This is a genomic window from Luteimonas terrae (assembly GCF_031457535.1).
Classification (GTDB): Bacteria; Pseudomonadota; Gammaproteobacteria; order Xanthomonadales; family Xanthomonadaceae; genus Luteimonas; species Luteimonas terrae_A.
The window spans coordinates 1-57,671 of sequence record NZ_JAVDWO010000015.1; the positions used below are offsets into that span (position 1 = coordinate 1).

47 protein-coding genes, 2 tRNA genes and 3 pseudogenes (1 of these 52 running past the window's edge) are annotated in these 57,671 nt (G+C 67.9%); 20 read left to right on the forward strand and 32 right to left on the reverse strand.

Features of this window, described 5'->3' with window-relative positions:
• Positions 1–203: 203 nt before the first annotated feature.
• Positions 204–2,882, reverse strand: a complete 2,679-nt coding sequence (locus J2W68_RS15415) for a penicillin acylase family protein (RefSeq protein WP_310237549.1) — start codon at positions 2,880–2,882, stop codon at positions 204–206.
• An 87-nt stretch (positions 2,883–2,969) separates the two neighbouring features.
• Positions 2,970–4,328, reverse strand: a complete 1,359-nt coding sequence (locus J2W68_RS15420) for an Hsp70 family protein (RefSeq protein WP_310237552.1) — start codon at positions 4,326–4,328, stop codon at positions 2,970–2,972.
• Between the two features lie 188 nt (positions 4,329–4,516).
• Here J2W68_RS15420 and bfr point away from each other — a divergent pair, with 188 nt between their 5' ends.
• Positions 4,517–5,014, forward strand: a complete 498-nt coding sequence (gene bfr, locus J2W68_RS15425) for a bacterioferritin (protein WP_310237555.1) — start codon at positions 4,517–4,519, stop codon at positions 5,012–5,014.
• Positions 5,015–5,279: 265 nt separating this feature from the next.
• Here bfr and J2W68_RS15430 read toward each other — a convergent pair whose 3' ends face one another.
• Positions 5,280–5,939, reverse strand: coding sequence for a thiopurine S-methyltransferase (locus tag J2W68_RS15430; protein ID WP_310237558.1), 660 nt, complete (start codon positions 5,937–5,939; stop codon positions 5,280–5,282).
• Positions 5,940–6,079: 140 nt separating this feature from the next.
• Complete coding sequence (gene parC / locus J2W68_RS15435) at positions 6,080–8,323, reverse strand: DNA topoisomerase IV subunit A (RefSeq protein WP_310237561.1); 2,244 nt, start codon at positions 8,321–8,323, stop codon at positions 6,080–6,082.
• A gap of 164 nt (positions 8,324–8,487) precedes the next feature.
• On the opposite strand from parC, the gene J2W68_RS15440 reads away from it, so the two are divergent.
• From J2W68_RS15440 to J2W68_RS15460, 5 genes are all read left to right on the forward strand, one after another.
• Positions 8,488–9,258, forward strand: a complete 771-nt coding sequence (locus J2W68_RS15440; RefSeq protein WP_310237564.1) for a Crp/Fnr family transcriptional regulator — start codon at positions 8,488–8,490, stop codon at positions 9,256–9,258.
• Positions 9,259–9,619: 361 nt separating this feature from the next.
• Complete coding sequence (locus J2W68_RS15445) at positions 9,620–11,245, forward strand: cytochrome ubiquinol oxidase subunit I (RefSeq protein ID WP_310237567.1); 1,626 nt, start codon at positions 9,620–9,622, stop codon at positions 11,243–11,245.
• Positions 11,246–11,272: 27 nt separating this feature from the next.
• Positions 11,273–12,421 carry a cytochrome d ubiquinol oxidase subunit II gene (gene cydB, locus J2W68_RS15450; protein WP_310237571.1) on the forward strand — a complete coding sequence of 383 codons (1,149 nt, stop codon included), beginning with the start codon at positions 11,273–11,275 and terminating at the stop codon, positions 12,419–12,421.
• Positions 12,422–12,442: 21 nt separating this feature from the next.
• Positions 12,443–12,556, forward strand: coding sequence for a cytochrome bd-I oxidase subunit CydX (gene cydX / locus J2W68_RS15455; protein ID WP_310237574.1), 114 nt, complete (start codon positions 12,443–12,445; stop codon positions 12,554–12,556).
• Positions 12,557–12,667: 111 nt separating this feature from the next.
• Positions 12,668–12,880, forward strand: coding sequence for a hypothetical protein (locus tag J2W68_RS15460; protein ID WP_310237580.1), 213 nt, complete (start codon positions 12,668–12,670; stop codon positions 12,878–12,880).
• A gap of 440 nt (positions 12,881–13,320) precedes the next feature.
• Here the strand turns inward: J2W68_RS15460 and J2W68_RS15465 are convergent.
• From J2W68_RS15465 to J2W68_RS15475, 3 genes are all read right to left on the reverse strand, one after another.
• Positions 13,321–13,407: transfer RNA gene (locus J2W68_RS15465), tRNA-Leu, on the reverse strand.
• A gap of 83 nt (positions 13,408–13,490) precedes the next feature.
• Positions 13,491–13,688, reverse strand: coding sequence for a hypothetical protein (locus tag J2W68_RS15470; protein WP_310237582.1), 198 nt, complete (start codon positions 13,686–13,688; stop codon positions 13,491–13,493).
• 218 nt (positions 13,689–13,906) lie between these two features.
• Positions 13,907–13,993 (reverse strand) — tRNA-Leu (locus tag J2W68_RS15475).
• Positions 13,994–14,104: 111 nt separating this feature from the next.
• Between J2W68_RS15475 and rnr the strand changes: the two genes are divergently transcribed.
• From rnr to J2W68_RS15505, 6 genes and pseudogenes are all read left to right on the forward strand, one after another.
• Positions 14,105–16,597, forward strand: a complete 2,493-nt coding sequence (gene rnr, locus J2W68_RS15480) for a ribonuclease R (protein WP_310237585.1) — start codon at positions 14,105–14,107, stop codon at positions 16,595–16,597.
• Between the two features lie 107 nt (positions 16,598–16,704).
• Positions 16,705–17,472 (forward strand): 23S rRNA (guanosine(2251)-2'-O)-methyltransferase RlmB, encoded by a 768-nt coding sequence (gene rlmB / locus J2W68_RS15485; protein ID WP_310237588.1) that lies wholly within the window; start codon positions 16,705–16,707, stop codon positions 17,470–17,472.
• 112 nt (positions 17,473–17,584) lie between these two features.
• Positions 17,585–20,499 (forward strand): annotated as a pseudogene (locus tag J2W68_RS15490) (diguanylate cyclase).
• Between the two features lie 201 nt (positions 20,500–20,700).
• Positions 20,701–20,976, forward strand: a complete 276-nt coding sequence (locus tag J2W68_RS15495; protein ID WP_310237591.1) for a CBU_0592 family membrane protein — start codon at positions 20,701–20,703, stop codon at positions 20,974–20,976.
• Positions 20,977–21,572: 596 nt separating this feature from the next.
• Entirely contained in the window at positions 21,573–21,887 is a 315-nt protein-coding gene (gene sugE, locus J2W68_RS15500) for a quaternary ammonium compound efflux SMR transporter SugE (protein WP_310237593.1), read from the forward strand.
• Positions 21,888–22,077: 190 nt separating this feature from the next.
• Entirely contained in the window at positions 22,078–23,208 is a 1,131-nt protein-coding gene (locus J2W68_RS15505; RefSeq protein ID WP_310237596.1) for a metallophosphoesterase, read from the forward strand.
• Between the two features lie 11 nt (positions 23,209–23,219).
• On the opposite strand, the gene rnt is transcribed toward J2W68_RS15505, so the two are convergent.
• From rnt to J2W68_RS15600, 19 genes are all read right to left on the reverse strand, one after another.
• Entirely contained in the window at positions 23,220–23,891 is a 672-nt protein-coding gene (gene rnt / locus J2W68_RS15510) for a ribonuclease T (RefSeq protein ID WP_310237598.1), read from the reverse strand.
• An 82-nt stretch (positions 23,892–23,973) separates the two neighbouring features.
• On the reverse strand, positions 23,974–24,678 hold the full coding sequence (gene phoU / locus J2W68_RS15515) for a phosphate signaling complex protein PhoU (RefSeq protein ID WP_310237600.1): 705 nt from the start codon (positions 24,676–24,678) through the stop codon (positions 23,974–23,976).
• A gap of 124 nt (positions 24,679–24,802) precedes the next feature.
• Complete coding sequence (pstB, locus tag J2W68_RS15520) at positions 24,803–25,633, reverse strand: phosphate ABC transporter ATP-binding protein PstB (RefSeq protein WP_430539751.1); 831 nt, start codon at positions 25,631–25,633, stop codon at positions 24,803–24,805.
• Positions 25,634–25,665: 32 nt separating this feature from the next.
• The gene (pstA, locus tag J2W68_RS15525) at positions 25,666–26,553 is read right to left on the reverse strand and encodes a phosphate ABC transporter permease PstA (RefSeq protein WP_310237607.1); all 888 of its coding nucleotides are present in this window, start codon (positions 26,551–26,553) and stop codon (positions 25,666–25,668) included.
• Positions 26,553–27,539, reverse strand: a complete 987-nt coding sequence (gene pstC, locus J2W68_RS15530; protein ID WP_310237609.1) for a phosphate ABC transporter permease subunit PstC — start codon at positions 27,537–27,539, stop codon at positions 26,553–26,555. The genes pstA and pstC overlap by 1 nt, the downstream gene beginning before the upstream one ends.
• A 106-nt stretch (positions 27,540–27,645) precedes the next feature.
• Positions 27,646–28,737, reverse strand: coding sequence for a phosphate ABC transporter substrate-binding protein PstS (gene pstS, locus J2W68_RS15535; RefSeq protein ID WP_310237612.1), 1,092 nt, complete (start codon positions 28,735–28,737; stop codon positions 27,646–27,648).
• Between the two features lie 475 nt (positions 28,738–29,212).
• Positions 29,213–29,704: a type II secretion system protein GspM gene (gene gspM, locus J2W68_RS15540; protein WP_310237615.1), complete on the reverse strand. Its 492-nt coding sequence runs from the start codon at positions 29,702–29,704 to the stop codon at positions 29,213–29,215.
• Positions 29,704–30,804: a type II secretion system protein GspL gene (gspL, locus tag J2W68_RS15545; protein ID WP_310237616.1), complete on the reverse strand. Its 1,101-nt coding sequence runs from the start codon at positions 30,802–30,804 to the stop codon at positions 29,704–29,706. The genes gspM and gspL overlap by 1 nt, the downstream gene beginning before the upstream one ends.
• A complete protein-coding gene (gspK, locus tag J2W68_RS15550) occupies positions 30,801–31,784 on the reverse strand; it encodes a type II secretion system minor pseudopilin GspK (RefSeq protein ID WP_310237620.1) in 984 nt (327 codons plus the stop codon). Before gspK ends, gspL begins: the two co-directional genes overlap by 4 nt.
• The gene (gene gspJ, locus J2W68_RS15555; protein ID WP_310237623.1) at positions 31,781–32,392 is read right to left on the reverse strand and encodes a type II secretion system minor pseudopilin GspJ; all 612 of its coding nucleotides are present in this window, start codon (positions 32,390–32,392) and stop codon (positions 31,781–31,783) included. Before gspJ ends, gspK begins: the two co-directional genes overlap by 4 nt.
• The gene (gspI, locus tag J2W68_RS15560) at positions 32,389–32,733 is read right to left on the reverse strand and encodes a type II secretion system minor pseudopilin GspI (protein WP_310237627.1); all 345 of its coding nucleotides are present in this window, start codon (positions 32,731–32,733) and stop codon (positions 32,389–32,391) included. Before gspI ends, gspJ begins: the two co-directional genes overlap by 4 nt.
• Positions 32,730–33,173: a GspH/FimT family pseudopilin gene (locus J2W68_RS15565; RefSeq protein WP_310237630.1), complete on the reverse strand. Its 444-nt coding sequence runs from the start codon at positions 33,171–33,173 to the stop codon at positions 32,730–32,732. The genes gspI and J2W68_RS15565 overlap by 4 nt, the downstream gene beginning before the upstream one ends.
• A 12-nt stretch (positions 33,174–33,185) precedes the next feature.
• Positions 33,186–33,629, reverse strand: coding sequence for a type II secretion system major pseudopilin GspG (gene gspG / locus J2W68_RS15570; protein ID WP_310237633.1), 444 nt, complete (start codon positions 33,627–33,629; stop codon positions 33,186–33,188).
• A 38-nt stretch (positions 33,630–33,667) separates the two neighbouring features.
• Entirely contained in the window at positions 33,668–34,867 is a 1,200-nt protein-coding gene (gspF, locus tag J2W68_RS15575) for a type II secretion system inner membrane protein GspF (RefSeq protein ID WP_310237636.1), read from the reverse strand.
• Positions 34,854–36,341: a type II secretion system ATPase GspE gene (gene gspE, locus J2W68_RS15580; RefSeq protein WP_310237802.1), complete on the reverse strand. Its 1,488-nt coding sequence runs from the start codon at positions 36,339–36,341 to the stop codon at positions 34,854–34,856. Before gspE ends, gspF begins: the two co-directional genes overlap by 14 nt.
• Positions 36,341–38,401: a type II secretion system secretin GspD gene (gene gspD / locus J2W68_RS15585; protein ID WP_310237639.1), complete on the reverse strand. Its 2,061-nt coding sequence runs from the start codon at positions 38,399–38,401 to the stop codon at positions 36,341–36,343. The genes gspE and gspD overlap by 1 nt, the downstream gene beginning before the upstream one ends.
• Positions 38,398–39,147, reverse strand: a complete 750-nt coding sequence (locus tag J2W68_RS15590; protein ID WP_310237642.1) for a type II secretion system protein N — start codon at positions 39,145–39,147, stop codon at positions 38,398–38,400. The genes gspD and J2W68_RS15590 overlap by 4 nt, the downstream gene beginning before the upstream one ends.
• Before the next feature lie 163 nt (positions 39,148–39,310).
• Positions 39,311–41,920 carry a TonB-dependent receptor domain-containing protein gene (locus J2W68_RS15595; RefSeq protein WP_310237645.1) on the reverse strand — a complete coding sequence of 870 codons (2,610 nt, stop codon included), beginning with the start codon at positions 41,918–41,920 and terminating at the stop codon, positions 39,311–39,313.
• A 183-nt stretch (positions 41,921–42,103) separates the two neighbouring features.
• Positions 42,104–43,573 carry a hypothetical protein gene (locus tag J2W68_RS15600; RefSeq protein WP_310237647.1) on the reverse strand — a complete coding sequence of 490 codons (1,470 nt, stop codon included), beginning with the start codon at positions 43,571–43,573 and terminating at the stop codon, positions 42,104–42,106.
• A 256-nt stretch (positions 43,574–43,829) separates the two neighbouring features.
• On the opposite strand from J2W68_RS15600, the gene J2W68_RS15605 reads away from it, so the two are divergent.
• Together J2W68_RS15605 and J2W68_RS15610 are read left to right on the forward strand one after the other, a co-directional pair.
• Positions 43,830–44,681: a 2OG-Fe(II) oxygenase gene (locus J2W68_RS15605; RefSeq protein WP_430539752.1), complete on the forward strand. Its 852-nt coding sequence runs from the start codon at positions 43,830–43,832 to the stop codon at positions 44,679–44,681.
• 250 nt (positions 44,682–44,931) lie between these two features.
• A complete protein-coding gene (locus J2W68_RS15610) occupies positions 44,932–46,524 on the forward strand; it encodes a M28 family metallopeptidase (RefSeq protein ID WP_430539755.1) in 1,593 nt (530 codons plus the stop codon).
• A gap of 312 nt (positions 46,525–46,836) precedes the next feature.
• Here the strand turns inward: J2W68_RS15610 and nth are convergent, their stop codons facing one another.
• The 3 genes from nth to J2W68_RS15625 are packed head-to-tail and all read right to left on the reverse strand — an operon-like array spanning position 46,837 to position 48,715.
• Positions 46,837–47,529, reverse strand: a complete 693-nt coding sequence (nth, locus tag J2W68_RS15615; protein WP_310237649.1) for an endonuclease III — start codon at positions 47,527–47,529, stop codon at positions 46,837–46,839.
• Entirely contained in the window at positions 47,526–47,918 is a 393-nt protein-coding gene (locus J2W68_RS15620) for a hypothetical protein (RefSeq protein ID WP_310237650.1), read from the reverse strand. The genes nth and J2W68_RS15620 overlap by 4 nt, the downstream gene beginning before the upstream one ends.
• 14 nt (positions 47,919–47,932) lie before the next feature.
• The gene (locus J2W68_RS15625) at positions 47,933–48,715 is read right to left on the reverse strand and encodes an enoyl-CoA hydratase-related protein (protein WP_310237653.1); all 783 of its coding nucleotides are present in this window, start codon (positions 48,713–48,715) and stop codon (positions 47,933–47,935) included.
• Positions 48,716–48,896: 181 nt separating this feature from the next.
• Between J2W68_RS15625 and J2W68_RS15630 the strand changes: the two genes are divergently transcribed.
• From J2W68_RS15630 to J2W68_RS15640, 3 genes and pseudogenes are all read left to right on the forward strand, one after another.
• Positions 48,897–49,589, forward strand: a complete 693-nt coding sequence (locus tag J2W68_RS15630) for an FKBP-type peptidyl-prolyl cis-trans isomerase N-terminal domain-containing protein (RefSeq protein ID WP_310237656.1) — start codon at positions 48,897–48,899, stop codon at positions 49,587–49,589.
• 143 nt (positions 49,590–49,732) lie between these two features.
• Positions 49,733–50,553: pseudogene (locus J2W68_RS15635) on the forward strand (NUDIX hydrolase).
• A complete protein-coding gene (locus J2W68_RS15640) occupies positions 50,550–51,419 on the forward strand; it encodes a sulfurtransferase (RefSeq protein ID WP_310237658.1) in 870 nt (289 codons plus the stop codon). Before J2W68_RS15635 ends, J2W68_RS15640 begins: the two are co-directional and overlap by 4 nt.
• 175 nt (positions 51,420–51,594) lie before the next feature.
• On the opposite strand, the gene J2W68_RS15645 is transcribed toward J2W68_RS15640, so the two are convergent.
• The 3 genes and pseudogenes from J2W68_RS15645 to uvrA form a co-directional block, all read right to left on the reverse strand.
• Complete coding sequence (locus J2W68_RS15645) at positions 51,595–52,353, reverse strand: enoyl-CoA hydratase/isomerase family protein (protein WP_310237660.1); 759 nt, start codon at positions 52,351–52,353, stop codon at positions 51,595–51,597.
• A gap of 120 nt (positions 52,354–52,473) precedes the next feature.
• The gene (locus tag J2W68_RS15650) at positions 52,474–52,884 is read right to left on the reverse strand and encodes an acyl-CoA thioesterase (RefSeq protein ID WP_232149947.1); all 411 of its coding nucleotides are present in this window, start codon (positions 52,882–52,884) and stop codon (positions 52,474–52,476) included.
• A 214-nt stretch (positions 52,885–53,098) separates the two neighbouring features.
• Positions 53,099–55,958, reverse strand: a pseudogene (gene uvrA, locus J2W68_RS15655) (excinuclease ABC subunit UvrA); the annotation flags it as partial.
• 354 nt (positions 55,959–56,312) lie between these two features.
• On the opposite strand from uvrA, the gene rplU reads away from it, so the two are divergent.
• The 3 genes from rplU to cgtA form a co-directional block, all read left to right on the forward strand.
• A complete protein-coding gene (gene rplU / locus J2W68_RS15660) occupies positions 56,313–56,633 on the forward strand; it encodes a 50S ribosomal protein L21 (RefSeq protein WP_232136109.1) in 321 nt (106 codons plus the stop codon).
• Between the two features lie 12 nt (positions 56,634–56,645).
• Entirely contained in the window at positions 56,646–56,906 is a 261-nt protein-coding gene (gene rpmA, locus J2W68_RS15665) for a 50S ribosomal protein L27 (protein ID WP_310237667.1), read from the forward strand.
• 211 nt (positions 56,907–57,117) lie between these two features.
• Positions 57,118–57,671, forward strand: partial view of an Obg family GTPase CgtA gene (gene cgtA / locus J2W68_RS15670; protein WP_310237669.1) — the 5' portion only. Its footprint extends 487 nt past the window's final position; only the first 554 of its 1,041 coding nucleotides appear in the window; its start codon is at positions 57,118–57,120; its stop codon lies beyond the right edge, outside the window.

Sequence of the window (57,671 nt, forward strand, 5' to 3'; positions counted from 1 at the left end):
CAGCCCAAACTCGCTGCGCTCAGACATGGGCTGCTCTTCGACCCCGCCGCCCTGCGATGCTCGGCTCGCTTTACGGCTCGATTCAAGTCAAAAGCTGAAAGCCAAAGCCAAAGCCAAAGCCGAAGCCGAAGCCGAAGCCGAAGCCAAAGCCAAAGCCGAAGCCAAAGCCAAAGCCGAAGCCAAAGCAACGCGGACCGGGCGCGTCAGCGAGCCTCCTGCGTTTCCGGCACGAGCTTCAGCGTATGCGCCGTCGCCTGCGGCAGAAACGGCGACGGCCGTCCCTGCGCCCAGTCGTCGTGACCAGCGCCCCAGTAGGGCGAAAGCGGATGCCCGCTCTGTCCGCCAGGCATGTGAGTGATGCCGTCGGCCTCGTGTCCGGGGGCGACGACCATGCGCTGCGAGGCGCCGAATGACGGACCCTGTACGCGTGGCACGGTGCCGTCGCCGGGAAGCGCTTCGGCCGGCATGCACAGCGCACGTTTGCCGAGCAGCGGAATCGCCGCTGCGAGCGGGTGGCAGATCGCGGTGGTGTTGCGTTCGCCCCAGGTGCGTTCGGTGAGCGGGCCGTCGCCGGCCAGGCTGTCGCGGACCTCGCGGGCGGCGTCTTCGAACAGAGCCTGCCACCCGTCTTCGACCGGCGTGCAGACGCCGCGCTGGGTGTCTGGCGTGCAGGCGAAACGGCGCGGCAGCAGATGCGCGGGGCGCTGTTCGACCAGCGGCCAGACGACGCCTTCGAAATTCGGCGGAGCGGGTGTTTCGAACGCATCACCGCGCGCGACGCGCGCAGGCGCGGCGAGGCCGTCGGCGAGGCGCGCGTGGATCGCCAGCCGCCATGCGCGGACCAGGCGGTAACCGGCCGAGTCGACGCTCGCATGACCGCTCCAGTCGCGCGAGGCATCGGCCAGGGCATGTATCGCGCTGTCATCGCTCGCTGCGTTCGCGACCGCATCCAGCAACGCGTGCCAGCGCGACAGCAACAGGGCGCGATCGTCGAGCTGGATCGCGAGCAGATCGGCCTCCGTGAATTGCGTGCGCGCTTCGAGACCCTCGCGGATCTGCCAGGCGCGGATGCCGAGCGCAGCGCCGCCGTCGCCGATACGTGCGAAATCTTCGCCGTCGACGACGCGGCTGTTTGCGGTCCACAGACGATCGGTGTCGGGCGAGCGCAGGAGCGGCGAGACACCGGTCGCGATGGGCCAGGGTGCGCAGCGGTTGCGGTCGGTCGCTGCGTCTGCCGTCAGCGGCACCGAAACCGTATGGCCGTCGCAGCCGGCGCCGCGCACGGGAATCGGACCGAGCAGGCGCCAGGCGATACGGCCGGCGCGATCGCCGATCACGAGATTCTGTGTCGGCGTCGCGGTGCGGTCGGCGATGGCCAGCGCATCATCGAGATCGTGCGCGTGGGCGAAGTCGGCGAGGCCGAAATTCAATGCGCCGGGCTGGTGGGCGGTCCAGCGCAGGGCGAGCGCGCTGCCGTCGGCGTCGCGGTGGAGCAGTGGGCCCCAGTCGCTGTCTTCGACGATCAGCGTGGCCGGTGCGCCGCCGGCGACGTCGATGCGCTCCTCATGGCGCACGACCGGCGTGCAACCCGCAGGCGTGCCGTCGGCACAGGGCACGAGGCGCTGCCAGTCGAGGTAATCGCCGTAGCTGTTGGTAAAACCCCAGGCGACGTGCGTATTGCTGCCGGCGATCACCGCCGGCAGGCCGGGCAGGGTGAAACCGGTGACGTCGACCTGGCCGCCCGGTGCGCGCGGATCGGGATAGCGCAGGCGCGCGCGGAACCAGATGTTGGGTGCGCGCAGGCCCAGATGCATGTCGTCGGCGACGAGGGCGCGGCCGTCGGCCGTCAAGGCGCCGGAGACGGCGAAGTTGTTGCTGCCCCGCGAAAGATCCGCCGCCGCAGGCGGCGCACCAACGCCTCTCTCCCGCGCCGTGGGAGAGAGGGGGGCCACCTGCGGAGCAGGTGGTGGAGTGAGGGCAACCTTCCAAGCCACCGGCGGCCCACCTTGGCCTCTCTCCCGTGCCGCGGGAGAGAGGGGGACCGTTTGTGAAGCAAACGGTGGAGCGAGGGCCAGCCGAGATGCCAGGGTTGAGGCCTCGGCTTGTGCCGACCCGACAGCCGCGAACGGCGATGCTTCACTGCGCGCGCTCTCAATTTCCACCACATCCATCGCCCGCAGATCCACAACTTCCGCCCCCGGCAACACCGCATCCCCACGCGCCTCCCCGAACAGCGGCGCATCCCAGCGGCTGCCGTCATGCGCGAACAGATCGAACAAGGCCGGCGGCAGCGCCGGCTGCAAGCGGTGCATCGCCAGCTCGCGCGCATTGGTCGCGTCCTGCAGATCGAAATACATCGCGAAGCCGGTCAGTGCGGAATCCGCCGGCGTCCACGGTTGCGGCGACTGCCGCAGCAGCAGGTAGGCCCAGGGTCGCGCGCGCAAAGACGCGAGGCCGGCATTGGCCCCGTCGGCATAGGCCTGCAGCTGCGGCATGCGATCGCCAGCGACCGAGGCCAGGTCGGCCTCCACGCGCGCGCGCATGCGGTGCACGCGGTTGCGGCGGTCGGTCTCCAGCGCGCCCTCGCCGAACAACACCGAAAGTTCGCCCGACGGCACGCGCCGCATCAGGTCCATCTCGAAGTAGCGCTCCTGCGCATGCACGAACCCGAGCGCGCGCATCGCGTCGGTCTCGTTGGCGGCGGTGATCGTGACAACGCCCGCGGCATCGCGTTCGATGGTCGCGGGCGCACCGAGGCCGGTCAGCGACTGGTCGCCGTCGAGTGTCGGCAGGCTCGCGCGCAGCAACAGCCAGATGAAAAGGCCGGCCGCGACCAGCAGCACGACGAGCGCGAGCAGCGCCCGCAGAATCCATTTGCGCATGCACGATTCCCCGGCCGCGGCAGATGCGGCGCGGTCCGATTATTCCACGGGCATGTTGCGGGCCGGCGCGCAGGCCGGCCAAGCGACTCAGTTGCGCGCGTGCTCGGCCAAGCCCGAGACCACACCCAGCGACGGATCGCCGCGCACGATGCGCGCATCCGGGAAGCGCGCCTGCGCAGCCGCCTGGACATACGGCGCACCTGACATGCCGCCGGTCAGGAACAGGCTGTCGGGCGGCGCATCGAGATCGCCGCGTACGTCGTCGAGCAGGGCGCCGATGGTGTCGAGAAAACGTGCGCTGGCGGTTTCCAGCGCAGCCCGCGTCGCGTCGACGCGCAGGCCGGGTTCGATGTAGTCCAGCGCGTGCCCGGCTTCGTCGTGCGCGCTCAGGCGCACCTTCATGCCTTCGACGCCGCGGTACAGGCGCGTGGTGCCGCCGTCGCGCTGCAGCGCCTGCAGGCGCGCGCCGAATGGGGCATCGACATGGCTGAAGTCGCGCTTGTGGAAATCGCGTTGCCGCGGCATGTCCTGCACCGTCGCCGCTTCGACGAAGTGGTGCACCGGGATGCGGCTGGCGCCCTTGCCGAATACCGGCATGACCTGGGCCATGCTCAGCGCGAGATCGACGTCGGTGCCGCCGTTGGCGACGCCCCAGGCGCGGTGCACGCGCGGCGCGCCATCGCCGCCGACGTCCGCCAGCGCGATATCGGTGGTGCCGCCGCCGATGTCGACGACCAGCGTGGTGTGCCGCTGCGGACTCTCGGCGTGGTAGTGCAGTGCGGCGGCCGCGGGTTCTTCGAGGAAGTCGATCGCATCGAAGCCGGCCTGGGCCGCAGCATCGCGCAGCAGGGCCAGTGCCTGTTCGCCGCCGGCCTCGCCGAGCGAACTGCGGAAACGCACCGGTCGGCCCAGTGTCGCTGCGCGCACGGTGGTGCCGAGTTGCTGGCTCGCGGTCAGGCGGATGTGTTCCAGGATGTGCGCGGCGATGCCGGTGATGGTCTCCTTCGCGCGCGGGTGCAGATTGAAGCCGAGCATCGACTTCGGCGACTGGACCAGATTGCCGCTGCCTTCGAGCAGATAGCTCTCGATCGCCGCCTCGCCGAATACCGCGTGTTGCAGATCGGCGGCCGAGGATTGGGCATCGCGCATGCGCGCCTCCAGCCATTGCCGGCGGACGATGCGGATCGCGTCGCGGCGCAGCAGCGCGGATGGACGTGGCGCAGCGCCGGCGCGGGCCTGGTCGCTGCGCAGGCCGCGCATCAGCGATTCCACCTCGGCTTCCATCGCTCCGTCCAGCTCGAAGGCATCGAGATCGGGCAGGGTGGTGGGAAAGAACACCGCGGTGCGGAACTGCGGCTGCCCGTCGAACTGGATGTGCACCAGCCGGTCGCCGATGCGCGCAGCGGCGGCGGAATAGCTGGTACCGAAGTCGATGCCGATCTTCATTGGGGGGACAAGATGCGGAAGGCGCGCGAGTCTACGCCGATGTGCGTCACGCCGCTTGCAACAGGCCGTGCGATCCGCGCAGCGCCGGGCGGACGCGCCTGAGAATGCGAAATGCATGCATTCCCATCCGATCATGCTTCACGGCGGCCCGGCATACTGCGCGCATTCCACGTGTTGCGAGCGCTGCCATGAAAGGACATCCCGAAGTCGTCGATTACCTGAAGTTCCTGCTCCGAGGTGAGCTGGCGGCGCGCGACCAGTACTTTCTGCATTCGCGCCGCTACGAGGACCTGGGCCTGCACCAGCTCTACGCGCGCATCAATCACGAGATGGAAGAGGAAACCCAGCACGCCGACGCGTTGCTCAAGCGCATTCTGTTTCTGGAAGGCATCCCGGACATGCGCCCCGACGCATTCGAGCCGGGTGTCACCGTCGAGGAGATGCTGCGCAAGGATCTCGACCTCGAATACCTGGTGCGCGACAACCTCGCCAAGGGCATCGTGCTGTGCGAACAGCACAGCGACTTCGTCACCCGCGAAGTGCTGGTGACCCAGCTTGCCGATACCGAGGAAGATCACACCTACTGGCTGGAGAAGCAGCTGCGCCTGATCAAGATGATCGGCCTGGAACGCTACCAGCAGAGCCGCATGGGCGAGGCGGAAGGCACGCACGCCGGCGTGGGGTGAAAGAAGCGCGGCGTGTTCGCCGCGTTGTCGGGAGTTTGGAAACGCCTGCGCATGTCGTGGGCGTTTCTGTTTTTATCGGGCGGGAAGCCGCCGCTCCATTCGATTCGAATGACGCGTCTGCCCTCCCCCCAACCCCTCTCCCAGGGGGAGAGGGGCTCGAATCTCGCGAGCGTATGCTTTGAAGCCCCTCTCCCTCCGGGAGAGGGGTTGGGGGGAGGGCCGCCGTCGAAGGGGAATTTCGACTCAAGCGCCGCCCGAACCCGCATCACCCCCGCCGCACTACCCGGTAGACGGCCGTCGACAACGCGGTCACCCCATCCGCAACGAACCCCGGCTCGTTCGCAAGAATGTCCCGCCGTTCGACCGCATCGATCCGCCAGTCGCGATCGAGCAACGCATGCACTTCGTCCGCTGCCACCGAAAACGGCGGCCCGGACTTCTCCGCCTGCGGATAGTCCAGCGTGACCAGCAGTCCGCGGCATCCCGCCGGCAGGCGTCGCCACGCAGTGGCCGCATACATGCGGCGCAACTCCGGCGGCAGCGCGATCAGCGCCGCACGGTCGTAGACGGCGGCGCAGTCCGCGAGCACGTCGGCTTCCAGCGCAAACGCATCGCCGACGATCAGCTCGTACGCACCGGCGACGAAGTGCCGGCCCGCAGATGTTTCATGGATCGCCGGCCTCAGCCCGCGCTCCTCGAAGAACTGGCGCACCGCCAGTTCCGACAGTTCGACACCGAGCACGCGATGACCGCGCTCGGTCAGCCACACCATGTCGAGCGACTTGCCGCACAGCGGCACGAACACGCGGACATCCGGCGCGAGGTCGAGCGCCGGCCAGTGCGCCACGAGTAGCGGTAGCGGCGCATCGCGGTGGAAACCGATGCGGTTGCTCGACCAGCGTTCGTGCCAGAACTCGGGTTGCATCGGGCGCCTGATGTAGGAGCGCGCTTGCGCGCGATGGGGTGTCCCTGGAACGCGTGATCGCGCGCGAACGCGCTCCTACGGTTTCATGGTTCTTCCGGGCCGGGCACGCGACGGATCGCCGCGACGCACCCGTGCCGGCATCACTCGACGTCGAGCCCTTCGACCTTCTGCCAGCCGCGCGGCAGCAGACCCCCACGCGATGCGCGCGCGCCGATATAGGCGTCGAGCTCCTTGAACGACAGCGTCATCGTGCGCGCACCCGAACGCACCAGCAGCGAAGTGCCCGGCGCGACGACGGCCACGGCGACCACTTGTTCGGTGCCGCGCTTGGCCTTCGGGATCTCGATGATCTTGTTGCCTTTGCCCTTGTCGAGTTCCGGCAACTCGGCGACCGGGAACGCCAGCAGATGTCCGGCGCTGGTCACCACCACCAGACGGTCGGCATCGACGGCGCGCACCGCGGCCGGCTGCAGCACCGTCGAGCCCGGTGACAGCGACAGCATCGCCTTGCCCGCCTTCTGCCGGCCGGTGAGATTCTCGAAGCGGGTCACGAAGCCGTAGCCATGCGAAGACGCGACGACGAAGCGCGCGTCCGATTCGCCCGCCACCACTGCCTGGAACGACGCACCCGCGGCCGGCGAGAAGCGGCCAGTCAGCGGTTCGCCGTTGCCGCGCGCCGAGGGCAGCGAATGCGCGATGGTGGAATAGCTGCGACCGGTCGAATCGAGGAAGGCGACCTGCTGCGTTGTACGCCCGCGCGCGAACGCGAGCAGGCTGTCGCCGTCGCGATAGTTCATGCCGGTCGGGTCCACGTCGTGGCCCTTTGCCGCGCGCACCCAGCCCTTCTCGCTGACGACGATGGTCACAGGCTCGCTCGGCACAAGATCGCTTTCGTCGAGCGCCTGCGCAGCGCCGCGTGCGACCAGCGGCGAGCGACGTGCATCGCCGTACTTCTTCGCATCGGCCTGCAGTTCGTCCTTGATCAGCTTCTTCAGCTTGGTCTTGCTCTCGAGCGTGGTGATCAGGCGATCGCGCTCGCTTTCCAGCTCGGCCTGTTCGCCGCGGATCTTCATCTCTTCCAGGCGCGCGAGCTGGCGCAGGCGCGTCTCCAGAATGTAGTCGACCTGCTCGTCGCTGAGTTCGAACCGCGCCTGCAGCACCGCGCGCGGCTCGTCCTCGGTGCGGATGATGTGGATCACCTCATCGAGATTGAGGAACGCGACCAACAGACCATCGAGCAGATGCAGGCGACGCTCGACCTTCTCCAGGCGATGGGTCAGGCGGCGGGTCACGGTGTTGGTGCGGAACTGCAGCCACTCGGACAGCAGCATCTTCAGGTCCTTGACCTGCGGACGGCCGTCGAGCCCGATGACATTGAGATTGATGCGGAAGCTCTTTTCCAGATCGGTCGTCGCGAACAGGTGGCCCATCAGCTGCTCGGCGTCCACGCGGTTCGAGCGCGGCATCAGCACCACGCGCACCGGATTGGCATGGTCGGATTCGTCGCGGATGTCTTCCAGCCAGGGCAGCTTCTTGGCACGCATCTGCGCGGCGATCTGCTCGATCACCTTGCTCGGGCTGACCTGGTGCGGCAGCGCGGTGATGACGATGTTGGTGTTCTCCTTCTGGAACGTCGCGCGTGCGCGCACGCTGCCGTGGCCGGTCTCGTACATCTGCAGCAGGTCGGCGACGGGCGTGATGATCTCGGCGCTGGTCGGATAGTCCGGGCCGCGCACGTGTTCGCACAGGTCGCGCACGGTCGTGTCGGGATCGTCGAGCAGGCGCAGGCAGGCGCTGACGATTTCGTTGACGTTGTGCGGTGGCACGTCGGTCGCCATGCCGACCGCGATGCCGGTGGTGCCGTTGAGCAGCAGGTGCGGCAGGCGCGCCGGCAGCCACGAGGGCTCCTGCATCGTGCCGTCGAAGTTGTCGGTCCAGTCGACGGTGCCGTGGCCGAGCTCACTCAGCAGCATCTCCGCGATCGGCGTCATCTTCGATTCGGTGTAACGCATCGCCGCGAAGGATTTCGGATCGTCGCTGGAGCCGAAGTTGCCCTGGCCGTCGATCAGCGGATAGCGGTACGAGAACGGCTGCGCCATCAGCACCAGCGCCTCGTAGCACGCGCTGTCGCCGTGCGGATGGTATTTGCCGATCACGTCGCCGACGGTGCGCGCGGACTTCTTCGGCTTCGCCGCCGCGCCCAGGCCCAGCTCGCTCATCGCGTAGATGATGCGGCGCTGCACCGGCTTGAGGCCATCGCCGATGAACGGCAGCGCGCGGTCGAGCACCACGTACATCGAATAGTCGAGGTAGGCGCGCTCGGCGAATTCGCGCAGCGGCAACTGTTCGAAGCCATGGAAGGGGGTGCGGACGGACTCGGTCATCGGGACAGCATCTACGGCGGAACCGGGATTTTAGCGGTTGGGGGTCGCAGGTGTTGCGTTGACAGCCATCCTCGGGCCGTGGGCGAAGCCGGGGTGAGGCATCGCGGCGGCCGCGAGGCCATGTTCCGGTCGCGAAGCACGCGCGCGGTTATGATCGTCCCGGTATGGACACCCGACCCAGGCCGCCCAGTTCCGCCGAACCCACCGGCTCGGCGCGCCATGCGGCGGCCGGCAGCCCGAAACGTGCGCAGCACGGCGGCTGCGAGGGCTGTCTGGCGCGGCCGCTGGCGATCTGCGCGTCGATTCCCGCAGCGGAGACGCATGCGCTCGAAGCGGTCGCCGGTGAAGTGCTGTTGCCCGTCGGCGCCACGCTGGCCAGCCAGGGCGATCCGCGACGCGAGGTCTACACCATTACCCGCGGCATGCTGCGCCGCGTGCGCCTGCTGCCTGACGGCCGTCGGCTGGTCGCGGGCTTTCTGATGGTCGGCGATTTCATCGGCTTCAGCGGCGCGCCGCACTACCGGCACACGCTGGAAGCGGTGACCGACTGCGTGCTGTGCGCGTTTCCACTGCAGTCGATGCGCAGCCTGTGCCAGCGCTATCCCGATCTCGAATCCGGCATGCTGGCCCAGGCCTGCAGCGAACTCGACGCCACCCGCGGCAGCCTGATGATGCTGGCACGGCTGGGGCCGGGCGAACGGCTTGCCGGATTTCTCGTCGAACTGGGCGAGCGCCAGCAGCAGCGCGGCGGGGCTGCCCACCACGTCGACCTGCCAATGACCCGCGCCGATATTGCTGACCATCTGGGCCTGACGATCGAGACGGTCAGTCGCAGTTTCACCAAGCTGCGGCAGAGCGGGGCGATCGCGTTCGAGGATCCACGGCGGATCGATCTGGTGGATGTGGCGGCGTTGCGGAGTGCGGCGGGGCTGTAGCGGCTTTTGTCCCTACGCGCCCGCGGTGACCGAAGCGCGCACGAATGTCCGACCCCTGTCATCCCGGCAAGCGCCGGGATCCAGCGTCTTTCATGCTGCCAACGGGGTCCCGCCCATCGTGGCGAAGTCACTGGATTCCGGCGTTCGCCGGAATGACGGGTCTGGATTCGCTGGAGCGGGCTCACCGGGTTGACGCGCCAGGATTCGCCGGACTGACCAGCCAGCCGGAGTGACGGGGCCTTGATTCGGCTGTATGGCGGATTGAATAGCGGGACGAAGCCCATGCCGCATTGATCCAGATCAATGCCCACCCGCCGGCCGCAGCGCAACCTGCGCGCATGACCCGCTCCGGCTGCCTCCCATGATCGACATGACCGTCGTCGAACTGTCCCGCCTGCAGTTCGCGCTCACCGCGATGTACCACTTCCTGTTCGTCCCCCTGACCTTGGGACTGTCGTTCCTGATGGCGATCATGGAGAGCGTCTACGTGATGACCGGGCGTGATGTCTGGCGGCGGATGACGCTGTTCTGGGGCGTGCTGTTCGGTATCAACTTTGCGATGGGCGTGGCGACGGGCATCGTCATGGAATTCCAGTTCGGCATGAACTGGGCCTACTACAGCCACTACGTCGGCGACATCTTCGGCGCGCCGCTGGCGATCGAAGGGCTGATGGCGTTCTTCCTCGAGGCGACTTTCATCGGGTTGTTCTTCTTCGGCTGGAACCGCCTGTCGAAGCTGCAGCATCTGGCGATCACATGGCTGGTCGCGCTGGGCGCGAACTTCTCGGCGCTGTGGATCCTGGTCGCCAACGGCTGGATGCAGAACCCGGTCGGCGCGGTCTTCAATCCGGACACCATGCGCATGGAAATCACCGACTTCATGGCGGTGATCTTCAACCCGGTCGCGCAGGCCAAGTTCGTGCACACGGTGTCGGCCGGCTATGTGACCGGCGCGATCTTCGTGATGTCGGTCAGCGCGTTCTATCTGCTGCGTGGGAAGCACAAGGACATCGCCCGGCGCTCGATCGCGGTTGCCGCAAGCTTCGGCTTGGCGTCGGCGCTGAGCGTCGTGGTGCTCGGCGACGAGAGCGGCTACGCGGCCACCGAACACCAGAAGATGAAGCTGGCCGCGATCGAGGCGATGTGGCACACCGAGCCCGCGCCCGCCGGTTTCACCGTGATCGGGCTGCCGGACCAGTCCGGCCAGTCCAACCGCTTCGAGATCAAGATTCCGTGGCTCATGGGCCTGATCGCGACGCGCTCGCTCGACGGCGAGATCCCCGGCATCCTCGAGCTGGTCGAGCGTGCCGAGCACCGCATCCGCGGCGGCCAGCTGGCCTATGCCGCGCTCGAGCGCCTGCGCGAGGACCGCACCGACACCGCCGCGCGCGCCGCGTTCGATGCGCACTGGAGCGACCTCGGCCATGCGCTGCTGCTCAAGCGCTATCGCGACGACATCCTCCACGCCACCGAGCAGGAGATTTCCCAGGCCGCGCTCGATACCGTGCCGCGTGTGGCGCCGCTGTTCTGGACGTTCCGGATCATGGCCGGCATCGGCTTCTACCTGATCGCGTTCTTTGCCTTTGCGTTCTGGGTGGTCACGCGCAACCGTATCGAGGAGAGCCGGCGTTTCCTGTGGATCGCGCTGTGGAGTCTGCCGCTGCCGTGGATCGCGATCGAGTGCGGCTGGTTCGTCGCCGAATACGGTCGTCAGCCCTGGGCGGTGGAAGGCGTGCTGCCGACGTTCTATGCCGCGTCGGGCATTGCGCTCAAGGACATCCTGATCTCGCTGGCGGGCTTCGTGATCATCTACACGGGCCTGGCGATCGTCGCCGCGAAGCTGATGCTCAAGGCCATCGAGAAGGGGCCTGATGTGCTGGCACCGCCGGCTGGCGACGACGCGCCGGCCGCGGTGGACGACGACGCGCCCGAGTCCGACGGTCGCGCGCTCGACGCGCTCGATCCCGCACCCGCCGCGCGCGCTTGACGCACCCACGTTTTTCGAGGATTTCCCATGGACTTCATTCCATTCGACTACGCCACGCTGCGCCTGATCTGGTGGCTGCTGCTGGGCGTGTTGCTGATCGGCTTCGCGGTGATGGACGGCTTCGACCTCGGTGTCGGCACGTTGCTGCCGTTCGTCGCGAAGACCGATGCCGAGCGTCGCATCGTCGTCAACACCATCGGCCCTGTCTGGGAGGGCAACCAGGTGTGGTTGATCCTCGGCGGCGGCGCGATCTTCGCCGCGTTTCCGCCGCTGTATGCGGTGAGTTTCTCGGGCTTCTATCTGGCGATGTTCCTGATCCTGTTCGCGCTGATCCTGCGGCCGGTCGGCTTCAAGTTCCGCGGCAAGGTGGAGGACCCGCGCTGGCGTGAAACCTGGGACTGGGCGCTGTTCGTGGGCGGCGCGGTGCCGGCGCTGATCTTCGGCGTCGCGGTCGGCAACGTGCTGCTGGGCGCACCGTTCCATTTCACCCCCGAGCTGCGCGCGGTCTATACCGGCGGCTTTTTCGATCTGCTGACGCCGTTCGCGTTGCTGGCCGGCCTGGTCAGCGTGAGCCTGCTGGTCGCCCACGGCGCGGCGATGCTGGTGATGAAGACCGACGGCCCCATCGCGACGCGTGCCGCGCGCTACGGCAGCGTTGCAGGCGTACTGGCCGCTGCGCTGTTCGTGGCCGCCGGCGTGTGGATCGCGACGGGTATCGCGGGCTTCCGCGTGGATTCCGTGGTCGACACCGCGCTCGCGTCGAATCCGCTGCACAAGACCGTCAGCACGGCGCCGGGTTTGTGGATGGACAACTACCGCACCATGCCGCTGACGATGGCCGCACCGCTGCTCGGCGTGCTGGGCGCGCTTGCGTCGGCAGTCTTGTTGCGGCTGCGCCGCGGTGGTCTCGCGTTTGTCGCCTCGGGCGTCTCGATCGCCAGCGTGATCCTGACGGTGGGCTTCGCGATCTTCCCGTTCCTGCTGCCTTCGTCGAGCGTCCCGGGCGCCGGGCTCACGCTGTGGGACGCGTCGAGCAGCCGGCTGACGCTGTGGATCATGCTGCTGGCGACCATCGTGTTCCTGCCGCTGGTGCTGCTCTATACCGCGTGGGTCTACCGCGTGCTGCGCGGCAAGGTCACCGACGCGAGCGTCGCCGACACCCCCAACGCGTACTGAGCGCAACCAAGGAGCAACACGATGTGGTATTTCGCCTGGATTCTCGGCATCGGCCTCGCGGCGACGTTCGCGATCCTCAACGGTATGTGGTTCGAAGTGCGCGAGCAGCGCCGGGATGCGGCGCGCGGGGACTGAGCGGTTCGGCGGCAGTTGTTCCGCCCGCGGCTGGCGGTGCAGGCCAGTGGCGTCACGCGTCGACGCCCCTCGGTTGCGCAGACTGTCGTCACCTACCAAGGAGGCACGACGATGAGCCGGGATCACACCCCAGACACCACGCGCGGCCCACTGGAGCAGGCGCGCACGCCCGATGGTCCGAAAGCGCCGGGCGAATCGTCCGAGAAGCGCGATCAGGACCAGCGCAACGATCCAGAATCGATGCCGGGCGCGCTCGAAGGCAATCCGACACGGCGGGGTGGCGAAGGCACGCCCGGCAATCCAGGTAATCGCAAGCCCCGTTAGGGAAGGCCTGAACAATTCCGCTTTGGCCGTCATTCCCGCGAAGGCGGGAATCCAGCGTCTTTGGTTTTCAAAGGCTTGAAGTCACTGGATCCCCGCCTTTGCGGGGATGACGGCAGTTATTCAGACCTTCCTTAGCGGACTTGCAGGCGCCCTGTGCATCGGCGGATGCGGAGCGTTGCCTTTCAGCGACTGAGTGTCGCCAGCGATTGCGCCACGTCGGGGGACACTTCCGTCATCGAGCTGTGGGTTTCAGCGGCGCGCTGCGCATCGCGAGGCGCGGTGTCGCTGGAGCCACGAGCCATTACGTTCGACGGCGGCGGAATGCATCGCCGGCCACGTGGCAAAGCAACGGCGCGCAAGACTGGCGCAGCACCTGGCAGGCACAAAAAAACCCGCGATTGCGGGTTTGATGTTCACGGCTGGTAAGGCTGTGATGACCTTGGTGCCCGGGAGAGGACTCGAACCTCCACGGAGTTGCCCCCGCTAGCACCTGAAGCTAGTGCGTCTACCAATTCCGCCACCCGGGCAGGTCAGGCCGACAATTCTGGCGCGCGACCCGTCGGCTGTCAATTGTGACGACAGTGAAGCGCCGTTCTGCGCGACTCGCGACTCAGAACGGCTTGGTCAGGCCCAGCAGGCCGATGCACAGGCCGACGAGGAACGTCATGGGCGCGGCGAAACGCAGCAGGGCGCGGGGCCTGGGCGGAGGTTCGACGGTGGCCAGTTGCCGCAGCGTTCGACTCAGCCAGACGTGCAGGAACACCAGCGCGCACACCAGTGCGAGCTTGAGCCGCAGCCACGGCATCACCAGCCAGCCGGCTGAGCGTCAGGTAATCCATGCAGTGCTCCGCAGGCGGCGACCCGTCGACAATGGCGCAACGCAGTCGGAAAGCACATGCGCGATCGCACGGCGCATCCGGGAGATCCCGTTGAGGTGGCCCGCGAAGGCGTCGGCCCGAAGCGCAGGCACAAAAAAACCCGCGATTGCGGGTTTGATGTTCACGGCTGGTAAGGCTGTGATGACCTTGGTGCCCGGGAGAGGACTCGAACCTCCACGGAGTTGCCCCCGCTAGCACCTGAAGCTAGTGCGTCTACCAATTCCGCCACCCGGGCAGGTCAGGGCGCGTATGTTGTCGATGCCCCCGGCGCTTGTCAACGAATTCGTGCACGCCGTTCTCCGGGCATCGACGCCGGCCTCGCGGGCGAGCCTGTACCATTCCCACAATGGCTAAACCTCCAAGCAAGCGCGGCAGCAGCCGCGGTACGCCCGGACCCGAGACGCAGGGGGCCGGCAAGCGCGGCACCACCGCTCCGGCCCGCCCGAAATCGCACAGCGACCGCAAGGACGCCCTGCCGCCGTGGATGCCCGATCCGGCCCTCCAGCGCGCGCTGCGTTCCGGGGGCTCCAAGCCCGGTGGACCGGCGCCGGCCGATCGCCGACCGGCGTCGCAGGATCGTCCGCCCGCATCGCGCGGCGGGCGCTTCGAAGACCCGCATGCCACCCGCGAGGCGGCGCGTTACGCGAACCCCATCGCGAGTCGCGAGGCGATCCTGCAGGTGCTCGTCGATGCCGACGGCCCGATGACGCCCGACGAGCTCGCGATCAAGCTCGCGCTCACCGAGCCCGACCGCGCCGATGCACTCGGCAAGCGCGTGGGCGCGATGCTGCGCGAAGGCCAGTTGCTGCAGAACCGCCGCGGCGGCCTCGTGCCGGCCAAGCGCATGGACCTGATTCCGGGCACGGTGATCGCCAACCCGGAGGGCTTCGGTTTCTTGCGCCCGGATTCGGGCGCGGGCGAGGACCTGTTCCTGCCGCCGGCCGAGATGCGCAAGGTCATGCACGGCGACCGCGTGCTGGCCAGCCTGACCAACGTCGATGCACGCGGCCGTCGCGCCGGTGTCGTCGTCGAAGTGCTCGAGCGCCGCACGACGCGCCTGATGGGGCGTTTCTCGATCGAACACGGCATCAGCTACGTGGTGCCGGACGATAAGCGCATCCAGCGCAACATCCAGATTCCGGTGGACGCGCGCCAAGACGCGACGCACGGCCAGCTGGTGGTCTGCGAGATCACCGCGCCGGGCGATGCGCACCGTCCACCGATCGGCCGCGTGCTGACCGTGCTGGGCGACGTGCTCAAGCCGACGCTGGTGGTCGAGGCCGCGATCCACGGCCACAACCTGCCGCACGAGTTCTCGCAGGAAGTGCTCGACGAAGCCGCTGCGGTGCCGGTTGATGTCGAAGAGCGCATGGTCGGCGGTCGCGTCGACATCCGCGCGTTGCCGTTGGTGACGATCGATGGCGAGGACGCCAAGGATTTCGACGACGCCGTCTACTGCGAGCCCAACCGCGACGGATTCCGCCTCGTGGTCGCGATCGCCGACGTGTCGAATTACGTGCGTCCCGGCACGCCGCTGGACGATGAAGCCCAGCTGCGCGCGACCAGCGTGTATTTCCCGGGTTTCGTCGTACCGATGCTGCCCGAGACCCTTTCCAACGGCATCTGCTCGCTGAAGCCCAAGGTCGACCGGATGTGCTTCGTCTGCGACATGCAGGTGATGCGAGACGGCTCGGTGTCGGAGTCGAAGTTCTACGAAGCGGTGATGCATTCGCACGCGCGCCTGACCTACACCCAGGTGTGGAAGGCAGTCGGCGAACTCGACGAAGACACGCGCGCCGCGATCAAGCCGGTGCTGCCGCAGGTCGAGCGTCTGCACCAGCTCTACGCGGTGCTCGCCAAGGCGCGCGCCAAGCGCGGCGCGATCGAATTCGAATCCTCCGAAGTGCGCTTCGTGCTCGACAACACCGGCGAAGTCACTCAGGCCGGCATGCTCCAGCGCAACGACGCGCACAAGCTGATCGAGGAATGCATGATCGCGGCGAACGTGGAAGCCGCACGCTTCCTGCTCGACGCCGGCATCTCCGCGCCGTACCGCGTGCACGACAAGCCGCCGGAGGCCAAGTACGCCGACCTGCTGGAGTTCCTGAAGGAATTCTCGCTGCGCCTGCCGCCGTGGGCGAAGGTACAGCCCAAGGATTTCACCCTGCTGCTGAAGAAGATCCGCGAACGTCCCGACGCGACGCTGCTCGAATCGGTGCTGCTGCGTAGCCAGAGCCAGGCGGTCTACACGCCCGAGAACATCGGCCATTTCGGCCTGGCGCTGGCGTCGTATGCACATTTCACTTCGCCGATCCGCCGCTATCCCGACCTGCTGGTGCACCGCGCGATCAAGCACGTGCTATCGGGCCAGCCGCTGGCGAAGTTCATGTACACGCCGCGTTTGATGGAAAGCCTGTCGCTGCAGTGTTCGGAGCGTTCTCGCCGCGCCGACGAGGCCGAGCGCGAAGTCGACGAGCGCTATCGCGCCGCGTGGATGGAGCAGCATGTCGGTGGCCAGTTCGACGGTGTGATCAGCGGCGTGACCAGCTTCGGCCTGTTTGTCGAATTGGACCAGTCGAAGGTCAACGGTCTGGTGCACGTGACCCAGCTGCCGAACGACTTCTACAGCTTCGATCCGATCCGGCGGATGCTCAACGGCCAGCGTGCCGGGCGCCAGTACCGCCTCGGCGACCGGGTGCGGATCATCGTGCTCAAGGCCAGCCTGGAAGATCGCAAGATCGATTTCCGTCTGGTCGATCCGGACTCGACAGTGCAGGGCGGTCCGAAGCCGCTGCCGCCGCGCGGCAAGCCGGCCAAGCGCGAGAAGAAGCCTTACTGATCAGGCCGTTTCGCTAGAATGGCCGTCGTTCGCGGGGCCGGCGCGCAGGTGCCGGCCCCGTCGATGTTTCCAGACGCCCGCAATCCCTTCTTCGAATTCCCAGCACCATGACCAACAAGCAGAACCAGTGGATCGTCGGCATCAATGCCGTGGCCGCGGCCGTCGAACACGACGCCGAGAATGTGCGCGAGGTGCTGCTGGAAGCGGGCGCGAAGAATCCGCGCATCGTCGAGATCGAATCGGCCGCGCGCCGCCGCGACATCGACGTGCGCCGGGTCAACCAGCAGGCGCTCGATGGCGTCGCCGGTAACCTGCGACACCAGGGCGCGGTCGCGCGCTACGCCGCGGCGAAGACCTGGGACGAGAACGAACTCGAAGGCCTGGTCGAAGCCGCCGAAGGCAAGGCGCTGCTGCTGGTGCTCGACGGCGTGCAGGACCCGCACAACCTGGGGGCCTGCCTGCGCAGCGCGGCCGCCGCAGGTGTGACGGCGGTCGTGATTCCCAAGGACAAGGCGGTGCAGGTCAATGCGACCGTGCGCAAGACCTCGGCCGGCGCCGCGGACAGCGTGCCGGTGGTGCGCGTGACCAACCTCTCGCGCACGCTGCGCGACCTGCAGAAGCTGGGCGTGTGGATCTACGGTCTGGCCGGCGAGGCGACCGCGACGCTCTATGCAACCGACCTGCGCGGCAATGTCGCGCTGGTGCTGGGTGGCGAGGCTGACGGCCTGCGCCGTCTGACCCGCGAACACTGCGACGGCCTGGTGACGATTCCGATGCCGGGTGGCGACGCGCTGGGTGGCGTCGAGAGCCTCAATGTCTCAGTTGCCGCCGGCGTGACGCTGTTCGAAGCAGTGCGCCAGCGGATCACCGGCTAAACCAGCCGGGGAGGGGCGGGGCATGCGGCCCGTTGACACGATCGCAGGGCCGCGTGGCCCGGTCGCGCGTGCCCGCGATCTATGGCGGGCATTGGTCCTGCTGACCGTATGCATGTGCAGCGCCGCCGCAGCGGCTGATATTCCAGCCCGTGCGATGCCCGGTCCGCTGCACGATTACGCCATCGACCACTGGACCTCGCGCGAGGGTCTGCCGCACAACTCGATCCGAGATCTGGCGCAGACCCCGGACGGCTATCTGTGGCTCGCGACCTGGGAAGGTCTGGTCCGCTACGACGGGCTGGAATTCGTCGTCTATGACCGCAGCACGCTGGATCCGGCGCTGCCGGACAACGGCGTCGGATCGCTCTACGTCGATCCGGCCGGCGCGCTATGGCTGAGCGATTCCCGCGGCAACCTGGGGCGTCGTGATGCGGAGGGCGCGTTCCGATTCTGGACGTCGGCCGACAGGGGCTGGCCGCAGGTCCTGATCCACGCGATGGCGATGGATGCGCAGGGCCGCCTGTGGCTGCTGTTCGAGGGACGCGGCCTGGGCTGCCTGCACCCCGATGGCCGGTTCGAGTTCTTCGAGGCGCCGGCCGGCGTGCCCTTGCCGCTGAGCTATCCGCACATGGCGATCGGCGACGACGGCCGCCTCTGGATCGGCGGGATGGGCGGGCTGGTGGTGCGCGACACCGACGGCACGCTGCGCGCGGCGTCATCTGTACTGGGCCTCGCCTCCGGTCTGGCCTGGCCTTATCGCGCGCCGGACGGCACGATTTGGCTCGTGGCCGGCGACAGCGTGCATCGCGTGGAGGGCACGCGCGCACCGCGGGTGCACCGGATTCCGGGGCAGGGCGATTTCACCGCGATGCTGCAGGACCGCCAAGGCGATCTGTGGCTGGGCAGCGAGAGTCGCGGCCTGCTGCGCATCGGCGCACGCGGCATCGAAGCGCCGCCGGCCGATGCCGCGCGTCCTTCTGGGCGCATCGTGCAGTTGCTCGAGGATGTCGAGGGCAGCGTCTGGGCCGGCGCCAACGGTGGCCTGTTCCGCTTCCGCGAAACGCTGTTCACACGCCTGCTGGCCCGCGACGGCTTGAGTGGCGATTACGTCCGCGCATTGATCGAGGACGACGCGGGTCGGCTGTGGATCGGCGGCAGCGGCGGACTCGACCGGCAGGGTCTGGACGGGCGCTTGCAGCCGGTTGTGCTGCAGCCAGGCGTCGCGCCGTCGGTGCTCAGCCTGGCACTCGGCGCGGATGGCGATCTGTGGGTCGGCGCTTACGGCGGGCGTGTGTTCCGGCTGCGCGACGGCCGGGTGGTGGCGCGCCACGAGGGCTTCCCGGGACACATCCGCGCGATCGAGACCGATGGCGACGGCGCGGTCTGGATCGCGACCCACAGCGGGCCGCTGCGGCTGGTCGACGGCCGCGTGTCGACGCCACGTATCCCCGGCCTGCCGACCGGTCTGGTCACGTCGCTGGCGTGGGTCGACGACGCTTTGTGGATCGGGTCTGTCGAAGGCGCCAGCGTGCTGCAGGACGGTCGCGTGCGGCACGTCGCGCTGCCGCCCGTGGATGGCGCGCGCACCGTGTTCGCGTTCCAAGGTATCGGTGACGCCGTCTGGCTGGCTACGGACCGCGGGCTCTACCGCGAACGCGACGGCGTGCTCGCGCACGTGGGGCTGGATCAGGGAATGCCGGTCGACACCGTGTTCCAGATCGTGCCCGATCGACTGGGCAATGCCTGGATCACCAGCAACCGCGGCATGCTGCGCGCACGCATGGACGATCTCGACGCGGTGGCCGATGGCCGCCGGGCCCGCATCGCGCTGGAGCGTTACGACGAGATCGACGGCATGTCGAACGCGCAGGGCAACGGCAGCTCGTCGCCCTCGGCGATCCTGCGTCGCGACGGCTCGGTGTGGATGGCGACCGCGCGTGGCGTCAGCGCGGTCGATCCCGAGCGCTGGCGGACCTTCAGTACCCGGCGTCCGCCGAAGCCGCGGATCGAATCGGTGCGCATCGACGGCATACCCTCGCCTTGGCGCGACGACGACCGCTTGCCGGGCGGTACCCGCCTGTCGGTGTCTTATGTCGGCCTGAGCTTCCTGATGTCGGAGCGCATCCGATTCCGCACCCGCCTCGACGGTCTGGACGCGGACTGGATCGAACGCGGACGCCAGCGCAGCGTCGATTTCGTCGGTCTGCCGCCGGGCGATTACGTGCTGCGGATCGCCGCGGCGCATCCTGACGGCGGCTGGAGCAGCGACGAGGCCGAATGGCGCTTCGCGGTCGCGCCGCTGTGGTGGCAGCGGCGCAGCGTGCAGGCGCTGGGCGTTGCACTGTTCCTGCTTGTGCTGGCGCTGGTCTACCGCGGGCGCATCTACCGCTATCGCACGGCGAACGACCGGCTGAGCCAGCTTGTCGACGACCGCACGCGTGCGCTGCAGCGGCAGACCGAACAGCTGATCGAGGCCGACAACGAGAAGACCGAGTTGCTGGGACGTCTGCGCATGCAGGCCGAGACGTTCGAACGCGAGGCCTACGAAGATGCGCTGACCGCACTGCCCAACCGGCGCAGTTTCGATGCCGCGCTCGTACGCGAATTCGCCCGCGCGCAGCGTCGGCGCCAGCCGCTGTGCCTGATGGTGCTCGACGTCGACCGCTTCAAGGCGATCAACGACATGCACAGCCATGCGGTGGGTGATGAGGTGCTGCGCCAGGTCGGCGTGCTGCTGGCCGGCGCCTGCCGTGCGTCGGACATCGCGGCGCGGATCGGCGGCGAGGAGTTCGCGATGATCCTCGTCGACGCCAGTCGCGAGGACGCGCATGTCGTCTACGCCCGCCTGCGCGAGACCTTCGCAGGCAAACACGATTGGGGCGGGTAGACGGCTTGCATGTGACGATCAGTGCGGGCGCGGCGATGCTCGATCCGCTCGATACCGCGCCCGCGCAACTGATGCGCCGGGCCGATGTGGCCCTGTATCGCGCGAAAAGCGAGGGACGCGATCGGCTCTGCGATGGCTGACCCGCGAGCACTGCGAGGGTCTGGTGACGATTCCGATGCCGGGCGGCGACGCACTGGGCGGGGTCAAGAGCCTCAACGTGTCGGTCGCCGCCGGCGGGGCCCTGTTCGAGGCCGTGGGCCAGCGCCTGGGCTGAACATGCGGCTTGCCGCGGCCGGGTCATCGGCGGAAGATGCGCCGAACCTCGGCCCGTGGAGTACGCGATGGATCTGCAATGGCACCAGTGGTGCGGCATCGTCGGTGCGTTTCTCGTCGTGCTCGCGTATTTCCTGCTGCAGGTCACGCGCTTCTCCGGCGCGGGGCTGCCGTATCTGCTGTTGAACCTGTTCGGCGCGATCGGCATGGCGGTGTCGTTGTATGGCGCTTTCAGCATGCCGGTGTTGATCATGCAGTTGGCGTGGATCGCGATCAGTCTGTTCGGGATTGTCAGGACGTTGGGCGCGCGGGGGCGGATACGCTCCGGTCTTTCATCCAGGTAATCAGTCCAGTCGACGGGCGCTGAGGCGCGGCGGGGAATATCTTCGCGTTCCGCTGGCGAGAAATGCGCTGAAGTGCAGGGCTTTCGCCCGCTGCGCGCGCGAGTCCCTGTTGGATGGACCCAAAAGGAACCAAAAGGTCCCTTCGCCGGACGCGAGCCGACGCGATAAAGCTGCGTCGGTTCCCTCCGCTCCTCGCCTGCGTGCCCCGTCGTCCGAGAAGCGCAGGGGACCGGCACGGCGCAGCCGTGTCGGATCGCGTCCGGCGAAGACGGTTTGACTCGCGCCTGTGGCGCTTGTCCTTCGGGCCGGCTTCGCCGTTCGCCAGTGCATTCGCACTGTCGTGCTTACTTTTGCCAAGACAAAAATAAGCCGCGCAGCAGCGCGGAAGCTTTGCACTTGTTTCAGCATCCACGGCGCCGTTCTGGAGAAGTCCGCCAAGCGCTTCCTTCTCAAGTGCCGCGCACCGCGGGTTACACCCCGGTAATCCGAACCCCTCAGCCACCAACGATAATCCCCCCACACCAGGAAGCGGGGACGACCCCGCCGCTCCATTCCACACAAGGGGACGGCCCCATCGCAAAGATGGAGGCATTCCCATGTCCTGGATCATTCTCGTGCTCGCCGGCCTGTTCGAAATCGGCTGGGCGATCGGCCTGAAATACACCGAAGGGTTCACCAGGCTCTGGCCGACGGTCGGTACGGTCGCCGCGATGGCGATCAGTGTCGGTCTGCTGGGCGTCGCGATGCGCGAACTGCCGGTGGGAACGGCGTACGCGGTCTGGGTCGGGATCGGCGCGGTCGGCACGGTGATCCTCGGCATGATGCTGATGGGTGATACGGCGAGTCCGGGCCGGCTCGTGAGCCTGGGGTTGATCATCGCCGGCATCATCGGATTGAAGCTCGCGAGCTGAGTCGGCGCGCAGCGTCTGCAGCCGCCATGCACGCGGCAACGACACCGCGCCAAGGCCGCACCGCACCATTCCGCGAAATCTGGACGCCGGTTCAGCAAGCGCTGGCGCGCGTCGTCGGCATCGCCGACCATGGCCGCCCCCACGTCGGTCCGTCGCCCATGGACTGCCCCTTTTTGTCCCGGGAAAGCCTGTGCTGAGTGTCGTTGCGATTGTCCTTGCGTCCTATCTCGTCCTGCGTGTGGTGTTCCCCTTGCGTCTGCCGTGGCCGGTGCGGACCGCACTGGCGGTGCTGGTCTACGGGCTGGCGCTGCACCATCGCATCGTCGCGCGCTTCGCCGGCAGCATGGCCTCGCCCGAGCTGCCGAAGCTGGTCATCGCAGCGCTCGGGACCGGGTTCATCGCACTGCTGCTGACTGCAGTGTTCGTGCTGCTGCTGGATGCGGCAACGCTGCTGGTCTGGGCGCTGCGTCGGCGCAGCGCACTGACGGCCCTACGCGGCCCGTGGTTGCGCCCGGGCGCGGCCGTGCTCGCGCTGGTGCTGTCGGCCTTCGGGACGTGGCAGGCGATGGTGGTGCCGCAGGTGCGGCAGGTCGACGTGTCGATCACCGGATTGCCGCAGGCCTTCGACGGTTACCGCGTGCTGCAGTTGACCGACATCCACGCCAGCCGGCTGTTGACCGGCGATTGGGTCGCGGGTGTGGTTGCGGAAGCCAACGCGCAGCAGCCGGATCTGATCGTCATCACCGGCGATCTCGTCGACGGCAGCGTGACTGCGCGCGCGAACGACGTACGCCCGCTTGTTGATCTGCATGCGCCCGACGGCGTCATCGCGATCACCGGCAACCATGAGTACTACGGCCAGTATCAGGACTGGATGGACGCGTTTCGTGCGATGGGCATGGCGGTGCTCGAGAACACCCATGTCCGGGTCGAACGTGACGGCGCCGCGCTGACGATCGCGGGCGTCACCGATCCGGTGGCCGAACGCTACGGGCAGGCGCTGCCCGATCTCGATGCCGCGCTGGCAGGGGCCGACCCGCAGGCGCCGGTCGTGCTGCTCGACCACCGCCCGGTCGCTGCCCGCGAGAGCGCGAAACGCGGGGTTGCGCTGCAACTGTCGGGCCACACGCATGGCGGGCACATCGTCGGCATGGATCGGCTGGTCGCCTGCGCGAACGGTGGCTTCGTCTCCGGTCTGTATCCGGTCGACGGCATGCAGCTCTATGTCAGCAACGGCGCGGGTCTGTGGCCGGGCTTTGCGACCCGCATCGGCGTGCCGTCGGAGATCGCGGTAATCACGCTGCGCCGCGCGGACGGCTGAGCCGCGCAGGCTCAATCGCCTGCGGGCGGCGCCGCCATCTTTGGCCAGGCGTTGGCGATGCGGCAGAACAGATGCGCGGTCAATGTGGTGTCGTAGAGCGCGGAATGCGCCTGCGTCTGGTCCCATTGCAGACCCGCCGCCTGCACCGCGCGCGCGAGCACCGTCTGCCCGTAGGCGACGCCAGCGAGCGTCACGGTGTCGAACACACTGAAGGGATGGAACGGGTTGCGCTTGTGCTGCGTGCGCGCGACTGCGGCGTTGATGAAGCCCAGGTCGAAATGCGCGTTGTGGCCGACCAGGATCGCGCGCTGGCAATCGTGGTGACGTACGGCGTTGCGCACGTGATTGAAGATGTGCTCCAGCGCTTCGCGCTCGGGCTTCGCGAACCGGAACGGATGGTGGATGTCGATGCCGGTCACTTCGAGCGACTGCGGATCGATATGCGTGCCATCCGCCGGTTCGACGTGGGTATGCGCGGATGCGCCGGGCACCAGATTGCCGTCGGCATCGATATTGAGCGGGATCGCCGCGATTTCCAGCAGCGCATGACGCCGCGACTCGAAACCGCCGGTTTCGACGTCGACGACCACCGGCAGGAAGCCGCGGAAGCGTCGGGACATGGGAATGTGGGGTGTCGCGGCATCGGTGTCCGATGCGGGCGCGGGTGCTGCGGCTTCGCTCATGCGCGCAAGCCTAGCAGAGCCGGGGGACGCACTTGGCCTTGCGGCACGCGCGCGCAGATGCGCGTGCCGCGGTGCAGGCCGTTCAGGAGACCGTATTGGTTTCGTCGCGCTTGTCGCGCGGCGGCAGTGCTTCGTCGCCGTGGACCAGGAACCAGACGTTCTCGGCGATGTTGGTCGCGTGGTCGCCGATGCGCTCGATGTTCTTGGCCATGAACAGCAGATGGGTGCACGGCGTGATCGCGCGCGGGTCTTCCATCATGTAGGTCAGCAGTTCGCGGAACAGACCGGTATAGAGCGTGTCGATCTCGGCATCCTGCGCGCGGACGCGTTCGGCAGCGGCGGCATCGCTGTTGTGGAACGCGACCAGGACCTCACGGACCTGCTTGGCCGCGAGCTGGCCGATGACCGTCAGCCCCCGCGTATATGGGAGCGGCGGCGCGAGGTTGAGCGCGGTCGAGCGCTTGGCCACGTTCGCGGCGTAGTCGCCGATGCGTTCGATGTCGGCGGCGATGCGCAGCGCGGCAAGGATCTCGCGCAGGTCGCGCGCCATCGGGCCGCGCAGCGCCAGCTTCATGACGTCCTGGCTGACCTCGTGCTCAAGCGCGTCGATCGCCTCGTCGTTGGCGATGATGCGCTCGGCGGCCTTGTCGTCGCGACGCTCCACGACATCCAGCGCCGATTCCAGCTGCGCGGCGGCCATCTCGCCCATACGCAGGATCTCGTTGGTCAGACGGCTGCGCTCGTCGTCGTAGCTCTTGACGATGTGGTCGTTCAGTTGGTTGGGCATGGTCGGGGGCCGGAATTAGGGAGGCGGGATTCGGGATTGGAGAAAGCGGAAAATCCGGAGCGGGCGGGCTTCGTCGTTCCGAATCCCCAATCCCGACTCCCGAATCCCGCCGGGCGCTTGGGCGTCAGCCGAAGCGCCCGGTGATGTAATCCTCGGTCTGCTGCTTCGAGGGATTGGAGAAGATCGTTTCGGTGGTGTCGTGCTCGATCAGATCGCCGAGATACATGAAGGCGGTGTAGTCCGACACGCGCGCGGCCTGCTGCATGTTGTGGGTCACGATGACGATCGTGTAGTCGACTTTCAGTTCTTCGACCAGCTGCTCGATGCGGCTGGTGGAGATCGGATCCAGCGCCGAAGTCGGTTCGTCGAGCAGCAGCACGTCCGGACGCAACGCCACGGCGCGGGCGATGCACAGGCGCTGCTGCTGGCCACCCGACAGGCCCAGCGCGCTCTGGCCCAGCTTGTCCTTGACCTCGTTCCACAGCGCGGCCTGGGTCAGCGCCTGCTCGACACGGACATTGAGTTCCGCCTTCGACAGTTTCTCGTGGTGACGGATCGCGTAGGCGACGTTCTCGAAGATCGTCATCGGGAACGGCACCGGCTTCTGGAACACCATGCCGACCTTGCTGCGCAGGCGGTTCATCGGGTACTTCGGCGACAGGATGTTCTCGCCGTCGAGCAGCAGTTCGCCACTGGCGGTCATCTTCGGGTACAGCGCATAGATGCGGTTGAAGATGCGCAGCAGCGTCGACTTGCCGCAGCCCGACGGGCCGATCAGCGCAGTCACGCGCTTCTCGGGGACTTCCATATTGATGCCCTTGAGCGCATGGAAGTCGCCGTAATGGAAATCGAGTCCGCGCGCGGCGATCTTGACCGGCGTAGGCGCCTGCACTTCACGCGGCTGCGTCGCCACGGAAAAACGGTGCGACTGCGGGGCGGTGTGGAGGTCGTTCATGGCCGGATCCAGTCGAAGTTGGGTCATTGGGGTCAATCGTTCGCGATCTTGTTGCGCAACAGCAACGCGCGCGCGGCGAGGCTGACGATCAGTACAAAGCAGGTCAGCACCAGCGCGCCGGCCCAGGCCAGCTGCTGCCAGGACTCGTAGGGGCTGCCGGCGTACTGGTACATCACCACCGGCACGCTCGCCATCGGCTGCATGATGTTGTTGTTCCAGTACTGGTTGCCGAACGCGGTGAACAGCAGCGGCGCGGTCTCGCCGGAAATGCGGGCCAGCGCCAGCAGGATGCCGGTAACGATGCCCGCCGACGCGCTGCGGTACATCACCTGGATGATGACCTTCCAGTGCGGCACGCCGAGCGAGAGCGCAGCTTCGCGCATCTGCGTGGGCACCAGCTGCAGCATCTCGTCCGTGGTGCGCACCACCACCGGCAGCACGATGAAGGCCAGTGCGATCGCGCCTGCCAGTGCCGAGAAGCGGCCGCCGGTCTGCATGACGAACGCGGTGTAGACGAACAGGCCCAGCACGATCGACGGCGCCGACAGCAGGATGTCGTTGATGAAGCGCACGACGGTGCCGAACTTCCGCGCCCGGCCGTACTCCGACAGCCAGGTACCGGCGGCGACGCCGAGCGGCGTGCCGATGGCGATCGCCAGACCGCACATCACCGCGCTGCCGAAGAACGCATTGAGCAGGCCGCCTTCGACCATCGGCGGCGGGGTCATCTGGGTGAAGAGCGCGGGATTGATGCCACCGGCGGCCTTGGACACCAGCGTCCACAGGATCCAGCCGAGGAAGAACAGGCCGAAGACCGCGGTCAGGCAGCCCAGCACGACGGCGACGCCGTTGACGATTCGGCGACGGCCGTACAGGCGGTCGGCGATCTGGCGCTCGCGTTCGGTGACGACACTGGCCATCACTTGCCCTCCTTGCGGGACAGCTGCATCAGCATGAGGCGGGCGATCGCCAGCACGACGAAGGTCACGATGAACAGCACGAAGCCGAGCAGCAGCAGTGCCGAGCGGTAGGTCTCGGTGGCTTCACCGAAGTCGTTGGCGATCAGCGCGGCGATCGTCGTGCCCGGCTCGAGCAGCGATGGCGTCAGGCGCACCGAATTGCCGATGACGAAGGCCACGGCCATCGTCTCGCCCAGCGCGCGGCCGAGGCCGAGGAAGATGCCGCCGATCACTGCCGAGCGGGTGTAGGGCAGCACGATGTCCCAGCTGACTTCCCACTTGGTCGAACCGAGCGCGTAGGCCGATTCCTTCAGGCGCGTCGGCACGGTGAGGAACACTTCGCGCATCACCGAGGAAATGAAGGGGATCACCATGATCGCCAGCACGAAGCCGGCGGTCAGCGTGCCGATGCCCAGCGGTGGACCCTGGAACAGGATGCCGATACCGGGGATCGTGCCGAGGTGGTCATTGAGCCACGGCGTGACGTAGGTGGTCATCACCGGCACGAGCACGAACAGGCCCCACATGCCGTAGATGATCGAGGGGATGCCCGCGAGCAGTTCGATCGCAGTGCCGACGGGGCCGCGCAGCCATCGTGGCGCGACCTCGGTCAGGAAGAAGGCGATGCCGAAGCTGACAGGCACCGCGATCACCATCGCGATCAGCGCGGTGACGATGGTGCCGACGATGGGGGCGAGGGCGCCGTAGCGGTTCTCGACCGGATTCCAGTCGGCGGTGGTGAAAAACGACAGACCCTGGGTCGCCAAGGCGTCACGGCCACCCCACAGCATCGACAGCGCGGCGCCGGCGAGCGCCAGCATCACGAAGACGACGGTGGCGGTCAGCAGCATGCGGAAGAAGCGGTCGGCGCGTGCATCGCGGATGTCGCGGCGCGTGGGCGCGGACGTGATGGACGCGGTCGATGGGGGGGCAGCTGTGGCGTTCATCGAAGAGGGGAGCCTGGTGCGCGTGATGGGGAAAGTCGCTGGGAGGCGGCGTCACGACGCCGCTCCTGGAACGACCGTGCGCCCCGAGGGCGCACGGTCGCTGACATCACTGGAACTCAGCCGCCCAGTAGGCTTCGATCTGCTGCACCAGCTCGGGCGGCAGCGGCACGTAGTGCAGCTCGCTGGCCTGCGCCTGGCCCGATTCGAACGCCCACTTGAAGAACGCTAGGGCAGCCCGACTGCGCGCTGCGTCCTTCGGCTGTTTGTGCATCAGCATGAAGTTGGTCGCGGTGATGGGCCAAGCCTCGGCACCCGGGGCATTGGTGATGACCAGGTTGAAGTCCTGCGCGCTGCCCCAGTCGGCGCCCGCGGCGGCAGCGGCGAAGCTTTCCTCGCTCGGCTGCACCCAGTTGCCGGCCGCGTTCTGCAGCGACGCATACGGCATGTTGTTCTGCAGCGCGTAGGCCAGCTCGACGTAGCCGATCGAACCCTTGATCTGCTGCACGTACGAGGCGACACCTTCGTTGCCCTTGCCGCCGACGCCGCCCGGCCACTGCACCGAGGTGCCTTCGCCGACAGCCGACTTCCAGTCCGGGCTGACCTTGGACAGGTAGTTCGAGAAGTTGAACGTGGTGCCCGAGCCGTCCGAGCGGTAGACGACACTGATCTTGCCCGCGGGCAGGGTGACGCCGGGGTTCAGCGCGGCGATTGCGGGGTCGTTCCAGGTGGCGACCTTGCCCTGGAAGATGTCGGCCAGCAGCGCGCCGGTGAGCTTCAGCTGGCCCGCCGCGAGGCCGTCGACATTGACGACCGGCACCACGCCGCCGATCGCCGACGGGAACTGACCCAGGCCTGCGGCCTGCAATTCGGCGCTATCGAGCGGCTTGTCGGAGGAACCGAAGTCGACCGTGCCGGACTTGATCTGGGCGATACCGCCGCCCGAACCGATCGACTGGTAGTTGACGCGGTTGCCGGTCGCCGCGTTGTAGTCGGCCGACCACTTCGAGACCAGCGGATAGATGAATGTGGCGCCGGCGCCGGTGATTTCGGTGGCGACGCGATCGCCGGCCGACTGGCCTGCGGCGGGCGCGCCGTCTGGCGACTGTCCAGCGGGTGCATCTGCGTTGCCGCCGCAGGCCGCCAGAAAGAACGCGGTGGACAGGGCGAGCGCAGCGATTCGGATCACTTGACGAGACATGTCTAACTCCAGAAGTGGGGCGGCAACGCGCTGCATCGCCCGGTCCGCGCATTTAATGATGTTTTTGTTGCACGGATATGACAGCGGCCGACGGGCGCAGGGAGGCTTCCAAGCGTACGCCCGGCCGGATGCAATGAAAAAAAGCGGGCCCGCAGGCCCGAGGAGAGAAAGGGAGCCGATGGAGGTCCGGGAGCGAGGTCCTTTAGGAAACCGGATGGACAGAACCGTCGCGAAGCCCGGGTGGCACGCCGTTCCGGCGGCGCACGCCCTGGAATGAGTCCTTGGATCGGGTGCCATCCGTCGCGGATCTGGTCGCCCGCATCGCGATGTCCTCATTGCATCCCGGCGCCGTGACGCGGCGATGGCGCCGGTGTTGCAGTGTCATGGCATCGCACTGCGCAGTCCCGCTGGCCTGACGCACGGTTGTCACAATCGGCACCCGTCGTGCCGGCACCGCAGCGGTGCAGCAGGCCGCCTAAGGTGCCAGGTCGAACCCGGCCTGGACGCGCAGCTGTCCCTCGCTCCTGGCCACGCTGAGCGTGGCCGGCGCCAGGCCGTGCCGGAGCCGAAGCGCGTCCAGCCAGCCGAACAACTGCTGCGATGTCGCGGCGTCCGATTCGATTCCGAAGCCGCCGACGCCATGCTCGCGTTCGCGGCTCACCGCCAGCCCGGCCTGCTGCGCCGAGGCCAGCACGGCGGCTTTGAGCGCGGCGGCGTCGACCGGTGGCGCGATGTCGCGCTGGTCCAGCGCGCGCAGCTGCGCCAGCTGCAGCTCGGTCTGCAGCAGTGCCAGCGTGGCGCGTTCGTGGCGCAGCTGCGCGGCATCGGCGGCCTTGCGCAGCGGCACCATCAGGCCGTACCAGAGTACGAATGCGGCGATGGCGGCGGCCATCAGGCCCAGCATCCAGCGCTCGCGCGGTTCGCGCTGGTGCCACCAGAATCGAGCGCGTTGCAGGTAGGCGTCCATTACAGCGGCTCCACGGCGACGAGACTGCGCAGGCCGGCCTCGACCGGCTGGCTGTCCAGCGGCACCAGCGCCAGCCCCCCGTCGGCGAGTTGCTGGCGAAGCAGGTCGAGATCCTGCTCGCCGGCGTGCACCAGGCCGGCGCGGACGCCGGTGTCGGGCGTGAACTCGTAACTGTCGAGCCGGGCGCCGGGCACCGCGCGCAGCGCCTCGAACAGCGCGGCCGAGTGCGCGGCCAGCAGGTCCGGGGCCAGGCGCTGGCGGTAATACGGACCGAGGTCGGCTCCGGCGAGCTGGGGGCGGTACTGCGCCGCCAGCGCGTCGGCACGTGTTTCCAGCGAGCGCGCCGCCAGGCCGTGATACAGCGCCTGCGCGCCGACCAGCAGCAGCGGAGACAGCAGGGCCAGCGCCGCCAGCCAGCGCAGGCGCCTGCGTCGGCGCGGCTGCGACTCGTCGCGGCGGGCGTAGGGGCCCTGCAGCAGGTCGAGCGCGGGAGCGGCCTGCGCATTGGCCGCGAAACGCGCGTCGCGCGCCGCGTCGTCGAGCCGATGCAGCGGCCGCGCCCCGATCACCCGCTGCACCAGATCCGGTTCGGCGGCGAGCGCGAGCTTGTGGCCGCGGGCCAGCAGCAGGCCGTCGCGTTCGCAGACCTGCACGCTGTCGTCCGTCGGCGCGTCGAGCAGCAGGCAATCGGGCACCACGGCCACCGGACGCAATCCCAACTGCGCGGCCTGCGCGAGCCAGTCGCGCATCAACGCGGCGTCGACCACAGCGAGCAGCCGCTGCGGCTCGCCGGTTTCGGGGTCGCCGACGGCCACGTGCAGCTCGGCGCCCGGCTGCGCGACATGGTCCTGCAGCATCAGGCGCGCCGCGGCCACGGCCTGGGCGGCGCTGCGCGCCGGCAGGTCGAACCAGTGCAGGCGCAGCGCTTCGGACGGCACGACCAGGATGTCGCGCGTGCCGGGTTCGGCCGGCAGTGGATGGGCGAGGTCGCAGGGCCGGCGTGCGAGGACATGGCCGCCGGCGTCGATGGTCAGGCACACCGCCGCGCGCGACGGATCGGTGCTCAGCTGCAGCAAGCGGATGGGGAAGGCGGGGTTCATTCGTCGGGAGTCCAGCGGCGGACGATCAGGCGGGCGCGGTCGCCTTCGGCGCGCAGCAGTGCGCTCAGCACCGCCTGCGCGCCGGCGTAGTCGACTTCGGTCTGCAGGGTGAACCAGCGGCTGCGCAGCTGGACCTGGTCATAGACCTCGCGCGGCAGTTCAGCGTCGCGCAACGCAGGCTGCGCCCAGAACACGGTCGCGTCCACCCAGCCGCCGTCCGGGCGCGCGGCGATCACGCGGCGCGCTTCGGCGGGCGTCAGGCGACCCAGGCTCAGCATGCTCAGCACCGGGGCCTGGTCGATGTCCAGCGCGTTGACGTTCACCGGCGACAGCTCGGCGCTCGGCAGGGCGCAGACGTAGGGACGCAGGCGCGCGTAGGCCGCGCCGTCGTAGCCGCGGATCGCGCGCAGTTCCGACGGTTCGGCGAGCAGGGCGCCGCTGGTCCGGTAGCCGGGCTGCAGCGCGGCGTAGGTGGAATCCTCGGCGCCGAGCGGCGCGCGCTGCGCATCGCTGTCGATCCAGTCGGCCAGCGTGTCGGCCAGTGCCTGGGCCTGGGCGGCGGCGAATCCGAGCGCCTGCAGCAGCGCCACGTACTGGCTGACGCCGAGCTCGCGCCGTTGCCACTGTTCCGGTGCACCGGTGACCACGCTGTTGAGGTTGAAGCAGGTGCTGCCGTCGCCCAGCCGTGCACGCACCAGGCCGAGGCTCTGGCCGTCTTCGATGATCGGGAACAGCAGCGGTTTGCCGTTCCATTGCGCGGCATCGACACCGCCGCGTTGCAGCTCGCCCAGCCGCTGCCGGGCCAGCGCCTCGCTGCCGAGCGCATAACGCTGCGCCTGCGCGATCGCATGCGCATTGCCGGTGCGGCGCAGGCCGAAGCGGATGTCGTCGAGCATCGCCACCGCCAGCACGGTCATCACCGCGGTGAGCAGCAGCACCGAAAGCAGAGCCATGCCGCGCTGTCGCACCGGCGCGCTCATTCCGCTTCGCCCGGCAGCAGGAAGACCTGGCGCACGTGGCCGAAATCGCGGACGTCCATCTCCAGCGCGACTGCCTGCGGCAGCGCGTCGAGGCCGCCGCCCCAGCCGTCGCTCCAGAAGCCGCGCGCGTAATACGACGCGCGCACCGACTCGACGCCGTCCAGCAGCACCTGCGGCGCAGCGGCCGATGTGCCGTCGAGCGCGGCGCGTGTGCTGCGCTGCAGGCTGCCGTCGGCGACGCGGTATTCCACGTACTGCATCGACGCGCGCGGCGCGTCGTCGGGGTTCTCCCAGCCGCGGCGGACGAAGCCCATCAGCGGACGGCTGCGGTCGTCCGGCGGCGCGGCGGTGAAGGCGGACAGCTCGGCCACGCCATCACTGCGCCGGGTGCGGCGCACGGCCGCCTGTCCCAGATCGGCCTTGAGCAGGGCATGCGCGCGCTGGAGTTCGGCGGTGCGGTCCATGCGCGCGCGGATCACGTCCTGCTGGTCGGCTGTCCACGCCAGCACGCCGACCGCGGCCGCGGCGAGCATCGCGAAGATCGCCAGCGACACCAGCACCTCGATCAGGGTGAAGCCGCGGGCGCGCCTGCGCGGCGCACGGCTCATCGCAACACCTCGGCACTGGCCACCTGCTGGCCGTCGTCGGCGAACACCGCGATGCGCACGCGGGTCAGCCCGGCGCCGGCGGGCTCGATTGCGCGCCGCCACCGCCATTGGCGATCACCGAGCCGTTCTTCGCCCTGCGCCGCATCGGGCGTCGCCTCGCCGATCTGCGCTTCGACCGCCAGGTTCTCGGCCAGGATGCCGGCCAGCGCCCGGGTCTCGATCTGCAGCGCACTGCGCGTGCTGCCGCCGCTGAGGTTGAGCAGGGCCACGACGACCAGCGCGAACACCGCCAGCGCGACCAGCAGTTCGATCAGCGAGAAGCCGCGCGCCGCGCGGGTCATTGCACGCACACCGTGCCGGCGGCGTCGACCACGATCTCGGCGTACATACCGTCGCGGGCCAGCTGAAGATGTTGCGGCTCGGCGGCACCGGTGGCGTCGAAGCGGAAATTGAGCTGTTCCAGGCGCTGCGGCAACACGACGGTCACACCATCGGCCCAGTGACGCGCGGTGAAGGGCGCCTCCTCCAGCCGCTGCCACTGACCGAAGTCGCGTCGGCTGAAGCGATAGCCGCCGGCGTCGACGCTCACCTGCATCGCCCGCCCGCCGAGGATGGCTTCGTCGCGCGCGTGCTTGAGGTGCAGGCCGAACTGGTCGGCCTGGCGATGGAAGCCGGCATTGCCGTCGGGCAGGGTCAAGGCCACCGCCGTCGTGGCCAGGCCGATGACGACCATGACCACGAGCAGTTCGATCAGCGTGAAACCGGCCTGCGCGCGTGGCATCGGGGGTGCGTGTTACTGCCAGTTGCCGATGTCGGCGTTCTCGCCTTCGCCGCCCTCGACGCCGTCGGCGCCGAACGAGAAGACGTCGAACGAGCCGCGCTGTCCCGGCATGCGGTACTGGTACGGGTTGCCCCAGGGATCGGCGGGCAGACGACGCACATAGCCGCCCTTGCGGTAGCGCTCGGGACGCGCCAGTCCCGGCGGCGGTTGCTGCAGGGCCTGCAGGCCCTGCTCGGTGCGCGGATAGGTCAGGTTGTCCAGGCGATAGCTGTCGAGCGCCTGTTCCAGCAGCGCGACGTCGGCGCGTGCCTTCTCCACCATCGCGCGGTCCTGGCTGGGCAACACGTTGATCACCACCACCGTGGCCAGCAGGCCCAGGATGACGATGACCACCATCAATTCGATCAGGGTGAAGCCGCGCGCCCTGGCGACGGCGGGACGGGAACGACGAAGCATCATGGCGAAGAATTCCTGGTCGGTTGCGGACGGGGGGATCAACCCAGCGCCATCGAGTTGAACTGCAGGATCGGCAGCAGGATGGACAGGACGATCATGGCGACCACGCCGCCGAGCACGATGATGATTCCCGGCTCGAGCAGGCTCAGCGTGGCGTTGGAAAAGGTGTCGATCTCGCGCTCGAGATAATCGGCGGCGCGGTCGAGCATCGGCGCCAGCCGACCGCTGTTCTCGCCGCTGCCGGTCATGTAGAGCAGCGTGGGCGGGAAGACGCCGGCGCGCTTCATCGCCGAGGACATGCTGCCGCCTTCGTCGATCGCGGTGACCATGGTCTCGGTGGCAGCGCGCAGCACGCGGTTGCCGACGGTGCGCGCGGTGATCGCCAGCCCTTCGATGAGCGGCAGGCCGCTGTCGAGCATGATCGCCAGCGTGCGCGACATGCGCGCGGCGTGCAGGTCGCGCAGCACCCGGCCGAGCAGCGGCAGACGCAGCAGCCAGCCGTCGAAACGTAGCCGGAAATCCTCGCGCTTTAGCAGCCGGGCGAAGACGATGCCGCCGACCACCAGCAGCGTTGCGACGAGCCAACCCCATTGATTGATGAAATCGGACACGCCGATGACCGCGCGGGTCAGCAGCGGGAGTTCGCGGCCCATCGAGTCGAACTGCTCGACCACGCGCGGCACCACGAAGGTCATCAACGCGATCACCACCGCCACCGCGGTCAGCGACAACGCGGCCGGGTAGACCAGGGTGCCGATCATCTTGCCGCGCACCTGCTGCTGGCGCTCGAGCAGATCGGCGAGGCGCTCGAGGATCTGCGGCAGCGCGCCCGAGCGTTCGCCGGCCGACACCATCGCCCGGTACAGCGGCGGAAACGCCTTGCCCTGCTGGGCCATCGCATCGGCCAGCCGGCGGCCCTCGAGCACCTGGGTGTGGGTGGCCATGACCACCCGGCGCACGCCGCGCCGGTCGCTCTGGCTGCCGATCGTGCGCAGGGCTTCTTCCAGCGGTGCGCTCGCCACGAGCGTCGACAACTGGCGGGTCAGCAGGGCGAGGTCCTTGGGCCCGAAGCGGCCACCACGCCCGGCCGGATGCTGCTGCATTGCGGGCTCGACCGTGACCGGCACGAGCTGCCGCCTCTCCAGCAGCGCACGTGCGTCGCGCGGCGTCGCGGCATTGACCGTGCCGGCACGGGTGTGGCCGCGCAGGTCCAGCGCCGAGTAGTCAAACGCCGGCATCGTCCCGGGTCTCCTGACGGGTGACGCGCACGGCTTCTTCCAGCGTGGTCAATCCCGCGGCCACCGCATCGCGCGCGGCGTCCGACAGCCGGCCCGCATTGGCGAACGCCGCGTCGGCAATAGCGTCTTCGCCGGCGTCGCTGGCGATCAGGCGGCGGATGCGCTCGTCCACGGTAATCACTTCGTGGATGCCGATGCGCCCGGCATAGCCGGTGTGGTTGCAGCGCGGGCAGCCCACCGCGTCGTAGAGGACACCGTCGAATTCGCCGCCGAGCATTTCGGCGAATCCGCTGTGGGTGCGCGGCGCGCGGCAGTGCACGCAGAGCTTGCGCAGTAGCCGCTGCGCCATCACCAGGCGCAGGCTGGACGCGAGCAGGAAGGGTTCGATGCCGACATCGCGCAGTCGCGTGATCGCGCCGGCGGCGTCGTTGGTGTGTACGGTGGAGAGCACCAGGTGGCCGGTGAGGCTGGCCTGCACCGCGATCTGCGCGGTTTCGGCATCGCGGATCTCGCCGACCATGACGATGTCCGGGTCCTGGCGCAGGATCGCGCGCAGGCCGGCAGCGAAGCTCATGCCGACGCGTGCGTTGACCTGGGTCTGGCCGACGCCCTCGACCGCGTACTCGACCGGGTCTTCGACGGTCAGGATGTTGCGCTCGCCGTCGTTGAGCGCGGTCAGCGCGGAATACAGCGTCGTGGTCTTGCCCGAGCCGGTCGGGCCGGTGACCAGGATCACGCCGTTCGGCACCTGCAGCGCCTTGCGCAGCGACGCCAGCGTGGGCGCCGACATGCCAAGCTGCTCGAGCGACAGCGTGCCCTGTTCCTTGTCGAGGATGCGCAGCACCACGCGCTCGCCGCCGCGCGTGGGCAGGGTGGACACGCGCACGTCCAGCGCCTTGGCACCCATCGCCAGCGACACGCGCCCGTCCTGCGGCACGCGCCGTTCGGCGATGTCCAGCCGCGCCATCACTTTCACGCGCGACACCAGCAGCGGCGCGATGCGCGCCGGCAGCGAGACCGCCTCGCGCATCACGCCGTCGACGCGGAAGCGCACGCGCAGTGCGGATTCGAAGGATTCGATGTGCACGTCGGACGCGCCGAGGCGCGCGGCCTCGGCGATCAGGCCGTTGATCAGGCGGATCACCGGCGCATCGCCCTGGCTTTCCAGCAGATCTGCTGTGGTCGGAATGTCCTCGACCAGCGAGTCGAGATTGCCGTGCAGGTCCAGCTGCTCGACGCCGGCGGCATTGCCCAGCCCGACATCGGCGTAGATCTCCGACAGGCGGCGGTCGAAGGCCGTGGCCGACAGCGTTTCCACGCGAAGCGGCAGGCCGGTCGTGCGCCTGACCTCGATCAACGCCAGCGGATCGCCACCGTCGCGCAGCGCCACGTGCGCGTGCTCGTCGCTGCCGAGCAGCAGCACGCCGTGCCGTTTGGCGAAGGCATAGGCCAGGGGTGGCGCGGCGGCATTCATCACGGCGTGGGCACAGCGTCCGGCACGTTCGGGGCGATCGGGGCGAGGGGCGCGGGCAGGGTCGACGGATCGGCCCTGAGGTAGTCGCGCACCAGCGCATCGAGTTCGACCAGCGCCGCCGGATCGCCGCGCAGACCGGTGTCGCGCAGGTAGCCGTAGCGCTGCGCGGTGTGGCGCTGGGCATCGGCGCCGTTGCGCACGATCGTCGGTCGCAGGAAGACCATCAGGTTGGTCTTGGAACTGTTGCGCGAGCGGCTGCGGAACAACGCACCGAGACCGGGGATGTCGCCGAGCAGCGGGATCTTCTCCATGCGCGCTTCGTTGCTCTGGTCGAGCAGGCCGCCGAGTACCACCATCGCACCGTCGTCGACGACCACATTCGTCTCGACCTCGCGCTTGTTGAGCACCAGCTCGTCGTTGTTGGAGCTGACGGTGCCGTTGACCGAGGACACCTCCTGCTTGATGCCGAGGGTGATGCCACCGCCGCTGTTGATCTGCGGCCGCACGATGAGGTGGATGCCCACGTCCTGGCGATCGATGGTGCGGAAGGGGTTGTCGTTGTTGCCGCTGAGGACCTCGCCGGTGGTGATCGGCACTTCCTGACCGACCATGATCCGGGCTTCCTCGTTGTCGAGGGTCAGGATCGACGGCGTGGACAGCAGGCTGGAGCCGGCGTCGGTCTTGACCGCATTGATGATCAGGCCGAACAGGGTGTTGTCGCGTTCGGCGGCGAAGCCCAGCAGCCCGCCGCTGAGCCCGAGCAGGGCCTGGGCCGCAGCCTGGCGGGCGGCATCGCCCACGGCGTCGTCGCTGTCGTCGTCGTCGCCACGCCCGCGGCTGGCGAGCACGCCGCCGGCCAGCGAGGCGATGCCGGGGCCACCGTTGGAGAACTGGGTCAGGCCGATCGGGATCGAGCCGTCCTTGCCGGCCAGCAGCAGCTGGGTGCCGAGCCGGCTCGCGGCGGCATCGGAAATCTCGACCACCAGCGCCTCGACCAGGACCTGCTCGCGGCGCACGTCGAGCTGGCGGATCACGTCGAGCAGGATCCGCTGGGTGCTGGGATCGGCGCTGATCACCAGCGAGTTCGCGCCCGGATAGCGGACGATCACCGGACGCTTGCCGCCGGCCGGAGAAATGATCTGCAGGTTCTCGGCGTCGGCGGCCGTGGGCACGGCGGCGGCCATCGCGGCGCCCGCACCGCCGCCGCCGTCGGGCGATTGGCCGATCAGTTGCTGCAGCACCGGCAGCAGCTGCTCGGCGCTGGCGTGCTGCAGCTTCACCACGGCGACGTCGCTGCTGCGCTCGGCGCGGCTGTCGAGTTCCATCGCCATCCGCGCGACCCGCTGCACCATCGCCGGGTTGCCGCGGATCACCAGCGAATTGCTGCTCTCCACCGGCAGCACCGACAGCGCGCCGTCGTTCTGCCCGGAGATGCCGAACAGGTCGATCAACGTGGCGGCGAGTTCGCGCGCCGAGGTGTTGCGCAGGCTGACCGTGTCGATGCTGGCGCTGTCCTGGTCGATCTGCGACACCAGGCCGCGGATGCGGCGCAGGTTGTCGACGTAGTCGGCCACGAGCAGGCTGTTGCCCTGGGGCAGGGCCATCACCACGCCGCCGCGGCCGATCAACGGCTTCAGCGTCTCGGCAGCGGCGCGCGCGTCGATGCGCTGCAGCGGGAACACGCTGGTGGCGTAGCCGAGCGGCGAGCCCGGCTGCTGCGCGGCCAGTTCGTCGGGGACGATGCGATAGGTGGCGGTGCCGGCCGGCACGGCGATCAGGCCGTTGCTGCGCAGCACGGTGAGCAGCACGCCGATCAGGTCTTCGTCGGTCAGCGGCCGGTCGCGGCTGACGTTGACCGTACCCTGCACGCGCGGGTCGACGATGAAGGTGGTGCTGGTGGCGCGCGCCACGTCCTGGATGAAGGCGGTGAGCTCGACGTTCTGCATGCGCAGCGCCGGCGTTTCGGCCTGCGCCTGGGCCTGCGCCGACAGCGGCGGGGTGGGGCAGGCCAGCAGGACGGCGGTCGCCAGCAGCAACCGTGCCGGGATGCGGGGGCTCATGGCGCGTCGCCTCCGAGGCTCAGGGTGCGGGTCTGGCCGTCGCGCTCGAAGGTCACGATGGCTCTGGGATTGGATTTCAATTCGCTCGCCAGTTCGGTGATCACGCTCGGCGACAGGACCTGGCCGTTGACGGAGAGCAGCACGTCGCCCGGCTGCAGGCCGGCGGCCCGCAACAGCACGTCGCTGTTGCCGCGCGGCAGCAGGGTGTAGCCGGCGAGGCGGCCATCGACGGTGCGCGCCTGCAGCCCGGCTTCCAGCAACTGCGCGGGGTCGAAGTCCGCGCTGCGGGCAGGTACAGGCGTCGGCGAAGGCGGTGGCGCCGGCATCGACGCGGCCGGCGCGTCGGCCGGCGCCTCCTGCGCGAGCGCCAGCCGCTGCCCGTTGCCCAGCTCGACGTGGTCGGCCCTCACGGCCGCGAGGACCAGGCCAGGTGCCAGCACATCGCCGACGCCATAGACCGATTGCGGCTCACGGTCGCGGCCGAGAATGGCCGTGCCCCGGCCGTCGGCCGCGGTTCGCAGGCCGAACAGGCGCCAACCGTCGGTCGCGACGGGCGCAGCCGATGCACCGGCAAGAAACGGATCATGTGCCGCCAACTCCGGAATCTGTGAGGGGAGGCTGGTCACCTGCGGCGTGCCGGCGACGCTGGCCGGGGCGAGCACCAGCCATGCAAGCCGGGCGAGCTGGGTCAGAAGCACGAGCCACAGGACGATTTCGGCCAGCCTGGGCCAGGGCCACCGCGACACACCCTGAAACGCGTGGAAAATAGGCAAGGCAGGCAGGCAGGTAACCGATTCATGACAGCATGAGTCAGATATATGACATTCATGTTTCTGCGATCGCCCAGCCTGCAAAGGAAAAGCCCGGCATTTGAAGCCGGGCTTTTCAGTTTTATGACTGTGGAGTCGATCAGAAGGCGAGACTCAGACTCACATCCCAGCTGATACCGGGCTTGTAGGTGTACAGGTCGATGCGGCCCCCGTCGCGTTCCTGGTATTCCTCATGGGACTTGTTGAGGATGTTGCGTGCGCTGAAGCTCAGTGCGGGCTTGAAGCCGCCCCAACCACCCAGGTCGAGCCCCTTGCGCAGCACGAAGTCCAGCGTGGCGCCCGGGTCTTCCATGTAGTCGGGCTGGCCGGCACGCCCGCGGACACTGATCCGCTCGCTCACATAGTTCGCGATCAGCGTCGCCTGCAGGTCCGCCCCTTCGTGCTCGACACCGAACTGCACGTTGGCGATGTGCTCGCTCTGGCCCTGCATCCTGCTGCCGTCGGCGACGAAGCTGCGGGCGGCCTGCGGAACGCCGTTGAATCCCGGCGGGATCACCGTGTCGCCTTCCTCGGCATTCACCTCCGACGACGACCAGGTGTAGTTCGTGGCGAGATACACACGGCCATCGCCCAGCCAGCGGAGGTCGGGGGCGAAGTACTTCTTGAACTCGATCTCGACGCCGTAGAGCGTGGCTTCCGGGGCGTTCAAGAAGCCCTGGAACAGCTGGTTGCCGCCGAAATCGCCGATGACCGCTTCCACCGGGTTGTCGATCTGCTTGTAGAACACGCCTGCAGTGAAATACTCGCCGGCGTCGAAGAACCATTCGTAGCGCGCGTCGAGATTCAGCAGTTCGCTGTCGACGAGGAACGGGTTGCCAAAGAACAGGCGATCGTTGTCCGGATCGGAATACTGCTGCGGCGCCAGTTCGCGGAACTGCGGCCGGGCGATGGTCTTGCTCGCGCCGAAACGCAGCTGCTGGTTCTCGGCGAGGTTCCATGTGACCGTCGCCGCCGGCAGTACGTAGTCGTTCTCCAGCGGCGGCGCTGCGAAGATGCCGCCGACACGCGCGCCGCTGAAGATGTCCAGCGGGTGCACGGCCTGGGTGGCATCTTCGTAGCGCAGACCGACGGTCGCGCGCCACGCCGGGGCGATCTCGCCTTCCAGCTGCACGTAGGCCGCCTTGTTGGTGAGCGTGCCGTCGTAGGCCGATTCGCCGTTGTTGTTGGGGGTGATCTCGTTGAGGGTCAGGATGCCGTTCTGGAAGTTGTAGTCCGAGAACAGGTAGTCGATGCGCTGGTACTGGTTGTAGACCGGCAGTCCGCCGCCGAGCGCATCGAACCGGAACGTGCGCTGCACCGCGGCGCGGTCGTTGTCCGAATACGCAAGGCCCGCGCTCAATGTCAGCTCGCGCTCGGTCGGCAGGCGCCAGTCGAGGTCGATACCGCCACTGGCCACTTCGTCATCGACCGCGCCGAAGCGCAGCGCGTTGTTGCCGCTGCCGTGGATCCAGGTGCCGTCGACCAGTGCATAGCGCACGCTGGTCTCGTACGGCGTCGTGCGCCGGGCCTTCGAATAGGCCAGGCGCCAGCCGAGTTTGAGATCGCCGTATTCGCCGAAGCTGCTCTTGCCCGCCAACTGGTTGTTGATGAGCTGGCGCTCCAGCCAGAGCGTGCCGTCTTCGCGGATGTCGACGCCGACGTTGAAGTTGTAGCCGTCGCGGGACTTGGCTTCCTTGATCGTGTCGTGGACGTAGAGCGTGTTCCAGGACACCGAGTGGTTTTCGCTTTCCAGGCCCAGGCCGAACAGGCCGTTGACCCGCGCGTTCATGCGGGTGGTGGCGAAGTCGTAGTCGTTGTAGATGTCCGCGCCATCGGTGGTGAAGATGCCATCCTGCTGCTTGCCGGTGCGGGTGCGCCATTCGTTGTCGAAGCTGACCACGCCGATCACCCCGAGCCGGAGGTCGTCGGCGATGTCGAATGCGGTGCCTGCGCTCACGCCGATCTTGGTGTCGGGGTCGATCCGGCGCTTTTCCTGCAGCAGGAACAGGTTGGGATTGTTCAGCGCGCTGCCGTAGGCGGCCAACCACTCGCGGCTGTAGTTCGCGCTAGTGATCGGCTGGCCGCTGTGGATGATCTCGTCGGGCAGGTCGCGACGGCCGGTATCGTAGCCCGTCCAGTCCCGGTTGCTGCCGTAGTAGGTCAGGCCCGGTGACCGGGTGGTGACCGAGTTGCCGCCCACGCCGACGTTGAACTTGAGAAACGGCGCATCGGGAACGGTCAGGCCTTGCAGGTCGATGACGCCGCCGCCGAACTCGCCTGGATACTTGACGGAATACGTTTTCTGCACGGTCACGCCGGCCAGCGCCTCGGCCGGGAACAGGTCCAGCGGCACTACACGCTGCAGCGGCTCGGGCGAAGGCAGCGGCGAGCCGTTGAACAGCGCGCTGGAATAACGTTCGCCAAGTCCGCGCACGTAGACGTATTTGTCGCCAACGACGCTCAGGCCGCTGACCCGGACCAGCGCCGCGGCGGCATCGCTGTCGCCGGTGCGTTCGAAGTCCTCACGGGTCACGAAGCTCGAGACGGCGGCGGTATTGGCCATCGGTTCGGGAATGTATTCGCCGCGGACGGTCACAGCGTCCAGCTCGGCCGTACGCTGCTGTGGGTCGGTATCGGCGGCCGAGACGCCGTCGGGGGCGTCCTGCGCGAACGCGGGCATTGCAAGTGCAGCGCCGATCGCGAGCCACATGCCGGTACGTGCAATGCGGACGCGCCCCGACGGATGGGTGCGCGGCGGAGAAATTCGGGTGTGGGAAAGCGTCATATGTGTAGGCCTTGGCTGCGTCGGGCAGGCTTGATGGGGCGCGCAAACAAGATGCGGCGGCTTTGGGCCGCCGCATCTTTTTCGATCACGGATGGTCGATCGGGCCGGTCAGAGGCCGACGGTCCAACCGGTCCACCAGGCGTCGCTGGCGTCACGCGCGGCACCGATGTAGTCGACGTCCTGGAAGGCCGGGTGCTTGGCCCGCACGGGCACCGGCGTCACGGCACGTTCGTTCGCTCCGGTGATGTAGTCGGTGCTGCCGAGCGTCGAGGCGCCGAACACGGTGCCGGTCTTGTCGGCGGCATCGACGTAGACGGTGGTGGCGGCGTTGCGGTCGCGCTTGTCGCAGGTGAAGTAGTTCGACAGCAGCTCGATCCGGCTGTTGGTGCCTGAGATGTCGAAGCACACGTCGGCCTGCTTCTGGTTCGGGCCGGCCGGGGCGGTCACGAACACGCTGTTCCAGATCGAGGCGTTGGTGCCCTGGTTGACCTTGACCAGCGAATCCAGCGTCGGGTCGGTGGTGTACACGGTGAAGTTGGACACCTTCGGCGTCGAGGTCGGCTGGCGGTCGAGGGCGGACCACTCGAAGATCGAGCCGGAGTCAGCGACACCCTTGACCGACGGGGTCTTGCGCACGACCAGGCCGAACTGCACGCCACCGCTCCAGCCCCAGTCGGTGTCGAGCGAATCGTCGTCGGCCTCGGTGATGACGACGTGGCTCATGTTGACCGTGCCGCCGAAGATCTCGATGCCGTCGTCGCCGCTGTAGTGCGACTGGAAGTAGCTGATCTTGGTCTCGTTGCCGACGCCGACCAGGGTCAGCGACTGCAGCTCGTTGCCGTCACCGATGACATTGCCGGAGTAGCGCACCTGCACGTAGGTCATCTCGCCGCTGCTGTCGTTCGGCGCATTGCCGCCGCCGAATGCATTGCTGACGCCTTCCACCGCGCCCTGGCAGGCCGCCGTACCGGGGGTGGCGTTGCCGATACAGGCATTGATCGGCGCGCGGCCCATCAGCACGATGCCCGCCCAGTCGAACTTGGCGCCGCGGCCTTCGAGATCGGCCAACGAGGTGAAGACAATCGGCGCATCGCGGGTGCCCAGGGCATAGATCTGCGAGCCGCGCTGGACCAGCAGCACGTCCGGTCCGTTGCGGCCGAACAGGGTCACGCCAGGCTCGATGTACAGCCGGCCGCGCCTGGAGGCATCGTTGACTGCCGCATCACCCAGCTGGTCCTGACCCACGCTGACCTGGCCCTGGATCTGGTAGGCCACGCCCGCAACGTTGCGCAGGGTCAGGTCCCCCAGGATGCTGCTGGGCAGGCGGCAGGCGCGCAACGTGTCGTTGACAACTGTGCCCTGGTTGACGGTGCCATCCGGGCAGTTGGCGGCGGGGCCAGCGGTCGGCGGCGGAGTGGTGGTCGGCGGCGGCGTGGTGCTCGGCGGCGGCGCGGCGACCGGCGGGTTGGCCGGTACACCCGGGGAGGCGACTTCGTCGGCGCCATTGCCGCAGCCGGAAAGGGCGAGGACGGCGCCGAATGCCATCAGCAGAGTTTTGGAGTTGTTGCGGGCAGACATCGTGAAGAATCTCCGGTCGAATGGTGTGCGTGCGTGGACGGCGCGTGGCGGGTGGTGGATCTGACGCTGAACGTTCTAGTCAGGTTTGGTGACAGGCCGGTTACCGATGCCGGGATGACGCCCGCAGTCGCGCGCCGCATGCCTGCCGTGACTGACGACAGATTCGGCCTGTCATGTGTCAGGGATATGTTGGAAATGCGACGGTCACCCCGGCGGTCGCGATTGCGCGGGTCACATTGCCCAGGGAGCTTCCGACGTGACAGCAAGACAGCTGAGTGCCGAGCGGGAACAGTGGGTGGTCGAGCAGGCGATGGCAGGGGCCGACCCTGACAGCGTGCTCAAGCCTTTGCGTGCCGAGGGTTGGGACGAACAGGCGGCGATCGATGCGGTGCAAGCTGCGGTGTCAGATTTCATCGAGCGCAATGCACAGCAGACCGGACTGCCGCGCCCGGTCCGTGTGCCGGTTCCGGCCGAGCCCAACGGCGCCACGCTGCTCGATGCCGGCGACCGCCAGGTGCAGGTCCTGGCGAGCCTGATGCTGCCGCGTGTGCTGGTGCTTGGCGGCCTGCTCGCCGACGACGAGTGCGATGCGCTGATCGAACTCGCCCGCGCGCGGTTGCGCCGTTCCACCACCGTCGATCCCGAATCGGGTGGCGACCAGGTGCATGCCGACCGCACCAGTCGCGGCACCTGCTTCACCCGTGGACAGAACGCGCTGTGCGCGCGCATCGAAGCCCGCATCGCGCGTCTGCTCGACTGGCCACTCGATCACGGGGAGGGCCTGCAGATCCTCAACTACGGCCCCGGCGCCGAGTACCGGCCCCATCACGACTATTTCGATCCGGCCGAGCCGGGCAGCCAGGTTCATCTTGCGCGCGGCGGCCAGCGGGTGGCGTCGGTGGTGATGTATCTCAACACCCCGAAGCGGGGCGGGGCGACCACGTTTCCCGACGTCCACTTCGAGGTGGCCGCGGTCAAGGGCAACGCGGTGTTCTTCAGCTACGACCGCGCCCATCCGATGACCCGCACGCTGCATGCGGGGGCGCCGGTGATCGAAGGCGAGAAATGGATCGCCACCAAGTGGCTTCGCGAGGGGCGCCACGACTGAGATTACGCCCGGGCGTGCCCGATGCACCGACGTCTCGCCGCAGGCTGCACGCATCTGACGCTCACTCAACCTTGCCGCGGCCTGAGGCCAAGCGAGCAGTGTCGCTGCAGGCCTGCACCCGCGCCTGGCTCCGGCGCCGACACTGGAGCCGCATCGGGTAGGATGCCGGGCCGTGTCGCCATCGGGGCGCGACACGCCAGTCCGGGGATTCCGAGTGACCGCATTACATACCACCCGCCGCCTGCGTCCGGTGGCTCTGCTTCTGTCCGCCCTGCTGCCGTGCCTGGCTTTCGCGCAGGCCGTCGAGCCGGTCGATCTCGACGTCGTCGCCCAGATCCGCCACGAGGCGTTCAACCGCTCGCAGGTTGCGGCGAACCTCAAGGAACTGACCGAGACCATCGGTCCGCGCCTGACCAATTCGCCGGCCTATGTGCGTTCCAGCGAATGGGCGCGCGGCAAGCTGACCGGTTACGGCCTGACGAATGTGCAGGACGAGGTCTACGACGAGGCCTTTGGCCGCGGCTGGGAATTCCGCGCCTCGCGCGTCGAACTGCTGACCCCGCGCGAACTGCCGATCCATGCGCTGCCCAAGGCGTGGACGCCGGGCACCGATGGCCCGGTCGAAGGCGAACTGGTGCGCGCGACATTCAAGACCGTCGAGGACATTGAGAAGCAGCGCGGCAAGCTCGCCGGCAAGATTGTGCTGCTCGACGAGGCCCGCGCCTACAAGCCGGCCGACAAGCCGGATTTCCGCCGCCACACCGAAGAAGACCTCGGCGAACTGCAGACCTTTCCGGTGCCGGAGGATCGTGATCCCGAAGCGCAGAACAAGCGCCTCGACGAGTACCGCAAGCGCCAGGAACTGGTCCGCGCGCTCAACACCTTCTTCGCCGAGGAAGGCGTGCTGGCGACGCTGTCGATCAGTTCCTGGGACAACGGCATCGTCCGCGTGATGGGCGGCGGTGGCCGCAAGGCCGGCGATCCCGAAGGCGTGCCGGATCTGGTCGTGGCCGCCGAGCACTACAACCAGCTGGTGCGCGCGGTCGATAACGAGCAAGCGCCGCGTCTGCGTGTGGACGTGCAGGCACGTTTCACCAGCGATGCCGACCTGCCGGCGACCAACACGTTCGCCGAACTGCGCGGCACCTCGAAAGCGAACGAGACGGTGATCATCGGCGCGCATCTCGATTCCTGGCACACCGGCACCGGCGCGGCCGACAACGGCGCGGGCGTGGTCGTGATGATGGAAGCCATGCGCATCCTCAAGGCGATCGACGCGCGCCCGAAGCGCACGATCCGCATCGCGTTGTGGGGCGGCGAAGAGCAGGGCTTGCACGGCTCGGCCGGCTACGTCGCGAAGTACCTGGCCGACTGGCCGGCGCCGACCGATCCCGAGCAGATCGCACTGCCGCGCGCATTCCAGCGCGGCACCGGTCCGCTGCAGCGCCGCGCCGGCTACGACCGGTTTTCGACCTACTTCAATTTCGACAACGGCACCGGCCGCATCCGCGGCATCTACGCGCAGGAAAACCATGCGGCGGTGCCGGTGTTCCGTGCCTGGCTGGAACCGTTTGCCGATCTCGGCGCGACGGTCGTGACCACGCGCAACACCGGCAGCACGGACCACATTTCGTTCGACCGCGTCGGCCTGCCGGGCTTCCAGTTCGTGCAGGACCCGGCCGACTACTTCAGCCACGTGCATCACACGCATCTCGACACCTATGACCACGTGGTGCCGGACGACCTGAAGCAGGCCGCGGCGATCATCGCCTCGTTCGCGTACCACGCTGCGATGCGCGACGAGCGCCTGCCGCGCAAGCCGTTTACGGAACGGGACGAGTGACCTAACGAAGCGCGGCGGCGGTGCCGTCGCGCTTCCTCTATCGGTCGCAACAATTCTCGAATCCGTCATTCCCGCGCAGGCGGGAATCTAGGGGCTTTCGTCTCCAAGTCGTCCGTGCACGAAACGAGTTTCGCCACACGCGTCGAAGTGCACCTGGCGGATTTGGCGACTGGACGATCGAGCTCAACGACGCTGGATGACCAGCCTTCGGCTGTTGAAAGCCCCGCCTGCGCGGGAATGACGGTTTGAGAGAGCTCTGTGGGCGTTCTGGCTGCTGAGTTCTTTTGCGTCAGCACCGACTGAAGCAGATGCCTAATCCACAATCCCCGGCGTCTTGTCCTTGAACCGGCACAGATCCCGCACCACGCATTCCGGGCACAAGGGCTTCCGCGCCTTGCAGGTGTAGCGCCCATGCAGGATCAGCCAGTGGTGCGCGCCGAGCAGGAATTCCCCGGGCACCACGCGCATCAGCCGGTCCTCGACCGCGCGCACGTCCTTGCCCGGCGCGAGCCCGGTGCGGTTCGACACGCGGAAGATATGCGTGTCGACCGCGATCGCGGGTTCGCCGAATACGGTGTTCAGCACGACGTTCGCGGTCTTGCGGCCGACGCCCGGCAACGCTTCGAGCGCGGCGCGGTCGTTCGGCACCACACCGCCGTGCTGCTCGACGAGGATGCGGCAGGCGGCGATGACGTTCTTCGCCTTCGCGTTGAACAGGCCGATTGTCGAGATGTGGCGCTTGAGCGCCTCCTCGCCGAGATCGAGGATCGCATGGGGCGTATTCGCGACCGGGAACAGCCGGCGCGTCGCCTTGTTGACGCCGACGTCCGTCGCCTGCGCCGACAGGATCACCGCGATCAGCAATTCGAACGGCGTGGTGTATTCGAGTTCGGTCGTCGGCTCCGGATCAATCTCGCGCAGGCGGGCGAGAAATTCGTGGATCTCCGCGCGCGTCATCGTCGGGCCGCGCCGTTTCGGCGCTGCGGCGCTGGCTGCAGCGCTCATGACGTGCCGCCTGCCGCGCGTGCCTTGGCGCGGGCGAGAATCGCCGCAGCGTTCGTCGGCAGGGCAGGCCGCGCCGGCGCCGCATCGGCCGCGGCAGATGCTGGCGCCGGGATGCGACGCGCGATCTCGCGTTCCTCGGCGAGGCGGGCGAGCCGGGCATTGCGCGCCTCGAAGCGCGCGCGTGCGTCCCACGCCGTGCGCAGGCGTGCACGCGCATCGAGCAGCAAGGCACGCGCATCTGCATCCAGCACGTCGGCGCACATGTCCGGCCAGGCGGCCATCAGACCGGCATCGATCGCGGCATCGACATCGTCGTTGCGCAACAGCGCGACGAGCTGTTCGAGTGAATCGAGGGAGGGGGCGCTGGCGTCGGGCGGGCGGTGCGGCATGGCGTGCGTGCGACTCAGCGGTTCTTGAACTCGGGCTTGCGGCGTTCGAGAAACGCGCGCGTGCCTTCGCGCATGTCCTCGGTGGCGAACATCAGGCCGAACTGCGCGGCCTCGAACGCGAGCCCTTCGCCGATCGCGCTTTCGCCGCCTGTGTTGATGCAGTCGAGCACGCCGCGCAGGGCGAGCGGGGCGGCGTTCGCGAGCTGCTCGGCCAGTGCCATCGTTTGCGCCTGCAGTTCGGCGGCCGGCGCGATGCGGTTGACGATGCCCAGCGCCAGCGCACGGTCGGCGTTGATCGACGCGCCGGTCAGGCACAGCTCCAGCGTGGCCGCGCGGCCCGCCAGACGCAGCAGGCGCTGGGTGCCGCCGAAACCTGGAATCAGGCCGAGATTCACCTCTGGCTGGCCGACCTTGGCAGTGTCGGCGGCGATCCGCAGATGGCAGCACATCGCCAGTTCCAGTCCGCCGCCCAGCGCGAAGCCGTTGACCATCGCGATCACCGGCTTGGACAGGGTTTCGACCCGGCGCATCATCGCCTGGCCGCGCAGTGCGAAATCGCGGCCTTCGACAGGGCGCAGATCGGCCATCTCGGCGATGTCCGCGCCGGCGACGAACGCCTTGGGGCCGGCGCCGGTCAGTACCACCACGCGCACGGTATCGGCAGAGGCGGCGTCGTCGAACGCGCAGTGCAGCGCATCGAGCGTCGCCGAGTTCAAAGCGTTCAGCTTGTCGGGCCGGTTTACCGTAATGACGCGTACGGCGCCCTGGTCTTCGATCAACAGCGGGGATTCGGACATGGAGACTCCAGGCGCAAAAGCGCCGCCCGTGGAACTTGTCGGGGCGGCCGCGGTCTAGTTGGGGGTCGTCAGTGGCGGTTAAGCCCTTCGACCGCTATCCTAGCGCGTCCATAGGGGGCGGTTCGACCGCCCCTTCGCGCGACAGGCGATATCGAAATCTGACCTAGCGGAGATACACGGAATGAAGTTGCGTTTTATTGCGGCCGCAGTCGCGGCCATCACGTTCAGCGGCGCGGCGTTTGCGCAGCAGGCGGCAGCCCCCGCGGCTAACGCGAACGATCGCACCACGCTCAGCTACGCGTTGGGTTTCGACCTCGGCAACCGCCTGGCGGAAACCGGCGAGTCGGTCGACGTCAACACGATCATCAAGGGTCTGCAGGACGGTCACGGTCGCAAGGACCCGACCTACACGCCCGAGCAGATGGGCACCGCCTACAACGGCTTCCAGCAGCGCATGCAGGAAAAGATCGTCGCTGAGCGTCGCGCGGCACTGACCCAGAACGAGGGTCAGGCCACCACGTTCATCAACGAGTACAAGGCACGCGAAGGCGTGGTCTCGCTGCCGAGCGGCGTGATGTACCGCGTCGTCGAAGCTGGCGAAGGTGCCAGGCCGACCGCTGCCAGCACGGTCGAAATCGCCTACCAGGCGTTGATCGTGCCGGCCGGCATCGGTCTGAGCCAGGAAGACAAGAGCCCCCCGTTCCGCGTCTCGGAAGCCCCGATCGCCGGTCTGCGTGAAGTGCTGCCGCTGATGCCGCTCAATGCGGTGTACGAGGTGGTGTTCCCGCCGGGCAAGTTCGTCACCGGTGAAGGCACGCAGGAAATCGCCCGCCAGCCGGTGGGCGTGATGGTGAAGCTGCTCAGCAGCCGCTGATCCGCACTGTGACACGCGCTACCCGACGCCGACGTGCATGCACGTCGGCGTCGTCGTATGTGATATCCGCTCGCGTCGACGCGAAGCGCACGCTTCTGATCGCATGCGCGGCGCCTGCGACGGTGCGCCGGTAGAATCAGCGCATGGACGAACGCCCACGCGCCGTGCTCACGCCCTGTACCGGCGTCTGCACTCTCGACGAACACGGCACCTGCCACGGCTGCCTGCGCAGCCTGGCGGAGATCGGCGGCTGGCTGCAGATGAGCGAGGCGCAGCGCCAGTGGCTGATGGATGTCGAACTGCCTGCGCGCGAGGCCGCGCGAGGATGAGCGTCGTGTTCGACACCGGTTTCGATACCGACAGCCTGTCGCGTGCACTGCATCCGCTGGATGCGCCGCCGCCTGCGCGCGGCTGGAATTTCGAGGAGCTCGATGGCCTGCTGGACGGCGCGGTCGCGTTGCGCGAGGCCGCGGTGCTGGTCGGCCTAGTGCGCCGCGCCGAGGGTCTGCAGGCCGTGCTGACCCGCCGCACCGACACGCTGCGGCATCACGCCGGACAGGTCAGCTTTCCGGGCGGTCGTGAAGAACCCGGCGATGGCGGGCCGCTGCAAGCGGCGCTGCGTGAAGCCTGTGAGGAGATCGGCCTGGCTGCGTCGCAGGTGCGGCCGCTGGGCTATCTCGATCCACTCGCGACGATCACCGGGTATCGCGTCACGCCGGTCGTCGCGCTGCTTGATCCCGATTTCGAGGCGGTGCCCGAACCCGGCGAGGTGGCCGAGGTGTTCGAGGCGCCGCTGGCGTTCCTGATGGCGCCGGCCAGCCTGCGTCACGTCGACATCGAGTTTCGCGGCCGCGTGCGGCATGTGCTCGAGTACGAAACTCTCGCCGCTGCGCCCACCCATCGCATCTGGGGCGCGACCGCGTCGATCCTGCTCAACCTGCGTCATCGTCTGGAGCGCGCATGAGTTCGCATTGGACCACGCTGGTGGATGCGTCGACGCTCGCTGCATCGCTCGGTGCGCCCCATCTACGCATCGTCGATTGCCGCTTCAGGCTGGCAGTGGCTGGCGCGTCGGATGGCGATGGCGAATCGGCATGGCGCGAGCGCCATATTCCGGGCGCGGTGTACGCCCATCTCGAGCGTGATCTGTCCGGTCCCAGAGCGCCGGGCCTCGGCCGTCATCCATGGCCGGCTGCCAATGCGTTCGCCGCGACGCTGTCGCGTCTGGGCATCGAACCGGACATGCAGGTCGTTGCCTACGACGACAGCGACGGCGCATTCGCTGCGCGCCTGTGGTGGCTGCTGCGCAGTTTCGGTCACCAGAACGTCGCGGTACTCGACGGCGGCTGGACGGCGTGGCGCGCGTTGGAGCTGCCGGTCGAGACGACGGTGTCGCAGGTCGCAGCTGCACCCCTGATTGCAGGCGACTTCGATGCGACGCGCCTGCTGCGCGACGCCGAGGCCGTGCAGCGCCATCTCGATGCCGGTGGTCTGCTGATCGATGCCCGCGCGGGTGCACGTTTCCGCGGTGAGGTCGAACCGCTGGATCCCCGTGCCGGCCATGTGCCTGGCGCGCGTAACCGGCCGTATGCCGACAACCTCGACGGCGGCCACTTCAAATCGGCCGACAGGCTCGCATCGGAGTTCGATGCGCTGCTGGGTGCCCATGCGCCGACCGATGTGGCGGTGATGTGCGGCTCGGGCGTCACCGCGTGCCATCACCTGCTGGCGATGGCGCATGCCCGCCGCGATGGCGCGAAGTTGTATGCCCCGTCGTGGAGCGGATGGGTGGATGATCTTGGGCGTGAGGTTGCGGTCGGTGAAGCCTAGCGGGCGGATTGTGTCCCAAGTGGTGCACTGGACGTTGCTGCAAGGCGCTGGATCCCGGCGTTCGCCGGGATGACGGGAATTTTCTTGCGTCGCCCCGGCGAACGCCGGGGTCCAGCGACCCTGCTCTTATGACGGTCGGAATCCGCTCGTCTTGAAACTGGCTGGTGCCCGAATCTCAACGCCCCAGCCGCGCCACCAGCGCCCGCAATCCCGCCTGCGTATCCGGCGCATTCCACGCATCGACGAAGCGGTCCAGTTCGATGTTCTGCGCCGACAACGCCTCCACCAGATCCGCACGCGCGATCGCGCGTGTTTCCAGCATCGGGGCGCGGGGCAGGGCGAGCAGGGATTCGAGCCAGAGACGTGCGCGCAGCGGCACTTCGTCGATACCGGCCAGCTCGTCGACCAGCCCCAGACGCAGTGCTTCGTCGGCATCGACCAGCACGCCGCCGACCAGCAGGCGCTCCGCCTGGCGCGTACCGATCGTGCGGCGCATCAGTCGCTGGATCCCATCCGGCGCCACCAGACCCACCTGGGTTTCATTGAGGCCGATGCGGTACGCACCCGAGGCCATGACGCGGTAGTCGCAGCACAGCGCCAGCACGCAACCGCCAGCGGGCGCGTGGCCGGCGATGGCGGCGACGACGGGCATGGGGGCGCCGGCGAGTGCACGCGCGCCGGCGAAGAACGCCTCCCAGGCATCGCGCAATGACGCGGTGTCGGGCAGCGCGAGCAGATGCGGCACGTCCAGGCCGCCGGAAAACACCTTCGGGCCACCGGCGAGCACGACGCCGCCGACGCCATCTGCAGCCGCCGTGTCGATCGCATCGCGCAGCGCCAGGCACAGCGCCGGGTCGAGTGCGTTCGCCGGCGGGCGGGCGAGCTTGAGCTCGCGGATCGGGCCGTGATCCTGGGTCTCGATCAATGCGGTCATCGCGTCGGGTCCATGCGAAAGGAATCCGCATGGTAGCGGCAGCGGGATGTCCGGGCCGCAGCGCGACCCAGTGCTGAAACGCTGCGCCTGCACGCTGCACGCTGCAGGCGCAGCGGTGAATCAGCCGGCCGCGAGCGCCTTCGCGCGTACCGATTCGGGCAGCGCAACCGGCCGTCCGGTCGCGCGGTCGATCCACACCATCACCACATGCCCGTCGGCGTGCAGCGTGGCGCCGTCGTCGGAGACGATGCGATGGCCGATCGTCACGCTGGAATTGCCGAGGCGATCGGCCAGCAGTTCGACGACGATCTTCGACGGATACGGAATCGGCACCTTGTAGTTCATCTGCACCGCGGCGAGCAGCGGCGCAGTCTCGTCGGTGACCCAGGGCTCGCCGACCGTGTCGAACCAGCGGATGCGCGCCTCTTCGAGGTAGGTCATGAAGTTGGAATTGTTGACGTGGTTGAACGCATCGAGATCACGCCAGCGCAGCTCGATCGGCATCCGGATCAGCACTTTCGACTCGCTCATGCCTTGACTCCCTTCTTCTTCGTCGCCTGCTTCGAGGCGGCCTTCTTCGTGCTCGCCTGCATGGCTTCGGGCGCTTCCGGATCAGCCTGTTTCGAACCGGCCTTCATCAGCTCGGCGCGCACCTTCGCTTCGGCCTCGGCGGCCTTCGTGGACGCGCCCTTGCGCGGCAACGGCTTGGGCAGATGCGTGGTCGACTTGCGGGCCATCTTGCGTTCCGGCTTCGGCGCCGCCGGCTCCGGCAACTTGGCGCCGAGCAGGCGTGCGAGGAAATGTCCGGTGTGCGACTGCGGCATCGCCGCGACCTGCTCGGGCGTGCCCTCGGCAATGATCTGGCCACCGCGATGTCCGCCTTCCGGGCCGAGATCGATCACCCAGTCCGCGGTCTTGATCACGTCGAGGTTGTGCTCGATCACGACCACTGTGTTGCCGTCGTCGCGCAGCTTGTGCAGCACGGCGAGCAGATGTTCGATGTCGTGGAAGTGCAGGCCGGTCGTCGGTTCGTCGAGGATGTAGAGCGTGCGCCCGGTATCGCGACGCGAGAGTTCCTTCGACAGCTTTACGCGCTGCGCCTCGCCACCCGACAGCGTGGTCGCGCTCTGGCCGAGCTTGACGTAGGACAGGCCCACATCGACCAGCGTTTCGAGCTTGCGCGCGATCGGCGGCAGGTTCTCGAATAGGCCCAGCGCGTCCTCGACCGTCATGTCCAGCACGTCGTGGATGCTATGGCCCTTGTAGAGGATCTCCAGCGTCTCGCGGTTGTAGCGCTTGCCGTGGCAGACGTCGCAGGGCACATAGACATCGGGCAGGAAGTGCATCTCCACCTTCAGCAGGCCATCGCCCTGGCAGGCCTCGCAGCGCCCGCCACGCACGTTGAAGCTGAAACGCCCGGCCGCATAACCGCGCGAACGTGCTTCCGGCACCTGCGCGAACAACTCGCGCAGCGGCGTGAACAGGCCGGTGTAGGTCGCCGGATTCGAGCGCGGCGTGCGGCCGATCGGCGACTGGTCGATGTCGACGACCTTGTCGAACAGATCCAGCCCTTCGATCTCGCGATACGGCGCCGCCTTGTGCGAGGCGCCGTTGATCTCGTTCGCCGCCAGCGAATGCAGGGTGTCGTTGATCAGCGTCGACTTGCCGGACCCCGACACACCGGTGATCGCCGTGAACAGACCGGAGTGGATCGTCAGATCGACGTTCTTGAGGTTGTGGCCGGAGGCGCCGAGCAGCCTGAGCTGCATCTTCGGATTCGGCTTGTGGCGCTTGGCCGGAATCTCGATGCGCTTGCGGCCGCTGAGGTACTGGCCGGTCAGCGAGCGCGGCGCCTTGAGTACATCTTCATAGGAGCCCTGCGCGACGACTTCACCGCCATGCACGCCCGCGCCCGGACCGATGTCGACGATGTGATCAGCCAGGCGGATCGCATCCTCGTCGTGCTCGACGACGATCACCGTATTGCCCAGATCGCGCAGTCGCGTCAGCGTGCCGAGCAGACGCTCGTTGTCGCGCTGGTGCAAGCCGATCGACGGCTCGTCGAGCACATACATCACGCCGACGAGGCCGGCGCCGATCTGCGACGCCAGGCGGATGCGCTGCGCCTCGCCGCCCGACAGCGTATCGGCCTTGCGTTCCAGCGTGAGGTAGTCGAGCCCCACGTCGACCAGGAAGCTCAGGCGCTCGCCGATCTCCTTGACGATCTTGGTCGCGATCTCGCCGCGCCAGCCCGGCAGTTCCATCGTGTTGAAGAACGTCAGCGCTTCATCGATCGGCAGCACGACCAGCGATTGCATCGGCCGGTCGGCGACGAACACATTGCGCGCCGAACGGTTGAGGCGCGCGCCGCCGCAATCGGGGCACGGACGCTCGCTGATGTACTTGCCCAGTTCCTCGCGCACCGCCGATGACTCGGTCTCGCGATAGCGGCGCTCGAGGTTTGGCACGATGCCTTCGAAGCGATGCTTGCGCTGGGTGCGCGCGCCCGAATCGGTGATGTAGGTGAAGTTGATCGTCTCGGTGCCGCTGCCGAACAGCACTGCATCGCGCGAGGCCTGCGGCAGTTCCTGCCACGGCGTGTCGACGTCGAAGCCGTAGTGCTTGGCCAGCGACTGCAGCAGCTGGAAGTAGTAGGCATTGCGGCGGTCCCAGCCGCGCACGGCGCCGGCCGCGAGCGACAGCTCCGGATGCACGACCACGCGGTCGGGATCGAAGAACTCGCTGACCCCCAGGCCGTCGCAGGTCTGGCAGGCGCCGATTGGCGAGTTGAACGAGAACAGGCGCGGCTCGAGCTCGGGCAGCGCGTAATCGCAGACCGGGCAGCTGTACTTGGACGAGAACAGATGCGGCGCGATCGACGCATCATCGATCGCCTGCACCGACACCATGCCTTCGCCAAGCTTGAGCGCGGTCTCGAACGACTCGGCCAGGCGCTGCTTCATGTCCTCGCGGACCTTGAAGCGGTCGATCACGGCCTCGATCGTGTGCTTCTGCCGCAGCGCGAGCGTCGGCAGGCCGTCGATCTCGTAAAGCGCGCCGTCGACGCGCACGCGCACGTAGCCCTGTGCGCGCAGTTGCTCGAACACCTGGGCATGCTCGCCCTTGCGTTCGCGCACGACCGGCGCGAGCAGCATCCAGCGCTGCTCGGGATCGAGCGTCAGCACGTGGTCGACCATCTGGCTGACCGTCTGCGCCTCCAGCGGGTAGCCGTGATCCGGACAGCGGGGGCTGCCCACGCGTGCATAGAGCAGGCGCAGGTAGTCGTAGATCTCGGTGATCGTGCCGACCGTCGAGCGCGGGTTGTGCGAGGTCGACTTCTGCTCGATCGAAATCGCCGGCGACAGACCTTCGATGTGGTCGATGTCCGGCTTTTCCATCACGCTGAGGAACTGGCGCGCGTAGGACGACAGCGACTCGACGTAACGGCGCTGGCCTTCGGCATAGATCGTGTCGAACGCGAGCGACGACTTGCCAGAGCCCGACAGACCGGTGATGACGATCAGCTGGTCGCGTGGCAGGTCGAGGTCGATGTTCTTGAGGTTGTGGGTACGGGCACCGCGAATGCGGATGGTATCCATCGCCATCGGCTTGGAATCCGGTTGTGGGACTGGGGGAGGGCGGTCCGGGACCCGCACCGCGGCACCTGCGGTGCGCGGAACGGGAACAATCGATCAGACTAGCGAGCCCGACAGATGGGGGCAAACTCCGGATGGACCAGTCTGCCGCTGCGCCGTCTCAGGATCTGCGAATGGCGCCCGTTCATCGCCGGCGCCGAAGCAGGCCGGGCGCCGGTTGTCTTTCGGACCGCCGAGGCGGGCATCCGCGCGGCAATCCCGGGTCGACTTGACCGCAAGTCACTGATCCCATTAAAATCCCGCCCCTGTCCGCCCTCGATGGCGGCAGAGTGAGACCACAATAACTACAAAGGAAGTCTGGTCATGAGTTATGCAGTCCTCGTCACGGGCGGTAAGCAGTACCGCGTGATGGCAGGTGAAACCCTTCGCGTCGAGAAGCTCGAAGGCGACGTGGGTAGTGAAATCAAGTTCGACAACATCCTGTTGCTCGGTGACGGTGATGGCGTGAAGCTGGGCGACGCGCTGAAGGGCGCGACGGTTGCCGCGACGATCAAGTCGCACGGCCGCGCCGACAAGATCCGCATCATCAAGTTCCGTCGCCGCAAGCACTCCATGAAGCAGCAGGGACACCGTCAGTACTACACCGAAATCGAGATCACCGGCATTGCCGGTGGCAGCAAGTAAGGAGCAGCAGGCATGGCACATAAAAAGGGCGTAGGTTCTTCGCGCAACGGCCGCGACTCCAACCCGAAGTATCTCGGCGTCAAGATCTACGGTGGCCAGGCCATCGAAGCCGGCAACATCATCGTGCGTCAGCGCGGCACCCAGTTCCACCCGGGCGCCGGCGTGGGCCTGGGCCGCGACCACACGCTGTTCGCGCTGGTCGACGGCAAGGTCAACTTCGCGACCAAGGGTCCGAAGAACCGCCGCACCGTCAGCGTGCTCGCCGAGTCCTGAGCCTCACGCGACGCGTGACACCGGAAAGCCCCGCTTCGGCGGGGTTTTTCGTTCTGGCGGGTGTTGCACGCCAGAACGACGGGATTGGTGATTCGGGATTCGGGATTTGCAAGTGCGACCCGCGTGTTCCGGCCAATCCATCGAGAGGGCTGAGCTGTCGTCGCCCCGGCTTTTCCTAATCCCCAATCCCCAATCCCGAATCCCGAATCCCATGAAATTAGTCGACGAAGTCGAAATCACTGTCACCGCCGGTAATGGCGGCAATGGCTGCGTCGGATTCCGGCGTGAGAAGTTCATTCCGCTCGGCGGCCCGGACGGCGGCGACGGCGGTAACGGCGGCAGCGTGCTGATCGTCACCGACGAGAACCTCAATACGCTGGTCGACTTCCGTCACCAGACCATGTTCCGCGCCGAGCGTGGTGAGAACGGCATGGGCCGGCAGATGTACGGCAAGGGCGGCGAAGACAAGATCATCGTGGTGCCGGTGGGCACGGTGGTGCACAACGTCATGACCGACGAGGTGATCGGTGATCTGACCGAGCACGGTCAGCGCCTGCTGGTCGCGCGCGGCGGTCAGGGCGGTCTGGGCAACATGCATTTCAAGAGCTCGACCAACCGCTCGCCGAGGCAGTCGACGATGGGCGAGCCCGGCGAAGAACGCACGCTGCGCCTGGAGCTCAAGCTGTTGGCCGACATCGGTCTGCTGGGCTTCCCGAATGCCGGCAAGAGCACGCTGATCCGCGCGGTGTCGGCGGCGACGCCGAA

Coding starts and splice junctions, on each gene's coding strand:
- rplU (WP_232136109.1), top strand. CDS start 56,313: ATGAGTTATGCAGTCCTCGTCACGGGCGGTAAGCAGTACCGCGTGATG.
- bfr (WP_310237555.1), top strand. CDS start 4,517: ATGAAAGGACATCCCGAAGTCGTCGATTACCTGAAGTTCCTGCTCCGA.
- J2W68_RS15440 (WP_310237564.1), top strand. CDS start 8,488: ATGGACACCCGACCCAGGCCGCCCAGTTCCGCCGAACCCACCGGCTCG.
- cydX (WP_310237574.1), top strand. CDS start 12,443: ATGTGGTATTTCGCCTGGATTCTCGGCATCGGCCTCGCGGCGACGTTC.
- J2W68_RS15620 (WP_310237650.1), bottom strand. CDS start 47,918: ATGCCGCACCGCCCGCCCGACGCCAGCGCCCCCTCCCTCGATTCACTC.
- gspE (WP_310237802.1), bottom strand. CDS start 36,341: ATGAATGCCGCCGCGCCACCCCTGGCCTATGCCTTCGCCAAACGGCAC.
- J2W68_RS15630 (WP_310237656.1), top strand. CDS start 48,897: ATGAAGTTGCGTTTTATTGCGGCCGCAGTCGCGGCCATCACGTTCAGC.
- J2W68_RS15625 (WP_310237653.1), bottom strand. CDS start 48,715: ATGTCCGAATCCCCGCTGTTGATCGAAGACCAGGGCGCCGTACGCGTC.
- rnr (WP_310237585.1), top strand. CDS start 14,105: ATGGCTAAACCTCCAAGCAAGCGCGGCAGCAGCCGCGGTACGCCCGGA.
- gspI (WP_310237627.1), bottom strand. CDS start 32,733: ATGACCCGCGCGGCGCGCGGCTTCTCGCTGATCGAACTGCTGGTCGCG.
- phoU (WP_310237600.1), bottom strand. CDS start 24,678: ATGCCCAACCAACTGAACGACCACATCGTCAAGAGCTACGACGACGAG.
- pstS (WP_310237612.1), bottom strand. CDS start 28,737: ATGTCTCGTCAAGTGATCCGAATCGCTGCGCTCGCCCTGTCCACCGCG.
- gspK (WP_310237620.1), bottom strand. CDS start 31,784: ATGAGCGCGCCGGTGCGACAGCGCGGCATGGCTCTGCTTTCGGTGCTG.
- J2W68_RS15645 (WP_310237660.1), bottom strand. CDS start 52,353: ATGACCGCATTGATCGAGACCCAGGATCACGGCCCGATCCGCGAGCTC.
- rnt (WP_310237598.1), bottom strand. CDS start 23,891: ATGAGCGAAGCCGCAGCACCCGCGCCCGCATCGGACACCGATGCCGCG.
- pstB (WP_430539751.1), bottom strand. CDS start 25,633: ATGAACGACCTCCACACCGCCCCGCAGTCGCACCGTTTTTCCGTGGCG.
- cydB (WP_310237571.1), top strand. CDS start 11,273: ATGGACTTCATTCCATTCGACTACGCCACGCTGCGCCTGATCTGGTGG.
- J2W68_RS15495 (WP_310237591.1), top strand. CDS start 20,701: ATGGATCTGCAATGGCACCAGTGGTGCGGCATCGTCGGTGCGTTTCTC.
- parC (WP_310237561.1), bottom strand. CDS start 8,323: ATGACCGAGTCCGTCCGCACCCCCTTCCATGGCTTCGAACAGTTGCCG.
- gspG (WP_310237633.1), bottom strand. CDS start 33,629: ATGCTTCGTCGTTCCCGTCCCGCCGTCGCCAGGGCGCGCGGCTTCACC.
- J2W68_RS15445 (WP_310237567.1), top strand. CDS start 9,620: ATGATCGACATGACCGTCGTCGAACTGTCCCGCCTGCAGTTCGCGCTC.
- gspJ (WP_310237623.1), bottom strand. CDS start 32,392: ATGAGCCGTGCGCCGCGCAGGCGCGCCCGCGGCTTCACCCTGATCGAG.
- rlmB (WP_310237588.1), top strand. CDS start 16,705: ATGACCAACAAGCAGAACCAGTGGATCGTCGGCATCAATGCCGTGGCC.
- J2W68_RS15650 (WP_232149947.1), bottom strand. CDS start 52,884: ATGAGCGAGTCGAAAGTGCTGATCCGGATGCCGATCGAGCTGCGCTGG.
- J2W68_RS15640 (WP_310237658.1), top strand. CDS start 50,550: ATGAGTTCGCATTGGACCACGCTGGTGGATGCGTCGACGCTCGCTGCA.
- J2W68_RS15420 (WP_310237552.1), bottom strand. CDS start 4,328: ATGAAGATCGGCATCGACTTCGGTACCAGCTATTCCGCCGCCGCTGCG.
- gspD (WP_310237639.1), bottom strand. CDS start 38,401: ATGAGCCCCCGCATCCCGGCACGGTTGCTGCTGGCGACCGCCGTCCTG.
- gspF (WP_310237636.1), bottom strand. CDS start 34,867: ATGCCGGCGTTTGACTACTCGGCGCTGGACCTGCGCGGCCACACCCGT.
- sugE (WP_310237593.1), top strand. CDS start 21,573: ATGTCCTGGATCATTCTCGTGCTCGCCGGCCTGTTCGAAATCGGCTGG.
- nth (WP_310237649.1), bottom strand. CDS start 47,529: ATGAGCGCTGCAGCCAGCGCCGCAGCGCCGAAACGGCGCGGCCCGACG.
- pstC (WP_310237609.1), bottom strand. CDS start 27,539: ATGAACGCCACAGCTGCCCCCCCATCGACCGCGTCCATCACGTCCGCG.
- J2W68_RS15595 (WP_310237645.1), bottom strand. CDS start 41,920: ATGTGGCTCGCGATCGGCGCTGCACTTGCAATGCCCGCGTTCGCGCAG.
- J2W68_RS15460 (WP_310237580.1), top strand. CDS start 12,668: ATGAGCCGGGATCACACCCCAGACACCACGCGCGGCCCACTGGAGCAG.
- J2W68_RS15415 (WP_310237549.1), bottom strand. CDS start 2,882: ATGCGCAAATGGATTCTGCGGGCGCTGCTCGCGCTCGTCGTGCTGCTG.
- pstA (WP_310237607.1), bottom strand. CDS start 26,553: ATGGCCAGTGTCGTCACCGAACGCGAGCGCCAGATCGCCGACCGCCTG.
- J2W68_RS15430 (WP_310237558.1), bottom strand. CDS start 5,939: ATGCAACCCGAGTTCTGGCACGAACGCTGGTCGAGCAACCGCATCGGT.
- J2W68_RS15600 (WP_310237647.1), bottom strand. CDS start 43,573: ATGTCTGCCCGCAACAACTCCAAAACTCTGCTGATGGCATTCGGCGCC.
- gspL (WP_310237616.1), bottom strand. CDS start 30,804: ATGAACCCCGCCTTCCCCATCCGCTTGCTGCAGCTGAGCACCGATCCG.
- rpmA (WP_310237667.1), top strand. CDS start 56,646: ATGGCACATAAAAAGGGCGTAGGTTCTTCGCGCAACGGCCGCGACTCC.
- J2W68_RS15565 (WP_310237630.1), bottom strand. CDS start 33,173: ATGCCACGCGCGCAGGCCGGTTTCACGCTGATCGAACTGCTCGTGGTC.
- gspM (WP_310237615.1), bottom strand. CDS start 29,704: ATGGACGCCTACCTGCAACGCGCTCGATTCTGGTGGCACCAGCGCGAA.